Annotated in this window: 34 protein-coding genes and 1 pseudogene (1 of these 35 only partly in view); 5 read left to right on the top strand and 30 right to left on the bottom strand. The window is 39.1% G+C overall.

Going from position 1 to position 45149, the window contains the following annotated elements:
• From VB077_RS03780 to VB077_RS03740, 9 genes are all read right to left on the bottom strand, one after another.
• On the bottom strand, nt 1-281 hold a 281-nt coding region (locus tag VB077_RS03780; RefSeq protein WP_323413884.1), incomplete at its 3' end, for a 4Fe-4S binding protein.
• Between the two features lie 19 nt (nt 282-300).
• Nucleotides 301-2949, bottom strand: a complete 2649-nt coding sequence (locus VB077_RS03775; RefSeq protein WP_323413883.1) for a molybdopterin-dependent oxidoreductase — start codon at nt 2947-2949, stop codon at nt 301-303.
• 23 nt (nt 2950-2972) lie between these two features.
• Nucleotides 2973-3653 carry a molecular chaperone TorD family protein gene (locus tag VB077_RS03770; protein WP_323413882.1) on the bottom strand — a complete coding sequence of 227 codons (681 nt, stop codon included), beginning with the start codon at nt 3651-3653 and terminating at the stop codon, nt 2973-2975.
• Between the two features lie 209 nt (nt 3654-3862).
• Nucleotides 3863-5104 carry a PucR family transcriptional regulator gene (locus VB077_RS03765; protein ID WP_323413881.1) on the bottom strand — a complete coding sequence of 414 codons (1242 nt, stop codon included), beginning with the start codon at nt 5102-5104 and terminating at the stop codon, nt 3863-3865.
• On the bottom strand, nt 5101-5664 hold the full coding sequence (locus tag VB077_RS03760; RefSeq protein WP_323413880.1) for a 4Fe-4S dicluster domain-containing protein: 564 nt from the start codon (nt 5662-5664) through the stop codon (nt 5101-5103). The genes VB077_RS03765 and VB077_RS03760 overlap by 4 nt, the downstream gene beginning before the upstream one ends.
• Nucleotides 5665-5679: 15 nt before the next feature.
• On the bottom strand, nt 5680-7716 hold the full coding sequence (locus tag VB077_RS03755) for a molybdopterin-dependent oxidoreductase (protein ID WP_323413879.1): 2037 nt from the start codon (nt 7714-7716) through the stop codon (nt 5680-5682).
• Nucleotides 7717-7951: 235 nt separating this feature from the next.
• The gene (gene bla / locus VB077_RS03750) at nt 7952-9001 is read right to left on the bottom strand and encodes a class A beta-lactamase (RefSeq protein WP_323413878.1); all 1050 of its coding nucleotides are present in this window, start codon (nt 8999-9001) and stop codon (nt 7952-7954) included.
• A 471-nt stretch (nt 9002-9472) separates the two neighbouring features.
• Nucleotides 9473-9802, bottom strand: a complete 330-nt coding sequence (locus VB077_RS03745) for a type II toxin-antitoxin system RelE/ParE family toxin (protein WP_323413877.1) — start codon at nt 9800-9802, stop codon at nt 9473-9475.
• On the bottom strand, nt 9795-10052 hold the full coding sequence (locus tag VB077_RS03740; RefSeq protein ID WP_323413876.1) for a type II toxin-antitoxin system prevent-host-death family antitoxin: 258 nt from the start codon (nt 10050-10052) through the stop codon (nt 9795-9797). The genes VB077_RS03745 and VB077_RS03740 overlap by 8 nt, the downstream gene beginning before the upstream one ends.
• 232 nt (nt 10053-10284) lie before the next feature.
• Here VB077_RS03740 and VB077_RS03735 point away from each other — a divergent pair, with 232 nt between their 5' ends.
• The 4 genes from VB077_RS03735 (at nt 10285) to VB077_RS03720 (ending at nt 13348) form a co-directional block, all read left to right on the top strand.
• Nucleotides 10285-10482, top strand: coding sequence for a CDGSH iron-sulfur domain-containing protein (locus tag VB077_RS03735; RefSeq protein ID WP_323413875.1), 198 nt, complete (start codon nt 10285-10287; stop codon nt 10480-10482).
• Nucleotides 10483-10667: 185 nt separating this feature from the next.
• On the top strand, nt 10668-12191 hold the full coding sequence (gene istA, locus VB077_RS03730; protein ID WP_416337022.1) for an IS21 family transposase: 1524 nt from the start codon (nt 10668-10670) through the stop codon (nt 12189-12191).
• A complete protein-coding gene (istB, locus tag VB077_RS03725; protein ID WP_323413873.1) occupies nt 12184-12981 on the top strand; it encodes an IS21-like element helper ATPase IstB in 798 nt (265 codons plus the stop codon). Before istA ends, istB begins: the two co-directional genes overlap by 8 nt.
• Nucleotides 12968-13348 carry a hypothetical protein gene (locus VB077_RS03720; protein ID WP_323413872.1) on the top strand — a complete coding sequence of 127 codons (381 nt, stop codon included), beginning with the start codon at nt 12968-12970 and terminating at the stop codon, nt 13346-13348. Before istB ends, VB077_RS03720 begins: the two co-directional genes overlap by 14 nt.
• 241 nt (nt 13349-13589) lie before the next feature.
• Here VB077_RS03720 and VB077_RS03715 read toward each other — a convergent pair whose 3' ends face one another.
• The 7 genes from VB077_RS03715 to VB077_RS03685 form a co-directional block, all read right to left on the bottom strand.
• Nucleotides 13590-13925: an RNA-directed DNA polymerase gene (locus tag VB077_RS03715; RefSeq protein WP_323413871.1), complete on the bottom strand. Its 336-nt coding sequence runs from the start codon at nt 13923-13925 to the stop codon at nt 13590-13592.
• Between the two features lie 192 nt (nt 13926-14117).
• Nucleotides 14118-15209, bottom strand: coding sequence for a hypothetical protein (locus VB077_RS03710; RefSeq protein ID WP_323413870.1), 1092 nt, complete (start codon nt 15207-15209; stop codon nt 14118-14120).
• A gap of 1 nt (nt 15210) precedes the next feature.
• Nucleotides 15211-15864, bottom strand: coding sequence for a hypothetical protein (locus VB077_RS03705; protein ID WP_323413869.1), 654 nt, complete (start codon nt 15862-15864; stop codon nt 15211-15213).
• Nucleotides 15848-16864 carry a WYL domain-containing protein gene (locus tag VB077_RS03700; protein ID WP_323413868.1) on the bottom strand — a complete coding sequence of 339 codons (1017 nt, stop codon included), beginning with the start codon at nt 16862-16864 and terminating at the stop codon, nt 15848-15850. The genes VB077_RS03705 and VB077_RS03700 overlap by 17 nt, the downstream gene beginning before the upstream one ends.
• Nucleotides 16865-16976: 112 nt before the next feature.
• Nucleotides 16977-17177 carry a hypothetical protein gene (locus tag VB077_RS03695; RefSeq protein WP_323413867.1) on the bottom strand — a complete coding sequence of 67 codons (201 nt, stop codon included), beginning with the start codon at nt 17175-17177 and terminating at the stop codon, nt 16977-16979.
• A gap of 140 nt (nt 17178-17317) precedes the next feature.
• Nucleotides 17318-17512 (bottom strand): hypothetical protein, encoded by a 195-nt coding sequence (locus tag VB077_RS03690; RefSeq protein WP_323413866.1) that lies wholly within the window; start codon nt 17510-17512, stop codon nt 17318-17320.
• A 950-nt stretch (nt 17513-18462) separates the two neighbouring features.
• On the bottom strand, nt 18463-20982 hold the full coding sequence (locus VB077_RS03685) for a DEAD/DEAH box helicase family protein (protein ID WP_323413865.1): 2520 nt from the start codon (nt 20980-20982) through the stop codon (nt 18463-18465).
• A 175-nt stretch (nt 20983-21157) separates the two neighbouring features.
• On the opposite strand from VB077_RS03685, the pseudogene VB077_RS03680 reads away from it, so the two are divergent.
• Nucleotides 21158-21682, top strand: a pseudogene (locus VB077_RS03680) (NFACT family protein); the annotation flags it as partial.
• Nucleotides 21683-22078: 396 nt separating this feature from the next.
• Here the strand turns inward: VB077_RS03680 and VB077_RS03675 are convergent.
• The 14 genes from VB077_RS03675 to VB077_RS03610 all read right to left on the bottom strand — a co-directional run.
• Nucleotides 22079-23518 (bottom strand): TniQ family protein, encoded by a 1440-nt coding sequence (locus VB077_RS03675; protein WP_323413864.1) that lies wholly within the window; start codon nt 23516-23518, stop codon nt 22079-22081.
• A 17-nt stretch (nt 23519-23535) separates the two neighbouring features.
• The gene (locus tag VB077_RS03670) at nt 23536-25335 is read right to left on the bottom strand and encodes a TniQ family protein (protein WP_323413863.1); all 1800 of its coding nucleotides are present in this window, start codon (nt 25333-25335) and stop codon (nt 23536-23538) included.
• An 83-nt stretch (nt 25336-25418) separates the two neighbouring features.
• A complete protein-coding gene (locus tag VB077_RS03665) occupies nt 25419-25550 on the bottom strand; it encodes a hypothetical protein (RefSeq protein WP_323413862.1) in 132 nt (43 codons plus the stop codon).
• Complete coding sequence (locus VB077_RS03660; RefSeq protein ID WP_323413861.1) at nt 25551-26375, bottom strand: TniB family NTP-binding protein; 825 nt, start codon at nt 26373-26375, stop codon at nt 25551-25553.
• 52 nt (nt 26376-26427) lie between these two features.
• On the bottom strand, nt 26428-28506 hold the full coding sequence (locus VB077_RS03655) for a Mu transposase C-terminal domain-containing protein (protein WP_323413860.1): 2079 nt from the start codon (nt 28504-28506) through the stop codon (nt 26428-26430).
• Nucleotides 28457-29263: a hypothetical protein gene (locus VB077_RS03650; protein ID WP_323413859.1), complete on the bottom strand. Its 807-nt coding sequence runs from the start codon at nt 29261-29263 to the stop codon at nt 28457-28459. The genes VB077_RS03655 and VB077_RS03650 overlap by 50 nt, the downstream gene beginning before the upstream one ends.
• 1027 nt (nt 29264-30290) lie before the next feature.
• A complete protein-coding gene (locus VB077_RS03645; protein ID WP_323413858.1) occupies nt 30291-31586 on the bottom strand; it encodes an FRG domain-containing protein in 1296 nt (431 codons plus the stop codon).
• A 134-nt stretch (nt 31587-31720) separates the two neighbouring features.
• The gene (locus VB077_RS03640) at nt 31721-32881 is read right to left on the bottom strand and encodes a hypothetical protein (protein WP_323413857.1); all 1161 of its coding nucleotides are present in this window, start codon (nt 32879-32881) and stop codon (nt 31721-31723) included.
• A gap of 235 nt (nt 32882-33116) precedes the next feature.
• Complete coding sequence (locus VB077_RS03635; protein WP_323413856.1) at nt 33117-34292, bottom strand: hypothetical protein; 1176 nt, start codon at nt 34290-34292, stop codon at nt 33117-33119.
• Nucleotides 34293-34451: 159 nt separating this feature from the next.
• Nucleotides 34452-36311, bottom strand: coding sequence for a UvrD-helicase domain-containing protein (locus VB077_RS03630; protein WP_323413855.1), 1860 nt, complete (start codon nt 36309-36311; stop codon nt 34452-34454).
• A gap of 3 nt (nt 36312-36314) precedes the next feature.
• Nucleotides 36315-38531, bottom strand: a complete 2217-nt coding sequence (locus VB077_RS03625; RefSeq protein ID WP_323413854.1) for an ATP-dependent endonuclease — start codon at nt 38529-38531, stop codon at nt 36315-36317.
• 1330 nt (nt 38532-39861) lie between these two features.
• Entirely contained in the window at nt 39862-41682 is a 1821-nt protein-coding gene (glmS, locus tag VB077_RS03620) for a glutamine--fructose-6-phosphate transaminase (isomerizing) (protein WP_323413853.1), read from the bottom strand.
• Nucleotides 41683-42240: 558 nt separating this feature from the next.
• The gene (gene glmM / locus VB077_RS03615) at nt 42241-43575 is read right to left on the bottom strand and encodes a phosphoglucosamine mutase (protein ID WP_323413852.1); all 1335 of its coding nucleotides are present in this window, start codon (nt 43573-43575) and stop codon (nt 42241-42243) included.
• A 115-nt stretch (nt 43576-43690) separates the two neighbouring features.
• Nucleotides 43691-45149, bottom strand: the 3' portion of a protein-coding gene (locus VB077_RS03610) for an NAD(P)/FAD-dependent oxidoreductase (protein ID WP_323413851.1). 146 nt of this gene lie beyond the right edge of the window; 1459 of the gene's 1605 nt are visible here — the last part of the coding sequence; the start codon falls outside the window, past its right edge; it ends in the stop codon at nt 43691-43693.

Genomic DNA, 45149 nt, shown 5'->3' with positions numbered 1-45149 from the left:
TTACATCCGACGCATTTATTATTATCGTGTTGAACCGTTCCATCCTCGGCATAATACATGGCCCCGGTCGGGCACCCTTGGACACATTTAGCCTCGGAGCAATGATTGCACGAACCCGAATAATTATAAGCATCAGGTTTCGGATAAACACCGGTCTCAAAACTTTTCACCCTACGAAATACGACACTAACATCTAAATTATTTTTATCCTTACATGCCATTTGACAAGTTCGGCACCCAATACAAGCTTCCATGTCAAAGTAAAAGCCCAGTTTGCCCATTTTGTCCTACACCCCTTTCCTAAAATATAGTTCTTGCCGGTTTTTCCACATCGGGAATCAGTTTAGTTTGTGTGTACTTTTCAATTTTGACAATTCCGGTATTAAAGCCTGAAACACCTTGGCCTGTTGGACTTTGGCCACCTAGGAAATTGTCGGCTCCTCCGGTATCGATGCCCGTTTTTTCATCAATGTCAACCCATGCTCCATGCGGAAGGGCAATTACACCGGGTCTTACCCGTTCGGTTACATTCGCTTTTCTTAAGGTTTTTCCGTATGCGCTTGTAATAAGAACGGTGTCTCCTTCAGCAATACCATTATCCGCAGCATCTTTGGTGCTGAGATAGACCGGATTCACCCAAGCTTCCTGCAACCACTTGACATTATCAAATACTGTATGCGAACGGCGTAAATAATGAGGAGTGATGACTTGATAAGGATACTCGCCTTTGACTTTATTTTGCCAATCCTTAAATGTGTCTTCATAGCCACCGGTGACTTTGATATAGGACGGTATTGGCTTTATCTTGCTGAATCCCATATTGTTAATGGTGTCAGCCAACTTTTTGCTATATATCTCAAGCTTCCCGCTCTCAGAGCTCAATGGATTTTTTTCCGGGTCCCGGGCAAAATCTTGTAAGGCGATATATCCATAATGATCACCCTGATAACGCTTAACCTGATAGACCCCTTTTTCTTTAAACTCACTGTAGGTTATTTTTCCGGTTTGCGGCTTTCCTTTAACTCCCAATTCATCAATGTCTTCCTGGGTTATGGTCACTAAGGGGCCATATGTTTTACCATCTTCATTAACCACCGTTATACTGGCCAAAGTATTGAAGTATTGTTGTTTTTCATCAAATGGATAAACCTCTTTCTCGTTAATTCCTAACTTCTTGGCAAGCTCCAACGCAATCTGTTGATCACTCTTCGCTTCATAAAGCGGTTCTGTAATTTGGGAATACGTGATAATCATTTCCCGATTACCCGTATGCACCAAACCTCCTCCCGAAAAACCTCCAAACTTCTCCCACTCTGTTGTAACAGGCAAAACAATATCGGCATACTTGGAATTTGTCGTTAAAAATTGGGAATGGGAAACTACCAAATCCACCTTGCGATGGGCCTCAATTCCCTTGGCCATGCCATCACTCGTTTGTAAAGTAGCCCCTCCGGAATGATAAATGACATGGATGTCAATATCCCTGATTTGCCCGGCCTTGAATTGATCGGCTGAAACAAAGCTCCCTTTTCCTGTGAAATTATATTTACCGGTAAGAACCGCATCCCACACTTGATTCGCATTAATGGAATCATCAACCGGGTTATTAATACCAGGCAATCCATCAGAACCTGCCTTAACGAGCGCGGGTCCGCCGTTGCCGGATGTTGCGTGCATGGTACTCCCGGTCATATGCCCGGACTTACCCATGTGACCTGTCATAGCCCCGATGGTCATGATCATTTGCGGTAGATTATCGGCATTTCGGGTTCTTGCGGATGCCATCCCGCACAAGAACGCGACTTTCTTATTTTTCCCGAACTCTAAGGCGAGTTGTTGGATCTGGGTTTTATCCACTCCACAAATCTCACTGGCCCATTCGGGTGTCTTAGGAAGGCCATCATACGTCCCCAGAACATAGTCTTTAAAGTTGCCTTTGGGATCTACTCCTTGGGGCATATGATCGGCGTCAAATCCGATCGTGCATTTATTTAAAAAGTCCCAATCAATGAGTGGGTTTAAGACGGGATGATCTTGGGTAATAAGAACATAGGCTATTGCTAAGAGTAAAACGGTGTCCGTACTTGGACGAATCGGTACCCACTGTGCCCCTAATGTGGAATACGTATAATTGTAAAAGGGATCGATGCCAATGAATTTTGCCCCGGCTTTTTTGGCTTGCCAATAATGCCAACTTGAACTTCCCATGGCACTCCAGGCCGGATTCATGCTTAACATAATCACGGTATCGCAATTGCGTAAATCGAAACGGTCATTGATGGTTTGATCCCATGCCTCTAATTGCCAGAAACCTACGGTTTTCGGTGTCATCGCCCAGCTGCCAAAGGAGTTTGTATTCCAATATTCGCAGTATCCGCCAAATAACCCCAAGGTTCTGGACATTTCTGTAATTTCACTGTTCCAGCCACCGATGTGTAAGATGGAGCGGTTACCATAATCTTTCTTAACACGATTTAATTCATCCGCAATATACGTAAGGGCTTCATCCCAGCTGATACGTTCCCATTCATCCTTGCCGCGCAAAGATTTATCGCCGCCACCAGGCTGCCAATGCTTGCGTTTCATCGGATATTTTAACCGATCCGCACCAAATACCTGTTGACGTTGAGCCCGTCCCCGTAAACACCCTCTTTGTTGCGGATAGTCGGGGGAATCCTCATGAGTATCATCTGTTTTTTGGCGAATGACAACACCATCGACGACTAACGCTTTGTTTAAACATCTTCCGCCGCAGTTATGCCAACAAGCGGCAGGGATCCATTTTCCTTTGTTATCGGCGAGTGACATCGCCTGATTCGCATCGACTTTGGATAACCCACAGCCCGGAAGGGTTAAGAGCGCTGCCCCAGCTGCGGCTGAAGCGGATAATCCTAAAAACTTTCTTCTGCTTATCATCGTTTCTTTGGCTTTATATATAAGATTTGCCATCGATTAATTTCACCTCCAAAAAGTTAAGACCCATTAATTTGATCCAGTAATTCATTCACTGCTTTTCTATCGATTTCAATAAAGCCTTCCAAACACAAAGACATCCCTTTGTAAAAATCCGTTTCGGCATGAACCAAGATATCCCTACATATTAACGGCACCCATTTAAAAATATGGTTTTCCAGGAAATCCTTTTGATCCTTGATAATCGAACGTACACGTTCAGTATTTTCCAAACTTAACTGACAGAGCTGATACATAAAATCCAATTCATATCCCAAGTGATCATCTGCTTCTTGACCAAGATGTCGAGGAGCTATGCCGTATTTTAGATAAGTCTGGCGAACATTTAAGGTTACTTCCTGAAAAATTAAGCGTTCTTCACCCAAATACACGGATTCCCAGGGCGGGGCAGGGATTTTATGAGGACCAATAAAAAGCCGAGTGTAATCCCAACATATCTTTTCATACCTCACTAGGTCTAGATCTGCGAGAGACCGGGCTGCTAAAGCTATTCCCTGCTTGATTAACGGATGTTCGTCTTGAAAGGGGAAAAGTTCCAAGCACTGATCAGCCTGCAAAGTTTTAAAAAAACTTCTGTTAGGTTCACGCAGAAAAGTTCTGCTTAGAATTCCATAACCATACATTCGTAATTCTATCAATGGTTGCAAGTCGCATGAAACGGCTTCATTAAGCATGTGCATTACTTCACCTCCCTTTGCAAAATTAGGCAAGTTCTTGTGTGTCTATGTACATGATATGGCAAATCATTTATTCTCACATTATCGACAAATACAAAAAAAAGAGGTTCTCATTGTACCTTATGGCACGAGAACCTCTTTCCAGTGAACATTTTCTCCACATATTGTAAATATAACAGTCGAATCACCCTTTGAATTGTATTAAAGAACAATCATTTGATCTCCGGATTGTTATTTTGCTCAAGTTTGCCTAAGATAGCCGCTATCTTTAGTGCTGCATAAATATTAAACCGTGTTTCTTCATGTTCCAGACTTGCCCCCAAAAGTTCCTCTATTTTCTTTAATCTGTACCTCAACGTATTCGTGTGGATAAAAAGCTTTTCAGAAGCACGTTTCAGATCCCTATCAGACCCTAAATAATGCCAAAGTGTCACAAGCAGACTGCCATTACTTTCCCGGTCAAATTTCTCAAGCGGCCCTATAACTTCCCTATAAAATTCATCAAGGTCCTGCTCGCTTTGGTTATAAAACAGCCGTACAGCACCAAGCTCATCAAAAAAGGCCAGTGAACAGTCATATTGAACAAGTTTGCATAATTCTATGGCTACTTTAGCCTGCTGATAGCTTCGATAGAGCATATTAACACTTTCATAGAGCTTACCAACTCCTACAACACAGTTCCATTCGGAAATAATTGGGGAAAGTTTTGCAAACAAATCCCTTATATAGGTATGCCAATCCTCTGCTTTCTCTTTGGGCAAAGGAGTAATGACGACTTGAAAGTGAGCCATCTCCCCTACGATACTGCCGGGTACCTCCGCGGCCAAGAATTTCTCGATCCGTAATGAGGCATCTAAGCGATCCGTTTCCAGACTTTTACCCTTATTAAGCAGTTCAATAACCATGACAATATGGACTTCCGAAAACTCACATCCCCATGCTTTACCTGACCTTATAACTTCATCAATTCCATCGAAATTATTAAATATTAAATCACGTACAAACTCATCCCTGTAATTCTTCTCCCTCTCGGCCATTTCACGCTGATGCATTATTTCAACCATCATGGCTAAGCTAGCCACTTCCGCAAATGGATAGAAGGTCTGCGGTTTATCATCCGCAGATTCCTCAGACATCCCAACGACTAACAAATAGCCCAGTATTTTAACTTCGCCAATAGCCCAACAATAATACTTTAATTTTCTCCCTTTTAACCCGATAATGCCTGTACTGGGGGCTTCTTTTTGATCCCTTATTGTACTTGGTAATGTGATTCTCTCCTCAGGGAAAAGCGCCACTGACGGTGGACAATGCCAGCTAAGGACATGGCCTTTGACATCTGTAATAATCACCGGTCTATTGATTTCTTTCATTAATAGGCGGGACAGTCCCGGGATCCCACTACTGTTTGCTTGCGCGCCGGTTATTTTTCGCAAAAAATCGGCATGGTTCACGGTTTAACCTCCCCACTATCTTGACCTGACAGATTCCCACTGATGAGAAATCGCGTTGAAGGACGGGTCAGTAGTATTTTTCCAAAACCCGGTACAGTGCGGAGTGCGGAAGGAGGATCATCTACAAACACCGGCAGATGACGCAACGCCCCCGTAGGGCAAGCTTCTATACATGCAGGCTTTAAATTCATGTCCAGACGATCTGCACAAAAATTGCACTTATCCACTTTTCCGGTTCTCAAAGAATATTTTATGGCACCAAAAGGACAAGCCTTAACACAGGTTCCACAACCTTTACATTTACGGGGATCGTGAATGACAATTCCATCTCTTCGCTTACGAAAGGTTCCTTCCGGACATACGCGAAAACATTCGGGATTCTCGCAATGATTACAACTCATTGTTAAAAAATAGCCTCTGTAGTTATCATGATTATCCATTGTTTTTATCCATCTTCGACGTTCGCCGCCTTTTGAACTGAATTCGTTTCGGCAAGCTATTTCACAGTTTCTACAACCAATGCATAGTGAAGGATCAATTAAAAACCTCCATTGGTACACTTAAATTCCCTCTTTTCAACCACGGGCCAAATTAACAAAGGTATCATGGTAAGCTACGCCCGGAAATCCGGTTAACTTTTGTCCTAAATCTGTTTCCTGTACCTTCGTCAGTATATTAACCGGTTTTTTAAAAAGATCTTGCCAACTGTAGGTGACAAGAATATCACAGGGTATATCCTTGTTAATCTTTGAGTGCATTTGTATCTCGCCCAGCTCATTATAAATAATCACGGTATCCCCTTCTTCTATACCTAAACACAGGGCAACAGATGGGTTCAGCCAAACTTCGATAAAATTGTTTTCCCGAAGCCACTCTAAGTTTGAGAATTGTGTGTTCAGATGCTCAGCCTGGTGCAAGACCAAGAACCGGTAAGGATAGGCTAATGGGGGCTGGAGAGGACTGATCAGGATAGGAATTTCGGGACATCCCTGCTTTAAAGCCTCAAGTGTTAGAAATTTATATTTTTCGGATAAGGCATCTTCAGCGCGATCTTTCTCCCTCTCAGGAGGAAGTAATGGAAGTGCACCGTTTAGCAATTCCCGGTAATTAGAAATTCCTACATTGTCTTTTAACCAAGGTGTAAAGCTTTGGAACCATTCCTCGGGTTTACGTTCTTCTGGGAAAGAACACATACCCGGTTCCAGGTGATTGAGCACTCGGCTTAAGGATTGCGCGATCTCTAATTCAGAACGGCATTCGCCAACCGGTTCTATGGCCTGCTGATTAAGCCCGATTTTATTATGCCAATATCCGGCGACTATATCTGGAGACTCAAAACAAGTCGTAGCAGGCAGAATAATATCGCTAACCTCGGCAGTTGGAGTTAAAAAATGATCCACCGTTATCGTCAGTTCCATTTCGGCCATTTGTTTGCGCATGTTCAGGATATCTGTACCACGAGCTAAATAATTACTTGAAGTAAACCATAAAAATTTAACGGGGGGATTCTGACAAGCATCTAATTCCTTTGCCAGAGCATTTAAACCAACCAAGCGAGGATCATATAGTTTCGTATTAAAAGCTGAGGAAAAAACCTTATGATTTAAGAGCCAAAAGTCGATATTCTGGAAATATAATCCCCCATCCGTTGAATAAAGGTTTCCACTGGCGGCTACCAATGCATCGATGGCTCTCATGTTTTGTCCGCCATTAGCATAGCGCTGCAGACCTGAGCCGGGCCAAAAGGAAACAGGCTTAACCTTCGCTATTTGATCGGCAATCATTTCAACTCTATGTTCATCGACCCCGCTTACATTCAATAATTCTTTGGGGTCAGCCTGAAGCAACCAAGAACTGAATGATTCCCACCCTACGGAGTGATCTTTGATAAAAGAATAGTCGACCGTATTATTATTGACCATCTGCCGTAAAATGGCTAAAGCCAACGCCCCGTCCCCACCGGGGCGGACACGAATAAATTCATCACAATGAAGCGACGTGGCGGTAGGTATTATATCAATTAATATTACTCTGCCACCGTGTTCTCTAAATTTCTGAATAGTCGCCATCTGATGAATAGCGGTTGCTGCCGGGTTCGCTCCCCAAAGCAACAACAGTTTGGTATTTAGCATTCCGGTGGGATTTTTGTACTTTACCCCACCAAAATCCAATAATTGAGCATCCCATCCTGCGGCAAGGCAAAGAGATCCTGTCGCTAAAGTGAAAGGACCTATTGAGCGTAATAGAAATTCCATTGATTGGCTAAAAACTCCGTAATTACCCGGACCTCTTAACAGTGCCATGGGCAGAAGATTGCCGTAACCATTCTTAAATTCGATCATTTTACGGGCCGCGATTTCCAGAGCATCATCCCATGAAATTCGCTTCCAATTGCCTGAGAAACGCGGCTCCTGCATCATTGGAAAAGTTAAGCGCTGCGGATGATAAACATATTGAGTATAGGAATAGCCTTTACAGCATAATTTACCCTCCGTATAGTCGTGATCAGGGTCCCCGGATACTTTTACTAACCGACCGTATTCATCGACGTGCGCTATCATGCCACAGGTATCATAACAATCCCTTGGGCAAATATGCTTTGTAGTACGCATGATATTTTTTACTCCTTGGACTTTTATGTTGCAATTATTTGTTATAGACAATTATAACCCAAATGGCGATTTTATGATTAATCTAAAAGTACAGAAAAAAGTCCCTCGCCGCAGTGATCTCTGTCACAATTTAATATTTAATTTAGTTTGTTAAAGTTGTTACATCCTTCATAGCGTTTTGCAGCCAAATCGGTAACGGGAGCAGCACCTTTTTCTTGAAGAACATTTTGGAGAATCACCTGAAAGCATTGAGTGCGACCTTGGCAGCCTTTGCTATAAGTTCATTATTATAAGTGGCATTCTCAGTATCACGGGTAGATAGAATCGCGATGATGATGGGATCTCTATTCGGTGGCCAAACGATGGCAATATCGTTTCGTGTTCCGTAGCCTCCTGCTCCGGTTTTATCGCCTACCTCCCAGCCTTCAGGTACGGCCGCACGGATCAGTTCGTCTCCAGTTGTGTTCCCCCGCATCCAATCTGTAAGGATTGTACGTTTATCATTCGGGAGAACGTCATCAACCGTGAAAGCCTTCAGATTGGTGGCAAGCGCTCTTGCTGTACTTGTATCACGGATGTCTCCTGGGATGGCACTGTTCAAATCAATCTCGAAGCGCTCAGCCTCGGTGACACTATCGCCGATGTGCCTCAGTGCTTTTTCGAATCCATTAGGACCGTCCAGTTTCTGTAATAGAAGGTTTCCTGCAGTATTATCGCTGTAACGGATAGCAGCATCGCAGATTTCTCTAAGGGTCATCCCGGTATCCACGTGTTGCTCTGTGATTGGCGAATACGTGACTAGGTCATCTTTTGTGTAGGTGATTATCTCATCAAGTTTGTCAATCGAGTTTTGTTGCAGCACCGCCCCTGCGGCAAAAGCCTTAAAAGTGGATGTGTAAGCGAACCGTTCATCAGGTCGATAGGCAACCGTGCGATTTGTGCTGGTGTCGATGGCATAGACGCTAAGCCGAGCATCAAACTTTTTCTCAAGCTGCACGAACTTTCGGTTAGTCGCATGATTTGTACTTTTTGTTTGCTCCACATCTTCTTTTGCTTTGGTCTGCTTAGATCCGTCTCCAAAGAGGCTTAAACTTAACAGTCCAACACACATGCATATTTTAAACATCCTTACACTTTTCAAAGTTATCAGTTCCCTCCCAATTTTCTTTGTACTTTTCAAACCCATACCACCAGATAAATCTACTAAATTACCATTTTCTGATTTCTTTAATTCTTTTTGTCTTAAACGTTCTCTTTTTCCTTTTGGTGTTTCATTTGAACCCATGTAATAATCGACACCCAAATCAATCCATATCTTACCTACTTTTACCACCATTATACAAGGGAATAAGGAAAATATGTAAACACTAAAATAAAAGTAGCTTTTATTCTTTTAGTCCTTAATTGGAGCAAGGAAACGGTTATAAACTTCTCTCCTGATTCATGGGGTGCTTATGTGCTTTAAGACCCTTTCTTCGGATCTACGCACTTTATAAAAATATTACAATTCACCTGATGCGTAGTGTTTTTTGAGTGTCATCTTCTATAAAAGCCCCCAAAAAAGCGGGCCGAAAAATGCACTTTTTCAGCCCGCTTTTTGCTCATTTTTTGCCCCAAAACTACTACATATAGTGGTTAACCTGCCTTATCTGCCCTTCAAACCACTATTCGTCATCAGAACTATACTCTCAACGTGCCCTGAGGATACAATAGGGATGCCGTTTGAAGCGGGTAACCCATTGGCGGTATTTAGTATTTATAGCTTGTCCTCCGGCAATTCACCGAATAAAATACGCATGTAATCACGCCTGCCATACAACACGCGGTCTATATGTACATCGTCGTCGTTTACACGGTAAAAGGCGATATATTTTCCGCAAACAAGAAACCGATAATCACTTTCAAATTCGGCAATTGAGGATAAGGGAGACCCTATTTCTGCAAAATCCTGCAGCTTCTCAATGGTGTCCAATGTGTCTGACACAATTTTTTGGGCGGCTGCGGGATTTTGCAATTCGTTGTTGATATAGGTCCATATTTCGTCGAGATCATTTAAAGCCATGGGAGAGTAAAGCAGCTTATTCATGCGCCTTTCCCTCGAAATGCGTTTTCACATCCTCGTGCGAAAGCCATCCTTTTTCTTCGCCCGATTTACGTCCTTTATTAAGCTCGCTCATCAGCTTAATTTTTGCCTGTATTTTTTCGTAATCAGCAATATCAACGAGGGCATATCGGCCACGTCCATTCTTCGTTAAAAAGACAGGCTCGCCAACGGAAACATCACGCAAAACCTTGTTGTAATTCCTTAAATCTGAAATGGGCTTTATTTTCGGCATCGGTATCCGCTCCTTTCTGCTGGTGTTATTATATGTAAATTATTCGTAAAATTCAACAGCAATTTTCACGCACTATATCCCCCATTGTATAAAATTTGCAGGACTTGGGTCGCCCCCACTAATCCTGAGGGGGGACGACCCCAATGTCACCCTATTTATGTATTAATTTGGAATATACTTTTAGAAGTGTTATTATTTTATATAGATATTAAATAATTAGGAGGGAAAATAAATGTCAAAAGTCAAAATTCAAGTTCTTGATAATGCTCCATTAATCGTAAAAGGCGATGTTGAATTACTTGATGGTGAAGGGAAGACTATTGAAACCAATACTGAACTTCATTTATGCCGTTGTGGATTATCCAAAAACAAACCATACTGTGATGGTTCACATCACGGTAAATTTGAAGATAAAGCACGTGCGAAATAGGTTCGTTTTCTGAGCGAGGATTTATCTGTTTATTGTAAGATAAAAATACCAAATGTTGCAACGTAGAAATCCGAAAATTGCAAGTGGAAATTCCATAGTATTGCAAGTCATCCATTGCAGGCACTAACCAAAACCTATATCCTTGTATCTGACTAAAGAGCAAGGAGGAAAGGAGCATGCTTACAATGGATCATATCCATGATATCAGATCTCGCTTCTTCGAAAAAGGTGAAAATATTTCCCAAATTGCCGATGCACTGCATCTTGACTGGAAGACCGTGCAGAAGTATGTCGATAGGATAGACTTTAATCTGCCGGCTTCAAAACCAGCTTCGGAACAGAGATTCTGCCCGAAACTAGATCCTTACAAACCAACGATTGACCAGTGGCTTGAGGAGGATAAAAGCGCACCCCGTAAACAACGGCATACTGCCAAACGGATATATCACAGATTGCACAAGGAATTTCAGGATTTTGACTGTTCCTACCGAACTGTCGCTTCTTACTATGCCGTTAAGCACAAGGAATTGTTCAGCGGACCAAAGGATGGCTTTCTTCCTCTAGAACATAAACCTGGTGAAGCTCAAGTGGATTTTGGGACGGCCGAATTTTATGAAAACGGGAAAAAGAGAACCGGTAAATACCTGGAGGTTTCTTTCCCCTGTAGCAATAAAGGATTCCTACAGTTGTTTTATGGTGAAAACATGGAGTGCCTTCTGGAAGGGCTTGATGCCATCTTCCGTCATATCGGTTGCGTACCTGCCGAATTGTGGTTTGATAATACTAAAACCATCGTTACCCACGTCATTCGTGACGGCGGCCGAAGCCTCACAGAAAAGTTTGAACGTTTCCGTGAACACTATCGGTTCAAGGCTGTATTTATGAATCCCGGTGAAGGCCATGAAAAAGGTAACGTTGAAAATAAGGTGGGCTACCAGCGCAGGAACTTTATGGTTCCGGTACCCCGCTTCCTTTCCTTGACGGCTTACAATAGACAACTTCTCGACCTATGTGAAGAGGATGCTGACCGTGAGCATTACCGCCACAATGAGACGATAGAAGAACTTTTTCAGGAAGACTTAAAGCAATGTCATCCTCTTCCCGCGGTTAGCTTTGACCTTACCGGCCGGATGCCCATCACAACCAATAAGTGGGGCAAGTTCTATCTTAATAAGGGTATGCATGAATACTCGGTTTCACCGAAGCATGCTGAAAGTAAGGTTAACCTTATACTGACCTCAAGCCTAGTTATTGTACAGGATAGAAACTACCATGAAATTGTCCGTCACCGCCGTCTGTATGGAGATACTAAACAGCACCAAATGGATTGGTTGCCCTATTTAAGACAGTTATCTATGCGCCCACGCGCTTTGAAATATACAGGCATTTACGATATGATGCCCGGTACCATGAAGAAGTATCTGGAAGGATGCTCTCTTACGGAAGTCGGTCGTGTCCTAAAGACCCTTACGGAACTGACGAACCGTACCGGTTTTGAAAGTGCCGTCAATACCGTCAATCAGGCAATCTACTATGACGCCAAGGATGCTGACAGCCTGAAGAATCCCTACCGAAGGCTGTATTCCAATGCGCCGGAGCTTCCGCCGATGCCGCTTAATCCAGGCATCCCACAGATGAAACAGATGTCGGCCAATCTGATAGCCTACGATGCCTTCCTTGAAAGAAAAGGGGGTGCTGCCCATGCTTGATGAAGAAATCACCTCCTGCTGCAGGCAGCTGCGTTTAAGTCGTAATCTGGCAGAAAAGGCCCAGACCACAGACGGGGAATCCCATCAGGAATACCTTTACCATCTTTTAGGTGACGAGTTAACCTACAGGAATCACAGCCGTACAGAGAAGCTGGTCAACAGCGCAGGTTTTTATAACATAAAGACCTTTGAGAACTTCCGATTTGATGAAATTACCCTTCCATCCGACCTTTCCATTGAAAGTCTGGAATCCCTTGATTTCATCCAGGAAAGGAAAAACATCATCATGTATGGCGGAACCGGTACCGGGAAGACCATGCTTTCAACAGCACTTGGCGTAACCGCCTGTCGAAAAGGCATTCCGGTCCGATTCTTTCGCACAGCGGCCTTGGTCAATAAACTGTCAGAAGCCAAGAAGGCCGGTCACTTAAGTACTTTTCTGAAAAAGCTGAATAAAGCTGAAGTCATCATCCTGGATGAGTATGGTTATGTCCCGCTGGACAGAACCGGCGCCCAGCTGCTTTTTGAGATTATCTCGGACTGCTACGAGCGCAAATCCATCATCCTCAACACAAATCTTGAGTTTTCGAGATGGGTCAACGTCCTTTACGATGAACAGATGACAGCTGCCATGCTGGACAGGCTGCTCCATCACTGCCACCTGCTGTTATTTCCTGGTACCAGCAACCGTATGCGGGAATCCAGCATCAACGACCTGTACCGCTCCATCGCTGAAAACAATAGACAGAAAGATTCAGTTCAGGAGGTAAAATACGATGACCATCACTAAAGCCGTTCTAAAAAGACTTCAAAATACATACCGTAAGGAATTCTCAAGGGAACTCGTCCATTATCTCATGATCACTTATGGAGAAGAACCGTTCCCTTATGAATACAGTGAACAGGATCTTTATGCTAACATCCAGCGCGATATGGACAACTACTATGCTGGAAAACTGGATATTACCGTAAAAAGCCCGTATAAACGTCTTAAGGAGGAATGCCATCACTGGAGGGAGGCTTATATAACTGAAACCCAGGTGAACAAGGAACTCAGAGCTTACATCATGAACCTTGAAAACTTACTTTTAAAACAGGGGATCATTACAGACCGGATGAAAGTACGATTTGAGGAAGAGGAAAGCCTCTTCCTGTAACCGTAATTAAAAAACTAGCCTGCAATTCACGGTTTTCGTGCTGGAAAGGTACGGAAACCTGGGTTGCAATATTCGGGAAATTCCAGATGCAATATTCTCCATTTTTAACTTGCAACTTTTTGTAAAAAGGTCTTGCAAAAAACAGATTTATCTTTATATTGCGTAAAACCCCGTAAAGCAAAAGCTTCACGGGGTTTTATTGATGGTTAGGGACTAAATACTTAAGGAAAAATATGACTCATCATGTATGATAGTTCTCTAAATTCGAATACTCGTGGGCGAGGATGCCTAAGGGTCTTTTCTTGTCGCTACCAGGTTTGTGGATGTAAGCACGACGTACAGGTAGGGGTTGATAGGCATGCCGTTTTATTCTTTCTATGAGGTACTTCAGATTTTCTTCCAGGTTTTCATTGAAGATTCCTTTTGAAACTTCGTCGATTCCCATAGCCTTCCTCCCATCTATTTCAATATGACATTGCCGAAGCATGTCCTCATTGATTAGATGGGCTAAGGACGTAAACTTTTCCTTTGGTTTATGTTTGGCTACTTCTGCTATCCCTGCAAGTTTTGTTATCACAGATTCTCTACCTCCGTATGTGTAGTTTGTATGCCCCTTACAAGGACGATAGGATGTTACCGCCTTTCCTCTGCAGACATTACTCTGCTTCATCAGTACTATGCAGTAATCCGACTACTTACCTGTTATTTGACTTCCTTACTTTGTTATCGCTTGTCGGTCATTCTCCAGATTTGAAGAACAGGTACACCTTTAAAAATTATATTCTTCACCTTGAATCAATTTATTAAAACTACCAAAAACAAACTCTTCTTTTACTTTTCTAATAAACTCATAATCATTAACCAATCGATATATTGTTACAACCATGCCTCCAACATCTAATTTACTTAATGCAGATTCATTCCCCGCCACTGCATTCATAGCTACGTAAATTACATTACTTGTTGTTGCAATAATGTTGGAATAGCTTAAAATTTTACGCGTTTTTACTTCATAAATATCTTTATTTTCATATATTTCATCATTATAAAAAAGACCATGTATGGCTGCGATAATAGAATTAATTAATACGGATAATGTGGCCCCCCTACTAATGCTATATGTATCAATTCCATTTTTCATTAAGGTTGAAGTCAGATTAGGAGAAACGTTGTTAATTATTGGTACAGGTAATCCCATTTTTGTAAAAGCATCAGACCCTAAATGTAATGCTTGCTTAATAACTGCAACAATAATTAATTTATAGTCACAACTTATTTGATTATAACCTTCATCCACTAATGTCATTATATCTACAGGCTTATCTATAGTCTTAGAATTAATAACTCTATATGATTCTAAGACTAAATTATTTTTTGTTACTGAATCCGTCAATATATTTAATGGCCCAAAAAACCAACCTAAGAGCGGGTCATGTCCAAGTACGGTATACCTATGATTTACACCACTCACCCCTGTATTTATATCTTGAAGATTATTACTCTTTCTAAATGCATCATAAGGAACCGATCCCAATAATATTTCATGATATTGTTTTGGAACTATCTTTTTTAAAGGTTTACTTCCTTCGCTATCTTTAGTGAATCTACCTTTTTTATTTGAAAGCAAGTATTGTCTTGCACATTGTAGTGCAGTTGCAAATAGAAGAAAAGTAACATCTAATCCGTCAAGGCCAGTTCTTTTCTCAAACTCTTTGTCTAAATCATTGATTATTCGTTCAGCATTATGCGCAACTTCGGCAACACGACAATTTTCTTGAATAATCATGTCCATATTAGATAAAATAGTTCTTTCCTTTTTATCTATCAGTTCTCTCTTACGTTTTAATTCTTCTAAGCTCATGCTAATTCTCCTTTAAATGCTTGATCTTTAGAAGTTTTTCATAATGTTTTTTCAATTCTTCAACTCTTTTTTGTTGAACATCTGATAATTGCCCCAATTCAGCTTCTAGTTTTTCTATATATTTCTCATATTTATCTAAAAGCTTTTTTAATTCTTCACCATTTTCTTTATTCGATACTTTTTGTTCTTCAAACATCAAAGCCTGTTTTAGTAATTTATCCTCATATTCTTTACTAGCTTTTGTGTATCCCTTTTTTTCCCCTTCAAAAGCCCCCAATTTGTATACGGGTGTTTTCCTTACATTTTCTTGCACTCCTTCATTTACTTCTTCTTTGAGTTCATCAAATGCAAAACCCGCACCTAAAAAGATCTTTTTGGCGAGCGGTAAACTTTTCACGTATGCTTTTTTTAATTCTCTACCTATCTCTTGCGGACTACTATATGACTTAGATGGGTCTGGATTATCAATAACCTTCTTGCAAGCAATACTTTCTGTATTCCCACATACACACGTTATTGGCGGATTAAAATGATACTCATCTCCGTATTGCTTACAATAGTTCTTATGCTTTTTAATGATTTGACCGCATTTACATGCGACAGTAATGTACCCATTAGACTCGTTTAAAAATTCCACATTATACCAACCTTCCATAGTTATTTATCATCCTCAACAGAGTATCCTTCATTTCTTGTCTGAAAGTCTCAGGCTTTAATACTTCGAGAAACTCTGCCTGACTAAGCAGCCACATTTTAATACCATCACCAAACACTTCCGCTTCAACTATCGCCTTGTTTTCATCCCAACCAATTACGTGTGCGGTTGGTAAACGATCAAGAACAGCGTCTAACGATGGCCCCCAAAAGCGAAAGGTTATGCGCATAAGTCTCCCAGCTCGCATAAACTGTACTCGTTTACGGAATTCTCCCTCTTCGAATCTATTAACTTCGGGAATACGAAAATGTTGATTAGTAAGGAAATAGGACTGAATTCTATCCAGCCGATAAGTAGTAGGAAAGTCATGGCCCAACCCTTTAATATAGGCTATTAGATAAAAATAAAACTCTGCGAAAATCAAGCCGCATGGCTCTAGCTTTCTGGAAATAGAAGTTGATGATCCAGGTTTTAGATAGGTAATTTCCACCTTTCGGTGTTCACGAATAGCCAAGCTCACATCCCAAATTTTATGTAATAGAGGTTGACCATGAGCAACGGGTAAATAATGAAATCTTTCGTTCTGAATTACTTCTGTCACATGCTTTCGTGTATCGGGTAAACACTGAGCAATGAGTTTGTCCAACAAAAGGTTAAGCTCTGATTTAGAAAATGCCCGACTTTCTAATAATACTTTGGCAATAACTAAGACCTCTTCTTGGGTTAACCAAGTACTACCCTGATTTAATGTATATCCCCTATTTACACGATTGTAATCAATTGTTGCGTTATAACTGCCTTCGTCCAAACTCTTGATATCTAAATAAGCTCTCAGATCATCAAGATCGCGTTGAATTGCTTTATCACTTACGGAAAACTTTACCGCCGCCTGCTGTTTGTTAACAGTGTTTCCTCTATTTAGGATATCATAGATGGAAAGAATACGAATTGTTTTTGAACAGCTTTCTTGTTCATCTGATTTTTGCCTTTTTCCATTCATGTTAATTTCCTCACTAAGTTAAGCAACTAAATTTCTATCTTACTCAAAGAATTTCTAGACTAAAATCCATTTTCCTTCATTATTTTTCCATAACCAATGGGAGTCTACAGATTTAGGGATTCCCCTGTCGATTTTTATCTTGTAATATCGAGCCTAGTAAACCGTGATTTTTAATCAAAACTGGTTTAGAATTATCAACATCATTGATTTTCTCCTTAGACAAATCGGCACCACAATAAGGGCATAGCCAGGTTCTATCTGAACTTGAACTATATGAGGCTTTACCACATTGAAAGCATTCTTTCATGTACAAAGCAGTCCCCTCCGCTTCTATTTTTGTGTTAAGAATAGCAAATATCATGGACAGAATATGTCCATTTCACTTACTTCTTTAAATATGGCGAAAAGAGGCATCACTCAACATGATGCCCCCAAATTAAACCCACCTTTAATCTATAATTTCCTCCACTCAATCCCATTCTTCAAAATAAAAGCAAAATGCGTTGGTAAGAGAACTTCAATCTTCTTAACCAACGCATTAAATATCTGTTCATCCAGCAGCGATTCCCTGCTGTTTATTGTTTCACGGATAATCTCGAAACTCTGCTTGAGGTTATCCTTAATCTCATTTACCTCATCGTACTCCATCCTTTTTCTTCTCACTAATTCCAAATCACAGGATACACGGTATATGAGCGTTATTCGAATAGACCGATGGTTACGATTTATATGAGCAACCCATTGAAATATGTGAAAAGATGAAAGAGTATTTTGATGGCGCTTGAGCCCACGAGATCTATGATCACTTAGCTCTATATGGAATTATACTGTAATTTCCTTCCTTAAATCTCCCTACATCATATCTAGTAATATTCTATCAGAGTTGCTAATTACCTTCTTTAGATATTCTGGCGGATAAATAATATGTTTTTTGACAGATAACTTATAATTTAGTCCCAAGAATGCTGTATATTTAAAAAACGCCCCTTCCCTCCGCCAATCTTCAACCCTTGATTTCCGTAGTGTCTATCTATTTCCATGGAATAGAATCTTACCGTGAAGTAGGTTTAAGTATTACAGGGAAAACGGAATGAAGTCTTTCCGTCCATATTACACCAAATATAAGCAAAAAGAGGTAGAATAAGGATTTTACTTTCGATAATCCTTCTCTACCCCTTTGTTTTCAAGGGTTTCGGGCATTTTTCAGTTCTATTGTGAGTTATATTTAATTTTGTCACAAAATAAACCGGTTTTTAGGTAAATTTATATCACCATACTGTCTTATATTATAATTACTTTTGTCATTTAACTGCATAATTATATTTAATAATGTCATAAGCATTTCCCGTTAGAACACATCTAAGTATTACTCGGACTACTTCCGGAATTACCCAATGCTTGGTGCCTCCGTTGTCGGTTGTAAAAACATTCAACGTACTAAAATATAGTTCTTCGGCTAGCCCTTCTTCAAAAATAGGTCGATATTCGTTTTATCCGAAAAGCCTGAGTGTTCTAAACCCACTCTATTTTTTTCCGATAACTTATCGCTATATACCACAAATAAAGCACCTCGATTTTTCAAAGAGAACTTACTTTTCTTATTTTTTAATTGGTCTCGTTGGTAATCCATTAAAGATATCTTCGTGTGTTAATAGGGCTTCAGCTAAGTTTCTTTCAATATTCGAATAGTATGTAGCAAGCGTCGAGTACTTCCATGTATCTAATAATAAATTTCGAATCTTCATAGCTAAAGCCCATATTTCCTCAGGAAGCCAAATGTTCATTTGATCCGATGGACTGGATGGAGGGTCTGCAATGACATCAGGTCCTGCAATCATAAGTTTCCATAATAGATCTTTTTCGGGGTATTCTTCTTTAATCCATTCTATATGGTTATAAGACTGTCCAATTTCTTTTTTCGAATAAAATGCTTTTCCTTTTTTATCACTTTTACATTCAATCATTATTGCATTCTTATCAGATACCCAAAAATTATCTGGTCCTCTTCCAATTCCAGATTCATGATCGGGTCTAGAACTTTGATACCCTAAATAGGCTCCTAACCATCGTAATGCTTCCTCATATGAGTTCGAAGAAACATTCTCAGCATTAGACAATGCTGCTAGTCTGTCACTCATTTGCGAAAAAGATCCATAATTTATCTCTCCACGCTCATTTAAGACCTTCATAATACGTCCGACTTGTGTTTCCTCATCTAAAATAAGAGTTGTTCCTACCGCTTTTTCTATTTCTGTTGGTAGAACACCCAAGGCTTTTGAATTTTTACCAGCTCTATTAAAGTATTGCTCAGCAACTGTAATATTTCCTTCCTTTAAATAACAGTAACCAATCCAATGACAATGCCACCCAGCTAGGCCTTTATCACTCTTGAACAACTCGCCCAAAGTTTGTTCTAATACTCTTGCAGCTTTATGGTATTCTCTTTCCCATAAGTAATTAATAAACTTTCGTTCTGCTTCAGCAACTTTAACCATTAGTTCATTTTCATTAGATTCTTCTACTTTACTAAAGGAGTCTTGCCCATTAACCTCCTCCTGATGTAAATCAATCCATTCCTTTTCTCGTGTTAAGATGGCACTTTCAATCTTTTCTAAATCCTCAATCGTAGCTAATTGCTCTGTTACACGCTCTCCCAGTTGGAGCTGTGCTTCAATATACCGAGGAATTCTATCACGATTTTTTCTTCGTGTTATCCAATCCGCTAAATCATTACCTAACAAAAATACAATTCCGTAATCATCGTTACCTCTTGATATTCTTCCAAGCGATTGTACTACGCGAGAGGCAATTATTCCTTGAAGCGACTTAATTTCACCAAGAGTATTCCATAAAAATTTTTCTAACAATCCGGTTCCTGAAGGTAAACCATCGATCACAAGTATTCTACAAGTATCATTTGGAAAATCCATACCTTCAAATCTTGCAGGAGCTACGAGTAGACCAGTATGTGATTTTTTAAATTCCTCAACTCTAATTGCAAAATCTGAACTAGAAAAAGATGATTCAATCTGTCTCCAACGGCGGCCTCTTTTTTCACTATTAGGGATAACTAATATTTTATTAACTTTAGATAACTGTTCTATATGTTTAAATAAATTATCTATTAAAGGACTATTTACATATGGAGTTATTATCAATCGTTCTGATTCACCTGCACGTGTTTCTGGCTCGATTTTTTCACCGTAAGGAAAACCAAAAGAACGTATAAAATCCGGCTCATTTTGAATGGTAGCAGACAGAAAGATCTTTTTTGTTTCCTTTCCCATAAATGTTTGAAGATGTACTGGTGGAATAAATGGAGTAATTTCAATAACTTTTGACGTAATAAATACTGCACATAAATCTAAATAATCGCGAAGATGTTCCCATGAATATTTTGTATTGGCATTAACCGAAACTCCCTCATCTACTAATACCTCAATAATTTTTTTATATATTTGATCCCATAAAAAAGTTGGTATAAAAAGAGTTGATGAATCTGTTTTTTGATATATTACCTCATCAAATAATTGATAAGCATGAACTGTTTCAAAATAACTTTTAACCGAATCAACAAGAGTTGAATATGTAATTGGGAAAGTATCTTCTTCTAAATGAAGTGTATAATGATCTCTAATAATATGTGAAGCTACATGAGAATCGTCAAATATTAGTCCTGAAATCTCGTCTTTGGCAAAACGACTCCTGCCATTGAACAATGCTTGATAAGTAGTTATACATAATACATTACCTTTATTAAACTCAGCTTCATTCGAAAATTGTCTTGAAAAATAGGTTGCAACCGATAATCCTATCATTTTGGCTGCTTCTTCAGTCTGTTTTATAAGTTGAATTGAACCACAAAGATAGAACACTCTACCTCTTGTTTCATTTACAATAGATTGAGCTTGTAATAAACCTATAATTGTTTTTCCACCGCCGGTATTAAGACTTATAACGTGATTGTCTTGTTCCCTTAAACGATACCACTCTTCTAGGGCAAGGTATTGTCCACGCCAAAGATCATTTAACCCTCTTAAACTATCATATATTTTTATAGGATGAGTTTCTTTTGAAACTTCCGCTTTTTTTCTAAACTTACTAAAGTCAATACTCATCTTATCCAAAGCTCCATTCTATTTATTTCATTTGACATAGGGAACTCTTAAAAAATATCAAAATTTAACTTTAAAATGTCCCTGTAAATATATCCAATTGACTGAATTATCCATCGATCATTTATTCAACAAAAAACGCCATTTCCCTTTTATACTGTAAAAGAAATGGCATATAACAATAGAAAATGCTAAGAATGCGTTTAAATATCAGCGCTGGGGTGAGCTAATTACCGCTAATCTTTATCGGATAACTCCGGAGATGAAGGAAATCGTCGTCGAGGACTATAATGGGGAGACTCTTCCCCAAGTCACGATTCCGCTCGATCCCCAACTCAGCGGAATTGACAACTCCCAGCGTTACTATCGACTTTATAACAAAGCTAAAGTCACCTTACAAAAGACTGAACCACCCAAAACCGCAAGCCTCAATGAGGTTAACTACTTAGAATCCGTTATTCTCAGCCTCGAGCAGGCCTCCACTCCCTCAGAACTTGAGGAAGTCCACAAGGAATTAGTAGACCAGGAATATCTTTCAGTAAAACATAGTCATAATACCGCCCCGAAAAAATCCAGCAAATTCCTGAATAAGGGAAATATAAAGAAAAAGCAAAGAAATAAGCCCGAAGCTCCTCAGCCTAAAACCTACCACTCCAGCGCAGGCCGAATAATACTTGTCGTAAAAAATAATCGCCAAAATGAAAAAGTTAAAACACATCACCGTATTCTCTTCAACCTTCCCGGTTTATTTAAAATTCAATTAGTTACTTTTAATTTTCCCAAGTTATGAAGAAGTGTACCCCGAGTATTTTTCCGAGATTGATTCACTTGCTCATCGAACAAAGTGCATTAAAAAAATAAAATATTTACCTAGTTTCTGAAATTGTCAATCCAAAGCTTTTTTGAAGATTTATATAATCCAGTATTTTAGATTCAAGGGCACTCTTTTTCAGTTGAAAAATTTGATCTTTTTGGGCTTGATCTTAAAAGTCCCATTGAGTTTCCTTCGTTCAAAATTCCAATACCACAGCTAATACTTTCTTGATTACTGGTAGAATTATTTGCTTGCCTTGATTAGAAAGTTCTTCTAATTACTCTATTAATCTTCATGCAATTTTGCTATATTTTTATTTCTTATGTGTCGATTTGGAAATAGAAATAGAAATCTTTGGACTTCAGGATGACAATAATAGTAATAATATTCTAAGGATGTCCATCCGAATAATTTATGAGCACTTGAAAAGAAACCAATCCGTTTATCTGTTGCACATTCCACTATTTTTTTAAAATAGCTCACAATATCTTTGGGACATACTTCCAACTTTAATTTTCTTATAACCTCATTTGGTATCAATCGGTGAAAAGCCAAATAACCAACAACTCTATTTAGTAAAAAATCACCGATTCCCACGATGGAACGAATCTGTCTTCGACTTTTGCCATCCAGCATTAACTCTTTAATTTTTTCACTTAATGTAAAAAAATCGTCTATAGATTGCCAAAGACCGTCATGTGTCCCCACCCCATATTTAATACCGCAATCCAAACAAATTGACGGTTGTGAAAATTTTAATTTATTATTTTTAAAACAGTCGAGATGACTTATTCTTTTCATTTGGTCAGCACTCCCAAAAGATTTGCACCAAGGAGTTAAACAAGACATATTTATATTTTTCCTAGCCACCAAAGTATCCCTTATAAAATACAATGGTATTTCAAGGTTTGAAAATTGTTCTGGAGTTAATCCCGCTTTTCTCAAAATATCTAGGAATTTCTTCATAGTTATAACATATTTGCCCTTTTCCCCAATTGCTATATTCCTTAAGGAAATGGAATAATTAGTTGAAGTGATTTTATACTCATTCGTACTGTTTAAATATAATAATCCAATTGCCATTGCTCTTTGAGAATTTAGTCCTTTAATTTTAGGGGAAATTGTCGTTTTAGGATCTACTAAGTATTCCCATTCCTCATAAATTAATAATTGCTTCTTAGTCAAAGTAACGTCACACTTTTCAGATTTTCCCTTCCTAATTCTTGATTTACAGGAACAAAAAGGTGGATGTACTAGAGAGTAATTAATTTCTTTATTACACTCAGGACAACTATGAAGTAATTTTACTCTATGAATATTACATATTTGTATCTCTGAAACTTGCCAAAGAAGTTTAAATGTGCCTGTCTCCTGCAAACAAAGTGAACAATACTTTAGGAATCTCTTTTCTGTTACCTCTCTTATTATAGACCATTGACCTTTAGTTACTTGACAAAATTTCCTTATTAGTGGCCAAAAAGTCATCAACTCTAGTTCGCATATAGCTTGGTCAGTCAAGTTTTCAATCCGTTTCAAATTAGAAACCAAACCTGGATATAAATCAATTGAGTAGCCCAATTTTACATTTCTCACATTTTTAAACTCAATTAATTTAAGCATTTGAAGTGGACTTATGCAATTTCGCAACGCCACCCTCGACAAATATGAAGTCAATGATTCTCCTTGAATAATTTTGGGTCGAATAGTAAATCGCTCATTAGGCATCTCTTCCCCCACTTACTTTATATCATTCGATTATGCTCTCTTAAACGTTTAATAAATTGATTTGTAATTTCAGAATTTGTTCTCCATAATATTGGTCGCGAAACTCCCAAATATTTATATAATTCGGTAGAAGTAATCCTCTTGTTTTGATTTAACAAAAAAAAGCTATCTGCTAATCGGCACAAATCTTCTGCTCGATCTATTAATGTTTTTCTCCTTTGTATCTCCTTATATTCCGCAATAAGTGAATTGCCATTAATACTTCTTAATGTTTCTGAACAAACTTTAAGTGATTGAGCTACTTTATCGATAGAAATTTCGATATTTGCCTCTGAGAGTTCTTCTAACAATTGTCGAACATCTTCTAGAGTTACTTTTGATCCTCTTTTAGTAAGAACGCGTTTTTGTTGAATTATAGCCCTTACCACCTTAGGATGGAAGCGATATGTTAGAAATTGATCATAACTTTCCCATAGCCTCCATCTCTTAACTATATTGAGATTTATGCAATCTTTAATAGTTATAATAACCTTATTTAACAAATCCTCCTCTATCTGAATTTTTTTATTTGCCCAACCTTCTAAAGATTTATGGCTGTCAACACTCAGCAATCCCCTAGTTCTGAAATAAGCATAACATCTACGTACTCTATCCTTGCTCAAACCGGACTTTTCAGCTAAAACATTTAAATCATACTCATTATTAAATAACCCCTTTAAATAATAATATCCTCTTATAAAATAAGTCCGTTCTTCCAATCGCCCGTCTTGATTAACAGCATATTCACAGCCACATTCTGGACAAGAAAGATAATAATGTAGCGTCTCACCATTTACTTTCCTTTTAAACGATGTGCCCGTCTTTACTAAAACTCTGGTCTTACCAAAATTAATACACCAAGGAGCTAAACATGAATATTGATGCCTCTTCTCTTCCAAAGGCTGCCTGACTGAGTCTACAAAAAGAACAGGAACCTCCATACTTAAGAAATCATTGACGTTCATGTTAAACATTTTAAGGGAATTAAGCACTAAAGAGATATGAAAAGCCCGATCATTAGATAGGGACCCTCTGGCCTGTTGCAAAATTGTAGATAATGAATTTTTACTTAATATACTGTTTTTTACCAAAACTTTATCAAGAATATGATTCTTTTGATTCGCCAAATATAAAATTCTAGTAGCTACTTCAGAGGATTTAAGCTTTAAAACCCCTGGCTTAAGCAACTGTATCCATGCATCTTGTAAGTCTTTTTGAAATAGATATTCGTTCTTCAATACATGTTTAAAGTCCCGAGCAGCACTCAATTTTTCATGACAATAGGGGCATTCATCCAAGATAGAAACATCTTTATACTCGATAATCTGATTACATGCATGACAATTTTTGCTTAATCTAATTTTATGTTTTAAACATATATCTATCTCATTTAGTCTCCAGAGCAATTTATAATAGTGATGCTCATTTAAACAAATAGGACAATAAGCCACATAATCACGAATTACTCCACTCAAGAATCTTGCTCTTTCCAACCTTTCCCCAAGCGAAAATTTATTTAATACATAATATAAGCTACCTTGAAATACCGTTTCTACACCAATCATTGCAGCATAAGCTAATTTTTCCGCATTAATTACATTGACTGGAGCAAAATCAATAATCGTTATGTCTGCCCTCTGAGCATAATGCTTTCGTTTCTCTCTGACTAACTTCCAAAGGCTAAGCATACTAATGCCATTGGCTTCCGCTAACCTGAACATAAAACTCGAAATTGCTTCATCTGGGTAAGGTCTTACCCGAATAGTTAATGGCTCCATCTTTTCTCTCCTAAAAGGTTATTAAAGATTTTATACCCCAAGAGAAGAGAAATTAAACACAACTTCAATATTCGGGATCAATGTTAACGTGCAAGCAATTTATCAAATTCTTTTTCCGCACTATCTCCAACGATAATATTGTATGCCTTTTCAATGGATTCCACGGTAAGTTTTACACTATCGAAGTCCTTAAAGCCCTCATTAAAAATCCCCAATTAGTTATAAGCTTCTATGATTATAGGAGTCAAAATACCGACTATTCCTTTACATGCACTATAAAGAAGCTCAGGCAAGTATGAATTCTCATCTCCTAAACCAATAGGTTTTATAGGCTTCATTTGTTCTTCCAAAGCCTGAAGAAAACCACAAAAATCCTCATTACAAGACTCAAACCTATGAAGTTCAACAGGAGTGAATCTCCTAAAATATTGAAGATCAAGGTTTCTCAGTTTTTTCGCCTCAGGGGAACCGATACAGACTAATGATACACCGGCATTATTAGTCACATATTTAATGGCTTCCATTGCTGGTCGTAAACCAATTGCATTTGAAGTGATAAGATAATCAATTTCGTCTAAAATCATCATTTCCGTTTTTTGTCTTTTCAATAGATTAATAGCTCGGTCTCTCACTTCTCCCACATCTGGACGACCTGGAAGACGAGGGGCGCCAAGTGCACCGGAAACTTTTTGGTAAAATTCCAATCGTCCGAAGTTTTCCGGTGTCTCCAAGTAAACTACTTTCATAATGTCTATATCTGCTTCTAATTCCTCATCGTAATAGGTCTCAATTGGGCTCTCTCTCATTGCATATTTCATAGCCAATTCAGACTTACCTGTACCACTCTTACCAAAAAGTAAAATATGTCGATGTTTTTTCATCATTTCTGATTTCCTTTGACTTCCATCAACATTGACCATTGCTAAATTTCGATGTCTGCGGGTAGAATCAAACATTGACCAAACCTTTTCAATTTCGGAATGTGCAATATGTAAATTGGCGACCCTTCGCTTTAAGTCCTCACTTAAGTTATAATCCATAAGCTTACATCCTTTCATTTAAAACGTTTAGTACACCAGAGCTAATTTATTATCAATCATTCTCTTTCTTTCGTTGCTCAATTGCTTTTGCCTTTTCAAGTAAATTCGCAAAAGAAGGCTCTTTTGGTTTATCTTTATTGGTATTTGCTTGAGTGAGTATTGGCACCATGTTTGTCTTTGCAGCAAATTTTCTGGACCTTCTACTTTTCTTGTAGAGCTGTGCAACCTCATCTTGTATTCTTAGTTGTCCTTGCGTCACCATCCCTGTACCTGGTATCTCCTTACTCTTCACCTTGCCTTCTTCCCTAAGTCTCTTAAGTATCTTACTATAAAGAAATCGACTCATCCCCTGAACTTCATTCGCTGAAGGGGATATAGCTGATATTTCGATATAATCAGAAGTCTCCGGAGACTGAAAATAGACTTTCGAGATATCATCAATATCATATTTAATATTGTAAGTCTGGCTTTTTCCGACGTAGGGTGCCAATTGATTTGAAGAATAAATTACGTTACCTAGACGTATTCCATCTCGGGTAATTCGTTTATCTTTTATTGGTAATAATTGCATCCTCAAAAAATCCTCATACTCTGGGCTAAAGTACTCCGGAAGAAAAGCAGTCTTTTTGAGTCCTTCGTAGTATCGAGTAGTTGGGGTAGGTGTCTCAGGCGGTAGTCCTTTATGCACACTGTGATGATATACATCTGTGACATACCATGTTGCAATTTTAATCAATTCACTTAGTGTAAGGCAAGCTTCACCTTCGGCATCATATTCTCCTAACTCTTTCGGATTGCTTTTACGCGCGCCATCAATTCTATCAATGAATTCTGTCATGAAAGTTCCACACAGGCGTTCAATTGTTCCCCCAACATGAGGAGTTCGAACTGGTCTATATCGGAGTTCTGCCCCTAAGGTGTGTTCTACCATCCGTCTGAAATGGGCACTTTTGAAATCACTCCCATTATCAGTGAAAATCATTTGAGGTCTGCCATGGATATCCCACTCATTTAAAGTGCCATATCGCTCCTTAGACCGCTTAACAAACATACCTTGCTCAAGCGCCTTTCTCATTACATTGGTTGAGTTCTCCTCAAAAGTGATATACATGCACCATATCATTCTTGAGTAAACATCAATACCTAGAGTAAGATTAGGTCTCCCAACTACAAAAGTATGAAGATCGTCTAAAACGTCTAGGTTAATTGGAGTATGATCAATCTCAACCATATGTAAAGGATATAAAGCTTCTTTGTTCGAAAATCCGCGTTCTACAAGCTTTAACTTTTGCGTGGCGGATTTTCCGCTCCTCATTTGGGTCACCACTTGCGGATCAAGTCTGTCCAACAGCTTTCGAAGTGTAATCTCGGGAAGCTCGGGAAGTCCGGGAACCTCTAGTTCGCATCGCGTCTTTACGATATCATATAGAGCCACAGGGGTTATCTTTTTCAACGTAAGGTATTCTTCTTCAATGGCCTTCTTAATTATTGGTAAATAAGCGTCAGGTAGCCTTGTCTGAACAGTGCATAAAACAACTTCAGGATGCTTAGGTTGACAAATTGCGAGTGTCTTATCATCGTTCCTTATATACCCTTTATCATTCTTTGTCATCAAACCAGCGACCCCTAAGCCAGTCTCCTTTTCCTCTTCTTTAAATTTTTCTATCCACCGCTGCAACGTTCTAACTGAAACTGTATATTTGTCCGACAACATCGAAAGTAGTTTTTCTCGGGAGAGCTTCTGAAGCGCGTCAATGTCGCCTCTCGGAAGAAATTCATTATAACTACTCATGAATTGTACAATTGCAGGCGTTTCATGCGCTTTTACTCTTTCGAGCAGGAGCATGGGTTTAATAATATTTAACCTTTCGTATACTCGCTTCTGCTTATGTTCTGGAAGCGTCTCCAACATATAATGTTCCACTTTCTTTTCTTTCTTGATTTCTTTCTTAACTTCTTCATCGGTCTGAAAATAGGGATTGTTGTATAATGAAATGAAATCTACCACAAAAGGTTCTCCTGTACCATCTAGTCCGGCATAGGTAACGTTAGGGGGATCAATAGAAGTGACGACTTGTGCCCTACCGTAAAGATAGAACTTGGAGTTTACTTTGAGCTGAGCACAATTCAAGAACGCCACCTACCTTTTCGGAATTGTCGGTTAAATAATACCTTGTGTCATCTGCTGGCCAAACAAAACTATCTGGCGTTAATGGCAGTGAAATATCTGTAGATAATAACCCAATTGCGATCATATGATAAACTATAGTGTTAATAAACAAAGGATTAGCTTGAAATTTAAAACTAAGAGAAATGTCCTTAACGGGAATCTTCCCCAAGTCCTGAATTCGGCGCAGTAACATCCCGATCCATTCCCTATATCCTTGCCTTTTTTTAATACAACCCATCAAGAATTCTAAGTTTTTTTTAATTATTTCTGGCATCATTTTTGGATATACCATCAAATATTCCCACCCCTGTTTCTCCGCAAATAAACGGCTATGTTTATTACACGTTTCCATCTTAGGAGTAATATCTGCCGGGGATTCCTTGACTTGACAAAGGTATGGCTTTAAGCCTTGTCGAAAGAACAGTACATCAGGAGTATGTAACCATGTCCCTTGTTCGCCTTCTTTATTAAGAAAAGGAATCTGTACTTCAACCGGCTGTGTATAGTACCTAACTGTGTGCGGATCTAATTCTAACAAATAGTAAAATAGACGTTCATTAAGTGATTCCCATTGAGTAATCCATTCTGCGTTAGGATTTTTCCTGCTGGGGAAAGAGCCAATGAAATGCGGTCTTTTATTACTACCCTTGTTAGTGACTTTCCTTTTCTGTGCAAATAGCACGTCTTCCGTCTCCCAAGTCTTGCTCTTCCAATCCACGTTATTCCCTCCATTTTTCGGTCTCAAACTCAACGAAGCCTTTTAATCGAAGATATATATTTGAATTTGAACATCCTATTTATGGTAGAACGCTAAACTCACCTTAAATCTTTATATTTATAATGCATTTGGAGTATTTAGGCGCCACTCCTAGGTCAAATAACCGTGATTTAACCCCAACTAACTTTTAGCCAGCCAATAGATGTTTCAACTTCTTTCCAGAATACCATTTTCAGGAATTCATATTGTATCAACCCTCGTTTCTCATATGCTTTAATTTCTTCCTTAGCAACTCTCCCAATCATTCTTCAATAATTAATTCTAAACTGAGCTATTTTTTAGCTATAACCCCAAAAACATTGGTATAGTATAGTTGACAATACTATACTGTTATGATATTATATTATGGAATATAAGCGTTACAATTTAGGATCATACATTATTTCGACAATAATTGCAAGGTCATAATTAATCTACGCATGAAGTAGGTATTAATACAAGAATGGGCGGTCCACTCCGGATCGTCCATTCTTTATCTTTATTAACATCTCTACCAAATAATCCTGTTCTTCGGCCGTAGTCGATATTCAACCTTCTCAATCTTCAGGTCTTCGGACTTCTACACATAACACCTCGAAAAGATCTGTATCTATTGTATGGAGCACATTTTAGTACAGGTTGAGTATTATAGTAGATTTTTTTATTTCGTCATTATATTTCACCAGGATTTTCATGTATCCATTTACTCATAACATCAAAGGGTGAATACTCCAGGTCAAAATGAGCCACGATTCCGTTGTGAAAGCCACAGTTCCTGAATTTCAGAGCTAACATTCCGGTCAGTAAACCACTTGGTACATTATATTGTCTATTCTACGAAGTAGGAGGATAATGGGAATTTCGATAATGTATCAACTTATCCTAGTTCAACCTGAATGTGTTTGCTCGACCCCATAAATGAAAGTTCATTGTTCCTGCTACAGGCAGGTATACCATGTTAAGATTTAAAATCTTGTATGATCAATATTTATTTAAACAAGGATTTACTGAACTCCCGTTCTTTCTTTTCATTTTCTTCAATGATTTTTTCTATTTCTTTATTTTTCGCTTTATTAATATAGTGCTTTGCAACATGTTCCATATCACAATATACATTTGCTTCTGTTATATTTATGCGTGATAATTCTTCTAATATTTTCCTTTTAAGATATAACGGTATTATATAATGAGTTATATCACAAGGCGGACTCAAATACTCTATCTTAGGCATATCTTTTTTTGATCCTGATATTCCAAATAGTGCAAATAGACCGCTTTGATGCGATATTCTATCAAAGACCCGCCTAGGTTTCACAAACAAAATATCTCCATTCAAATGTTTAGGGTCAATAGCTTGTTTAAACGCGGGCTTTTCGTTGCGAATTAGATGCACCAATTTTGTTACATCAGTTCTCCGGTTAAATTCTTCTATGTTCAGACTTTCCTCAAAATGATGGATATCGTTAAAATCTTTAATGGAAAAATCGTCTTCAGCAAAAGCAATATTAGCCAATATGCTTACAGTATCACTATCATAATACTTGAAATATTCTTTAGGAACAGTAATTTTCATAGTATCGGCATGATTTTGACTATCGTTATTGCATGCCATATACAACGCAATTAATGGGTTTTCACTAAAATCTAAAAGCCTCGTAGGAAAACCATTGTGTTGCAATACGGATAAATAATCTAAAGCTGTTTTACATTCCATAAAGTATTGAGGGTATGACGATATTATTTCTTTTATATATTCACTTTCATTTAATAAAATATGTTCATTTTGAGGTCTATATATTCCAGGAAGTAAATCATACCGCCAATCACCATGGCCACGATAAAATGTTTTTTTATTCTTCAGTTCCTTTTCATTATATATTACTTTCTCAATAAACTCAGACACACTCTCTATTATTTCAACCTTAATTGAAGATATATCATTCCTTTCATATTGAGGATAAAAAACTGTGAAACCCTTAATATCTGGCTCATTATAATTCTTTTCTTTTACATAAACTTGACAGTTTAAAATATCCTCCTCATGTCTTAAGAGTTCGAGCAATTCACCAAATTTTCCTATAGATAAATCTTTTCCAATGATATTTGTTTCAAATATCTTCTCATTATCAACAATATAGATTTTGTTATCCAACATGGATTCACAACATTCATTTGCTAAAACTTCTAGCTTTCTAAAGTCCTCTTCAGCATCTGATGCCATTTCTTTATAATATTCATTTTCTTGTTCTTGTAACATTTCTTCTGCTTTTCGTTCCGTAAACAAAGTAACGCTCCTCCCGAATCTGGTATAGCTTGACCTTATAATATGGATAATGGGAAATTCACTGTTTATTAACATCCGGCAGATTCTAAACATAATGGGAAGCTAGATCATAACTCACTTACCGTAAGGAAAATCTATGATTTCCACGCGTATTTGCTAAACGCCATTGGCTGAGAGAGAAACTCAATTTCTTTTGGTAATAATGCAATTTTTCCTCTAGGTGAAACAATCAGATCCTCTGATCGGCTAATTTTAACACCTTTGTTTTCATAAAATTCTATTCCTAAAGCTATGAGCTTAACAGCACTGATATTTGAAAAGCACTGTGAGAGTTCTTTTGCTACTTCAGTTTTTGCACTCTCGAACGTACTATATGGTACTTGCAGGAACACAATTCCCCCCGTCGAAAGTTGCGCGTTTGCTTTTTTTAAAACACCATTAAGATTATGTAATTTAAATACTTGTTCTGGCATTTTAATCAGTATTTTTGTTTTTACCACATCGCTTGGGGCTTTATCAAGGTATAATTCACTTTTCCTTCTTTCATTAACCTGAAATATCTGGTTTATTCCCTCTCGGTTTATTAAATACTGCGGTGGGGTGTCGATTGGTAACTTTAAAGTTCGAATTTTATATCTACCCAAAATAGACTGATAGTTAAAGATATCAAACTTGTCACGAACAATTGCAACAATAGTCTTAATATCTTCGAGCCGACCATTTTCAAATTCGATTTGTATTATCTTGTTTTGTACAGAAGGAATATCCCCAAGCTTGTTGGCAAGTATCTGTGAGAATACAGAATTGTTGTTATATTGGTTATTATCGATTATTTTGTTTTTACATTCATAGGGAATACTATGATCAAGAATAATAGCAATACCATCATAAGTGTTTCCACTCTTTGGATCAACGAAATCAGCACAAGCACCTCGTCGTGAAAGCATCGTTCTTACTTCTAGTTCCCATATAAAATCATAGAACTGTTCTGGGCTTCTCAATTTCATCTGAGCATCTTTTTTGTCAACGATATAATTAAAGTTATCTTTTAACAGCATTCCTGCATTATTTAGAATATAATGATATCGTCCCATGATAACATCTTCACGGTTTTCAACATCAGATCTTCTTAATAAGTATTCTATCTCATACATGAAGTGAACCCATGGGTGATAAGATGCAAAATCAATACCCGCTCCCTTCAGTGGTGATTTTGTGTTGATTTTATCGAATTCTGCATTAAGCCAATCTCGACCAATAAAATTCTCTAAGAATTTTATGTTATCACTAGCCATAATTACCTTCCTCGATCGCACCAAAGTAATATTTCCTCGTTGATTGGAACAGTCTTCATCAAATATGGATAATGTGAAGCACGTCCTGAATCTATTAACATGCCATTAAGCTCATAATTGATCATACAATAAGAAAAGAGATAAAAATTGGGCTTCCCAAAAAGCAGAATCGAGAATAAACTCAATACGTTCATCAGGGTAATGCCTGCCTTGATTCCTTTCCGTGATAATATGATTAAATAATCTTATTGCAATAAGTCATTTGACCACATCTTTTTAAGCCCGCTTTCAAATGGCCGTGTAGTCTTCCACCTCCGAGTTTATATAATGCACTTTCTGAACAGTTATGATATGCTTCAAAAAGTTCTTCGTATGTGCTATCTAACTGCTCAGAATACAGATTGGTCTTACTGATTTCTATGCACGCTATGAAGAAAATAAGATCGTCATAAGAAACAATAGAAAGGAATTTATCCTCAAGTTTTTTCAGCTCATCTCCGTCCTGGACAATCTTTTCATATTCTAATCCTAGTGGATCTTTAACTTTTTGATTATGCATGAGCTTAACTGCATTGATTTGGTATTCTTTATATGCCTCCAAGGCCGCACAGCTTATATTATGAAATTTGATTTCTTTTCCAATATTCATGGAAAACTCTCGATGAGATTTTATTATATTTACAGCGTCGGTTAGTTCTTTCGATCCAATGTTATACTTCTTCTTAATCTCATCTTTACTTGTTTTCCAGTCCTTGATATCTCCAATCAGTAAAGATATTTCAGAAATTTGCGTTCGTGATAATTTTTTAGTAAATATACCTTGCTTATATTCTTCAATAATTTCCGATAAAGAATAAGAGAGATTATCGATCATCTCATAGAGACTGTAATAATTTTCTGTAAAAACATCCAGACTGATATGAGTAATATTTTTACTTTCCATGTGTGGAGTATCACTGACGTTAGTTGTGTATCTAAAAGCATCACCCTCTGGGTCAATGTTATAATCTTCAAGGTATTCTATTATAGATTGGTATTGTTTTTCTACCCTTTCATCAACTGTAATATACTTGAGTATTTGTTCATTTAACGATTGAATATTATGAGTATGAGCTTTTTTTAATATTGAATCATAAAGTTGATTCCTAACATTAATTTTGTCTTTAATTGCATGAATTGTGAAAAGTCTCCTTAAAATTATCTTAAGTCCTAATTCAACGCTATGCCGAGCACAGAAAATCAACGGATAGACAAGTACATCCTCATATTTTGTCTCTTTAATACGTTCCACTATTCCTCTTAAAGCTTCATGAAACCCAGTTCGAATATAATCATCATTTGTTCCTCCATTAATACCTACACAAGCTGTTACAAAAGGCTTACCATGAAACTCATATGGATTTTTCTTCATTTCACCCTCCAGTTTCCAATAATATAAATAATAAGTAATTCCACTTTAATCGTTCATATTCATTATTAGCCTAACCTGTATTTGAATAACGAGAATTTTTTATTTCATGTAGATACAGTATAAACATAATGAGTAGTTCAAGTAATGTGTTTAGTGGCATTATAAGAACTCGATCTCTTCAACTGAGAACCAGCCATTCAAAATAGCTGTGTTTTTAACAGCTTCTTTATTCTCTGTATATGCTACAACTGCCAAACTTTTTTCTGCTCGCGTACACGCTACATAAAAAAGTCGCGTCGTTCGCATAATTCCCGTATCCTTGCCTTCGCGTTCATTTTTAATATCCGTTTCTGTTTTAGACTTTGCACCAAAAAGCTTCTCATAACTAAATAAAAATCCTTTGGCCTCAGTATCATCCATAATAACCATGACTCGGGGGAACTCTAGCCCCTTCACTCCCTGATGCGTAGCAAATTGGGTATTGTCAGTTACATATGCCGAATATTTTTCTAACTCATCAAAAGGCACAGAGAGTGCTTTCCTCAAAGCTGCTACCTTTTTATCCTCGTCTTTTACTGGTTCAGGTAGGATATCGTCTACACGATCGTTGAGGGTGAAAAGGTTAGTTTTTTTGATGGCCTTTAATATTTCAACACAAGTAGGAGTGACTCCACCTTTCCAAAGAAGAAGCAATTCTTCGACTGCATTTTCTGCAGCTTCTAGTAACTTGGTCTGATCTGCAGAGTTTTCCTGGAAAGCCTTCTTGTCTAAAAGAGGAGAGCGCTGCCGTACAATTCTTGAAACCTCGAAGTCATTGCTGTTTTGGTATGCTTTTACTAATGGAGAAACGACGTTAGACAAAAATGATATTTCAGATATTGATCCATCACGTAAAGATGTGTCAAAAGATTTAGATTCATTAAGCGGTGCATATAGGTCAAAAAAACCAAATCTACTGGCTGCCATGTGATGCTCCAGTATTAGACTTTTATATTTGGCAGCATCGAGCCAGTCTTTATCATTAGCCTTCTCAGCCATAATTTGAGCTGCTCGATATTCCATCTCTTCTTTATTAGCCGAAGCGTCTGCTATAAATAGACGCACTATTCCCGTCTCGGCATCAGAGCGTGGACGCTGTTGCTGTTTATCAATAGTCTTCCGAATTGCATTGGCTAATTCCACTATTCGCGTAGCACTACGGTGGTTCATGACCTTCTCTGGTTTCTCCCATTCATTAGGGATACAACCTTCTAAATTGTCTTTGCCATCCATATATATCCGCTGCATCGTGTCACCAAACATGCCAATAACAAATCTGTCCTTGTATTTCTCGTAAACAATAAGCAGCGCATCAACAAGTTCTTTCTTTGTATCCTGACTCTCATCAATTAATAAGACTGGATATTTACTCACTAAGATTTCCTGCATGGTTTCTTCAATAGCTATAAATTCAGAACCCATTTTGACAACTTCACTATGGCTTAGAGAATCATAGCCCACATTATCCCCATTAGGATTGTATGAAAATTTCTTTACAGTTTCAATCTTAGCAAGGCGATTAGTCTTTCTCTTAATTTCTTCTGCTCTTTTAACGGCGGCATCACCGCCACGTCCTTTAGCCTGTTTTTCATTCAGCTCGGCAATATCTTTTTTTAAAGATTCAATAACCCAGGCTTTTATATCGGACTGATAATTTTTAATCAGTTCCCATAGGAAACTATGGATAGTTGACACTGCAAAAACAGGTTTATATTGAAGCCTTTTAGAAATTTCGTCGCAAGCGGCATTTGTGTAAGTTATAACGGCCACCTGTTTGGAATGTGCAGATAATTTTGATCCCATTTCTTTGTCTAAAAAAGATAGTGCGTTAATTAAGCTCCGCGTTTTGCCGGAACCTGCGCCTGCAAACATAAAGAAGCTTTTGGGACTATCTTCAGAAAGGCACAGCTTTATTTCGTCGTCCACATGATCATCTATGTGGTTATCAGATAATTGGTGAGCAGCTTTTATATCTTCCATCTTTCAACAATCCTCCGGACGCAGAAAAGTTTGAAGCCATTCTAAGCCCTCCGCAATATACGGAGGAACTGTGAGTTCACTGGGATCAATAGTATAAATTAAATCCAAAGCGAATTCAGCTTTCTGATCAGATTTTCCATCACGAAGTTCACTATATATTTGCTTGTGGAGTTCATCAAATGATCTTGCAGCATTAAGAGCAACATTTACCTTCTTAATAAGGCTCCCAGCATCACTTCCAATATCACCTTCTTTAAGGCCCTTAATTAATTCGTAATTTATGTAGACCATACAGTCTTCAAATGTGCTCGACAATGCTTCTGTTGGCGTTCCATCAAAATCAATTTTTACTGGAGTCTGATAGGCAATACGAATAGAATATTTATAAGCTGTTTCATTCGTAAACACTTTTCGTTCTGCCGGAAGATCAAGAAGCTTGTCCAAATCTTTTTCCTTAATCATCCAATCAGTAATTGCGTAGTTGCTGCTTATTAGCCCCCTGTTTCTCACAGGGCGGGCAGCCTTATGGTGACCTTCTGGTTCGACAGAGTCTAAATCGGAAATCACTAATGTTGGTAAACACAGTTTATCAATTAAAGGACTCAGTCGATGTGAATGACGGCCATTTATATTAAGTATCGAAACATATCTTTGATGTAACTCCGGATAATGATCTTTTATAAAATGAGGTACTAACATACTTTCGGCAGAACCTTCAACTAATATGGCAGCATCTGCAAAGAATAAGTCGCAATGAGTTGTTTGCAGGTATCGCGTTACAAATTTGTCCGTTTCATCTTCTTTGCCAAATACATCGGATAGATTAATTACTTTTGCTGTGGCAACATTACAGCTGGCGCATTCAGGAAGTCGCTTGAAATAGCGCAAATCCGCGAAGTTCGTCTCGCGCGCAATATGACTGGAATGTGTGCTAATCACAAGCTGTGTGGCAAAATTCTTGTTGCCTTTAAGAAACTTATGATTTCGCAGCACTGAGTAGGCTTTCCGTATAAATACTTGCTGTACCTGCATGTGCAAATGTGCTTCCGGCTCTTCTACTAGAACCAGATGCAATGGTTCAATTGTATCTGTAGTGTCTTGTTCTTGCCTGGCTTTTCCCACCCTCATCCAACTGTCTCGAAAGCTCATGAGATCGAAAACCATTGAAATAAGATTCTGATAACCCAAACCATTATATTTTTCCGGCAGCTTCAGTGTCCCATCGTTTTTGCTAAGAGCATACTGTACAGCAGAATCGTGTTTCAATGTCTCACTCGTGCTAACTTTAGTTGTAATTGTAATTTTAGGATCAGTTACGCCGGGATAACCTAAGCCTTCCAGTTCCGAAATTGCAGGAGCAAATTTATCAGCTAGGTTTTTATCAAAGACGCCTCTCGCTTGTTCGGTAACTTCCAATATTTCTAAATCTTTAGGGGTAGGGAGCTTCTCGGGATCTAAGTGTTTGTCGTAATAGCTGCGCATTTGGGTAGACAATTGTTTTCGTGATCTTTCAGTATCATCAGAAGAATCCGGATCAGAAAAGCCACGCTGAGCATCAATCATATCTATTCTAATGATACCCTTTAAGGGGTTTTCAGTGAAGCATTCCATTCCGTACGGGGTTGGCTGCGGCACTTCCGCTTCTGACTGCTTGGGATCGAGCACATATGACTTGATAGAAAAATATGTGGTTAATTTTTTGTCGAGGAAATCGCATAAATCTTTTGGATATAGATTTATAAGATGTGCATCTTTTCCTATCCCAGCAGCTTCAGTAGTACGAGCCGCAAAATATGCTTCCCGATATTCTGTAAATAACTTTGAAATATCTTTAGGCTGAAAGGCCAAGCGAGCTCCAAGCTTTCCGCCGCGCCATTTTAGTGTTGGAATAATACTGGCAACATAGTGAATTTCGCTATGCTCAACTTTTAACCAAACGTCCATCATAGGCACAAGGTTATCCCATTTCACTAAATCCTCCGGCATCTTACATTCTTTGTCTGCCCACTCTTCACCAATCGCATTTATTGTGGTACGGTTTGAGATAGTGAAATCGTTAAAAACAAAGCCTCGTCCTGCCAAGAATTTACCAAGTGCATCCATGGCTGATGTTTTTCCGCTGTTATTAGCCCCAACAAACAGAGTGGTATTTTCGCTGAAATCTAAGCGACATTGTTGTAGTTTTCGGAAATTCTGAACATTTATAGATGAAATTCTCATATCCGCCTCTCCTTCGGCCTAGATTGTTATCTATTTATCTCCAAGTTTGATAATATGCCATTTTTAAAGTCGAATATCGCATTATTGCTATTAACAAAAGCATCCCGTACTACTTATAAGGTTCGCATTATAGACATAATATCCATCTCCAGGGCAAGATTCGGTTCGTACTCTAGGGCTTTGACACGCCAATATATCTCAAGATAACCTAATCATCTCACATCTTACTTGCAAAATGAGGGGAAACCTGTCTTATATAAAAAAATTTCTACAAATATTAAGGATCTTACGTATTCAACCAACTCATCTTTCGACACACCAGGCCATCCGCTAACTTTGCAGAGTGAACACCAATCTTTGCTTCGGATGCGGTGATAGGATATTTATGAAAATCAGAAAAAACAGTTTAAGTATTAAAATGAACAAAGAACCCAAATTGACTTTAGGTTCTTTGTCCTCCACATAAAGATTCCCATTGCTTTGCCTCCAGTCGTTCTCTAGGCATGTAGGATTAAATGGCCTTTTTTGATTCTTTCTTAATCCTCATTTGCCTATCAAGAAGCATGTAACTTCCCAAAGTACAAATAAAATAGACCCACAGAAGTAGGCCTATTATTGGAAGCATAACCTTGCCAACGTGGCAAACTTTTGGGTTAAGTAACACTTATCATTTCTTTTGTATATACGATTGGTGGAGGCGAGGGAAATTTCACCCCATCCAAATCTATATTCTGCCCTAGTGTTGAAGAACAATTGAGATTTTACCACGTACAAAAAAATATGGTTTTCATTTCATCCACTATTACTAGCCGTAAATAAAAGTTGAAACTATTACTCCCCCATTATTTCTATCAAAGAAATTACTACGATATTTTTTGAAGCCCCATTCCCATTATATTGAACAATCGGAATGGGGCTTCAAATTCTATCTCTTAAACTATTCCTAATTAAAGGATAGGGAAGATTGGACAAACTTTATTCCAAATCTACAGATTTTAATTTCACGCCTTTTTACAACTATATCCAGTTAGCACTTTATTAGTCGGTTCACAACTCTATTCCTTTTTAACACTTCTCAGATTATGACAAAAATAAATATAATTGAACTTCATACATTTTCATGTGTCTTCTTTGTAAAAGTTGAATTTAAAACATATGTATATTGGAAACCAATGATAAATACAAATCCCATAACGGTGCGGGTTTAGCCGTTACGGGATCGCATAAATTCTACGACAAAATGGTATTATAACTTACGACAAATATAGTTATAAGTTATGACAAAATTAAATATAACTCACAACAACAATCCGATTTAAAAACTCCCCACCTACTCCACCGTAACGCTCTTCGCCAAATTTCTTGGCTTATCAACGTCACAACCCCTTGCCACAGCAACATAATAAGCAAGAAGCTGAAGCGGAATAACGGTCAGGATAGGAGCGAGCTCAGCCACTGTTTTTGGCAAATAGATCACATGATCCACCGACTTACCTAAATCTCTGTTTCCTTTGAAGGTAATCCCGATAACCTTGGCATCCCGGGCTTTGACCTCTTTAACATTTGATACCGTTTTATCATAGACATCCATTTGGGTAGCTATGGCGATAACCGGCGTCTTCTCGGTAATCAAAGCAAGGGTACCATGTTTGAGCTCCCCGGCAGCATAAGCTTCCGCATGGATATAGGAAATTTCCTTCAATTTCAGAGCGCCTTCCATAGCTACATTCCAATCCAGGCTTCGGCCAATGAAGAACGTATCTTCCACTTCTACGAAAGATTGAGCAAAATCCTTGATATCCTTAGCTTGCTCTAATATTTCTTCTGTTTGATCCGGTATCTCTTTGAGAGCGCTGACCACTTCCCCGATCTTCTCAGGCGTCATGGTTCCGCGGGTCTGCGCGAGATAAAGGCCGAGTAAGACCATACCTTCCAACTGAGTAGTATAGGCTTTCGTAGATGCTACTGCAATTTCAGGCCCTGCCCAAGTATAAATCACATCATGGGCTTCGCGGGAAACAGAACTGCCGACCACGTTCGTCACCGCGACAACGTGAGCCCCCAGTTTTTTCGCTTCACGAAGCGCTGCCATCGTGTCTGCCGTTTCTCCGGATTGGCTGATAACCACAACTAAAGTGTGCTCATCCACTAAGGGAGAACGATAGCGAAATTCCGAAGCAATATCTACTTCTACCGGAATGCGCACCCATCGTTCAATCAATGTTTTGCCGACTAAACCGGCATGCCATGCCGTTCCGCAAGCGACAATGAACACTTTGCGAAGATCATTGACCTCTTCGGCACTCAGATTGAATTCTTGGAGTTTGACCTCTTGTTCCCCTAAACGACCGCTCATCGTATCGCGCAATGCCTTGGGTTGTTCAAAAATCTCTTTAAGCATGAAATGGTCATAACCGCCTTTTTCCGCGGCGACTGCATCCCACTTCACTTCATAGACTTCTTTTGAGTGAGGGTTACCGTCAAAATCGGTGACTTTGACCCCGTCTCTGGTCAGAACAACCATTTCTCCATCTTCGATAATATAGGTTTTACGGGTATAGTTCAAAATCGCCGGAATATCACTGGCAACAAAGTATTCTCCCTCACCCAAACCGACAACCATAGGACTGTCCTTACGTGCCGCCACGAGCATATCCGGATTTTGACGGCTCATTACAACAAAGGCAAAAGAACCCCGCACATCCCTTAAAACTTTACGAACAGCAGCCTCCAGATCCCCTTCATAGTAATGGCTGACAAGGTGGGGAAGAACTTCTGTGTCTGTTTCCGAAATGAATTGATGACCTTCTTCCATCAATCCTTCCTTTAATTCAAGGTAGTTCTCAATAATACCGTTATGGACAACTGAAAACTGCTCAGCCGTATCCATATGGGGATGAGAATTAATATCCGATGGACGGCCATGGGTTGCCCAGCGAGTATGTCCGATTCCGATACTGGTTTGCGAATAGTTCTGACCGAGTTTTTCCTCTAAAGCGGCTAATTTTCCTACAGTCTTGCACGTCATGATCTTGTCATCCAAAACAGCGACTCCTGCAGAGTCATAACCTCGATATTCCAGTTTTTTTAGCCCCTCCAAAAGTACAGGGACAGCCGGTTGTTTTCCGATATAACCAACGATTCCACACATGGATCTTTTCTCTCCTCTCAACAGTAACAGTAACTTATTAAATATTAAATACAAAAAAAGCCACCATTTTGGCGACTTAGAAAAAATCTTGGCCACAATTAACTAAGGGGTTTAAATGAATACACTTTCCCCCTGTCTTGAAGCTTACGTTTTGTGTCGCAAATTGCTTCGCGATTTTGTCATAAGCCTTACGATGTCAAATCACCGAGAGGGACCCGCCGAAAACTTCGATAACCCTCTTCCTCGTCAACCGCATTCTCTACCAGATCTGTCTTCGATCCCGGAGTCCAATTACGGTTCAGGCGCTTTAAGGAACAGCCAAAATTATTTCTAAACCCTTACCTTATTTATACCTCATTTATACCTTCTAAAATATCTCTTCTTCCTGCCGCATCACTCCTTTACAGAACCTCATTCCTTAATTAGTGCAAAATTTAACTTTTTATTTAACTAATATAATTAATAAAAAGTTGAGGTTCATGTACTTATAATCATGCCATTAATATAATTCATAATATCAAAGTACACGAACCATTATACGCGATTTCCTTAAAATAGCTACACCAATTTTTGGATAACCTCAACAACCGATTGAGCCAAAACTTTAAGGTGCTCCTGATCAGGGCCTTCCACCATAACACGGACCAGCGGTTCTGTTCCCGATGGACGGACAAGAATACGTCCATTATCCCCTAAAGCTGCCCTAACTTCTTCGACCTTCTCCAAAAGCACAGGATGGTTCATCGATTTTTCTTTGTCTTCAACCCGAGTATTGATCAGCACTTGCGGCAGCCGCTGCATCTGCGAGGCCAGGGTTCCTAAAGGTTTTCCCTGTTCCTTAATAACGGTAAGAAGCTGAATCGCCGTAAGCAAGCCATCACCTGTCGTATTATGATCTAAGAAAATAATATGCCCGGATTGTTCCCCGCCGAGTTTAGCACCGCTGCGCAGGAGTTCCTCCATAACATAGCGGTCACCGACCTGTGTCTCATGAACATCGATTCCCGCCTTCTTAAGGGCAATTTTCAAACCAAGGTTGCTCATAACGGTCACAACAAGCGCATTTTCGGCTAATTTACCTTTAGCCTTTAGAGCAAGCGCACAGATCAGCATAATAAAATCACCGTCGACAACCTTACCGTTCTCGTCTACGGCAATCAAACGATCCGCATCCCCATCGTTGGCTAACCCTAAATCAGCCTTATGCTCAAGTACGGCTTTCTGCAATGCCGCCGGGTGGGTTGAACCGCAGCCGGCATTAATATTCACGCCATCAGGGTGATTGCAGATGGGTATAACCTCTACGCCTAACTCTTCCAAAAGCATTGGGCCTACTCGAGAAGCAGCACCGTTTGCCGTATCTAAGACAATTCGAAGTCCTTCAAGACGGCCCACCGTAGACTTTAGAAAATCGATATAACGCCGCTCCGCATCCCGTATTTCAATAACCCGGCCCACCTCACCGCCGATGGGGACATCCCAGGGTTTTTCCTCACTTTCAAAAACGGCTTGAATTTCATCTTCTATAGCATCCGGCAGTTTAAATCCCGTGGAGGAAAAGAACTTAATTCCGTTATCCTGCACCGGATTATGGGAGGCCGAAATAACAACACCGGCACTCACATCCATTGTTCGTGTCAAAAAAGCAATCCCCGGTGTCGGCAGAACGCCGACCCGTAATACATCGGCACCCACGGAACAAATTCCGGCAATCAATGCCGCTTCCAGCATATCCCCGGAAATTCGTGTATCCTTACCAATAATAATCCGGGGATGGGGATGTTCTTTGCTTAATACATATGCCCCCGCTTGCCCTAAACGAAAAGCAATGTTCGGCGTTAATTCTTGATTGGCAATACCACGAACTCCATCCGTTCCAAATAATCTACCCAAGCTTATACCCCTTCCTGAGTTATATGTTCTATCTTCGAAATTTCATATCTTATCCTATGCCAAGTTATCGTATCTGCTCACTATTCTACTTCAAGTTACGATTTTCAGCAAACATTTAAGTCGGTGGAGCATACCGGGCCATCAAACGTTCCGCCGCCCGCAGGCCATCCACCGCCGCACTGACAATTCCACCGGCATAACCGGCTCCTTCTCCGGCGGGGAAAAGGCCCATAATTCCTAATGATTCCCCGTTTTCATCACGCGTCATCCTAATCGGTGCACTAGTCCGCGTCTCAACACCGGTCAACACCGCATTTTCACCCGCAAAACCTTTAATCTTATGATCAAAAGAAATCAGGGCACGCTCAAGGACCTCACTCACCGGTTTTGCTAAAACGCGATGAAGATCAACCGGGGTTACCCCTGGGATATAACTTGAAGGGAAAGGAATATCTGCGCTCACCCGAGACGCTAAGAAATCGGGAACACCTTGCACCGGTGCATAATAATTTCTTCCGCCTGCTAAAAAGGCTTCATGTTCCCAATGGCGCTGAAACTCAATTCCTGCCAAAGGATGGCCGCTCCCAAAATCAGGTTGACCGACGGTAACGACCAGAGCGCTGTTGGCAACACCTGTGTCCCGCCGATATTCGCTCATACCGTTGGTCACCAATCGTTCTTCCTCTGACGCTGCGGCAACCACTTTTCCTCCCGGACACATACAAAAAGCATAGGCACCCCGACCTGTCAGCTGATCCTTATAGGTTAACTGATAATCCGCCGGGCCAAGCTTTGGATGTTCCTCTACTCCGTATTGGGAAAGATTGATCAATTCTTGGGGATGTTCAATTCTAACCCCCATAGCAAAAGCCTTTTGTTCAATGCGAACTTCCCGGTGCCAAAGCATTTCATAAGTATCCCGAGCACTGTGCCCAATCGCCAGTATCACCGTTTCTGCGGGGATTTCCTCGCTGCCATTGACTCGGATACCCTTCATTTTGCCATTTGCTTTTATGAGGTCTGTCAGCTTCGTTCGAAAGCGGACCTCTCCCCCTAACGCAATAATTTCTTGGCGAAGTCCTTGAACCACTTCTTTAAGAATATCCGTTCCGATATGAGCTTTCGCGAGAAAGAGTATTTCGGCCGGAGCCCCGGCCTTGACAAAAGCCTGCAATACATCTGTAATCCGGCGATCGGAAATTCGTGTCGTTAATTTGCCGTCAGAGAAAGTCCCTGCTCCGCCTTCCCCGAATTGCACATTGCTTTCCGTATCCAGGTTCCCTGTTTTCCAGAATTCGTCTACTTTCCGCGTCCGCTCGATAACCTCATCGCCTCGCTCAAGGACGAGCGGAGCATACCCGTTTCTGGCCAGTGCTAAAGCTGCAAAATAACCAGCGGGACCGGCTCCGACAACAATAGGACGATGGATTAATCTTTTCTCCGGACATGGGAAAAAAACCGGTTCCTCAACCGGCCTTTGTTTCAGATCTCTATTTCGGCTTAAAACCCGTTGAATTTGTTTAAGCGGCAATTCAAGGTTAAAAATTACGGTATAGGAGAAAAAAAGCTGGGGT

The organism is Desulfitobacterium sp. (assembly GCF_034927245.1).
GTDB lineage: Bacteria > Bacillota > Desulfitobacteriia > Desulfitobacteriales > Desulfitobacteriaceae > Desulfitobacterium_A.
This window is presented reverse-complemented; position numbering and strand designations above follow the sequence as displayed.

What these genes read in the sequence shown, in the direction of transcription:
- VB077_RS03775 (WP_323413883.1), bottom strand. Translation starts at nt 2,949, where the DNA reads ATGGCAAATCTTATATATAAAGCCAAAGAAACGATGATAAGCAGAAGA.
- VB077_RS03770 (WP_323413882.1), bottom strand. Translation starts at nt 3,653, where the DNA reads ATGCACATGCTTAATGAAGCCGTTTCATGCGACTTGCAACCATTGATA.
- VB077_RS03755 (WP_323413879.1), bottom strand. Translation starts at nt 7,716, where the DNA reads ATGCGTACTACAAAGCATATTTGCCCAAGGGATTGTTATGATACCTGT.
- bla (WP_323413878.1), bottom strand. Translation starts at nt 9,001, where the DNA reads ATGGGTTCAAATGAAACACCAAAAGGAAAAAGAGAACGTTTAAGACAA.
- VB077_RS03745 (WP_323413877.1), bottom strand. Translation starts at nt 9,802, where the DNA reads ATGAATAAGCTGCTTTACTCTCCCATGGCTTTAAATGATCTCGACGAA.
- VB077_RS03740 (WP_323413876.1), bottom strand. Translation starts at nt 10,052, where the DNA reads ATGCCGAAAATAAAGCCCATTTCAGATTTAAGGAATTACAACAAGGTT.
- VB077_RS03735 (WP_323413875.1), top strand. Translation starts at nt 10,285, where the DNA reads ATGTCAAAAGTCAAAATTCAAGTTCTTGATAATGCTCCATTAATCGTA.
- istA (WP_416337022.1), top strand. Translation starts at nt 10,668, where the DNA reads ATGGATCATATCCATGATATCAGATCTCGCTTCTTCGAAAAAGGTGAA.
- istB (WP_323413873.1), top strand. Translation starts at nt 12,184, where the DNA reads ATGCTTGATGAAGAAATCACCTCCTGCTGCAGGCAGCTGCGTTTAAGT.
- VB077_RS03720 (WP_323413872.1), top strand. Translation starts at nt 12,968, where the DNA reads ATGACCATCACTAAAGCCGTTCTAAAAAGACTTCAAAATACATACCGT.
- VB077_RS03710 (WP_323413870.1), bottom strand. Translation starts at nt 15,209, where the DNA reads ATGAGCTTAGAAGAATTAAAACGTAAGAGAGAACTGATAGATAAAAAG.
- VB077_RS03705 (WP_323413869.1), bottom strand. Translation starts at nt 15,864, where the DNA reads ATGGAAGGTTGGTATAATGTGGAATTTTTAAACGAGTCTAATGGGTAC.
- VB077_RS03700 (WP_323413868.1), bottom strand. Translation starts at nt 16,864, where the DNA reads ATGAATGGAAAAAGGCAAAAATCAGATGAACAAGAAAGCTGTTCAAAA.
- VB077_RS03690 (WP_323413866.1), bottom strand. Translation starts at nt 17,512, where the DNA reads ATGGAGTACGATGAGGTAAATGAGATTAAGGATAACCTCAAGCAGAGT.
- VB077_RS03685 (WP_323413865.1), bottom strand. Translation starts at nt 20,982, where the DNA reads ATGAGTATTGACTTTAGTAAGTTTAGAAAAAAAGCGGAAGTTTCAAAA.
- VB077_RS03675 (WP_323413864.1), bottom strand. Translation starts at nt 23,518, where the DNA reads ATGCCTAATGAGCGATTTACTATTCGACCCAAAATTATTCAAGGAGAA.
- VB077_RS03670 (WP_323413863.1), bottom strand. Translation starts at nt 25,335, where the DNA reads ATGGAGCCATTAACTATTCGGGTAAGACCTTACCCAGATGAAGCAATT.
- VB077_RS03660 (WP_323413861.1), bottom strand. Translation starts at nt 26,375, where the DNA reads ATGGATTATAACTTAAGTGAGGACTTAAAGCGAAGGGTCGCCAATTTA.
- VB077_RS03640 (WP_323413857.1), bottom strand. Translation starts at nt 32,881, where the DNA reads ATGGCTAGTGATAACATAAAATTCTTAGAGAATTTTATTGGTCGAGAT.
- VB077_RS03635 (WP_323413856.1), bottom strand. Translation starts at nt 34,292, where the DNA reads ATGAAGAAAAATCCATATGAGTTTCATGGTAAGCCTTTTGTAACAGCT.
- VB077_RS03630 (WP_323413855.1), bottom strand. Translation starts at nt 36,311, where the DNA reads ATGGAAGATATAAAAGCTGCTCACCAATTATCTGATAACCACATAGAT.
- VB077_RS03625 (WP_323413854.1), bottom strand. Translation starts at nt 38,531, where the DNA reads ATGAGAATTTCATCTATAAATGTTCAGAATTTCCGAAAACTACAACAA.
- glmS (WP_323413853.1), bottom strand. Translation starts at nt 41,682, where the DNA reads ATGTGTGGAATCGTTGGTTATATCGGAAAACAACCGGCTGTCCCTGTA.